The sequence below is a fragment of the Microcoleus sp. D3_18_C4 genome, from assembly GCF_036702355.1.
In the GTDB taxonomy this organism is placed as follows: Bacteria; Cyanobacteriota; Cyanobacteriia; order Cyanobacteriales; family Microcoleaceae; genus Microcoleus.
Map to the genome: position 1 here is coordinate 20,529 of NZ_JAUBTF010000029.1, position 57,671 is coordinate 78,199.

General features: G+C 46.2%; 46 protein-coding genes, 1 tRNA gene and 1 pseudogene (1 of these 48 only partly in view). 32 read left to right on the forward strand and 16 right to left on the reverse strand.

Annotated features, from left to right (window positions below; translation table 11 throughout):
* Positions 1-1,004 (reverse strand): ribbon-helix-helix protein, CopG family (locus QUA90_RS15835; protein ID WP_333446463.1); only part of this gene is annotated, 1,004 nt, incomplete at its 3' end.
* A gap of 60 nt (positions 1,005-1,064) precedes the next feature.
* Positions 1,065-1,583 (reverse strand): annotated as a pseudogene (locus tag QUA90_RS15840) (hypothetical protein).
* A gap of 384 nt (positions 1,584-1,967) precedes the next feature.
* On the opposite strand from QUA90_RS15840, the gene QUA90_RS15845 reads away from it, so the two are divergent.
* The gene (locus QUA90_RS15845; protein ID WP_333446464.1) at positions 1,968-2,342 is read left to right on the forward strand and encodes a hypothetical protein; all 375 of its coding nucleotides are present in this window, start codon (positions 1,968-1,970) and stop codon (positions 2,340-2,342) included.
* A gap of 29 nt (positions 2,343-2,371) precedes the next feature.
* Here the strand turns inward: QUA90_RS15845 and QUA90_RS15850 are convergent, their stop codons facing one another.
* Together QUA90_RS15850 and QUA90_RS15855 are read right to left on the reverse strand one after the other, a co-directional pair.
* Positions 2,372-3,028 carry a HEAT repeat domain-containing protein gene (locus tag QUA90_RS15850; RefSeq protein WP_333325618.1) on the reverse strand — a complete coding sequence of 219 codons (657 nt, stop codon included), beginning with the start codon at positions 3,026-3,028 and terminating at the stop codon, positions 2,372-2,374.
* 150 nt (positions 3,029-3,178) lie between these two features.
* Complete coding sequence (locus QUA90_RS15855; protein ID WP_333325616.1) at positions 3,179-4,108, reverse strand: phosphodiester glycosidase family protein; 930 nt, start codon at positions 4,106-4,108, stop codon at positions 3,179-3,181.
* A gap of 71 nt (positions 4,109-4,179) precedes the next feature.
* Here QUA90_RS15855 and QUA90_RS15860 point away from each other — a divergent pair, with 71 nt between their 5' ends.
* Positions 4,180-4,989, forward strand: coding sequence for a pentapeptide repeat-containing protein (locus QUA90_RS15860; protein WP_333325613.1), 810 nt, complete (start codon positions 4,180-4,182; stop codon positions 4,987-4,989).
* A gap of 288 nt (positions 4,990-5,277) precedes the next feature.
* Here QUA90_RS15860 and QUA90_RS15865 read toward each other — a convergent pair.
* Positions 5,278-5,362, reverse strand: a tRNA-Ser gene (locus tag QUA90_RS15865).
* 214 nt (positions 5,363-5,576) lie between these two features.
* On the opposite strand from QUA90_RS15865, the gene QUA90_RS15870 reads away from it, so the two are divergent.
* The 8 genes from QUA90_RS15870 (at position 5,577) to moeB (ending at position 12,645) form a co-directional block, all read left to right on the forward strand.
* Entirely contained in the window at positions 5,577-5,945 is a 369-nt protein-coding gene (locus QUA90_RS15870; protein WP_333040827.1) for a 2Fe-2S iron-sulfur cluster-binding protein, read from the forward strand.
* A gap of 33 nt (positions 5,946-5,978) precedes the next feature.
* A complete protein-coding gene (locus QUA90_RS15875) occupies positions 5,979-6,494 on the forward strand; it encodes a thermonuclease family protein (RefSeq protein WP_333446467.1) in 516 nt (171 codons plus the stop codon).
* Between the two features lie 142 nt (positions 6,495-6,636).
* Positions 6,637-7,452 (forward strand): inositol monophosphatase family protein, encoded by an 816-nt coding sequence (locus tag QUA90_RS15880; RefSeq protein ID WP_333446469.1) that lies wholly within the window; start codon positions 6,637-6,639, stop codon positions 7,450-7,452.
* Positions 7,453-7,553: 101 nt separating this feature from the next.
* Entirely contained in the window at positions 7,554-8,468 is a 915-nt protein-coding gene (locus tag QUA90_RS15885; protein ID WP_333446471.1) for a tetratricopeptide repeat protein, read from the forward strand.
* A 450-nt stretch (positions 8,469-8,918) separates the two neighbouring features.
* Positions 8,919-10,154 carry an ATP phosphoribosyltransferase regulatory subunit gene (locus QUA90_RS15890; RefSeq protein WP_333325599.1) on the forward strand — a complete coding sequence of 412 codons (1,236 nt, stop codon included), beginning with the start codon at positions 8,919-8,921 and terminating at the stop codon, positions 10,152-10,154.
* 144 nt (positions 10,155-10,298) lie between these two features.
* The gene (locus QUA90_RS15895; RefSeq protein ID WP_333054336.1) at positions 10,299-10,526 is read left to right on the forward strand and encodes a ferredoxin family protein; all 228 of its coding nucleotides are present in this window, start codon (positions 10,299-10,301) and stop codon (positions 10,524-10,526) included.
* A 387-nt stretch (positions 10,527-10,913) separates the two neighbouring features.
* Positions 10,914-11,393: a M67 family metallopeptidase gene (locus QUA90_RS15900; protein WP_333325596.1), complete on the forward strand. Its 480-nt coding sequence runs from the start codon at positions 10,914-10,916 to the stop codon at positions 11,391-11,393.
* Between the two features lie 79 nt (positions 11,394-11,472).
* Positions 11,473-12,645, forward strand: a complete 1,173-nt coding sequence (gene moeB / locus QUA90_RS15905; protein ID WP_333325595.1) for a molybdopterin-synthase adenylyltransferase MoeB — start codon at positions 11,473-11,475, stop codon at positions 12,643-12,645.
* Positions 12,646-12,856: 211 nt separating this feature from the next.
* On the opposite strand, the gene alaS is transcribed toward moeB, so the two are convergent.
* Positions 12,857-15,508, reverse strand: coding sequence for an alanine--tRNA ligase (gene alaS, locus QUA90_RS15910; RefSeq protein WP_333446473.1), 2,652 nt, complete (start codon positions 15,506-15,508; stop codon positions 12,857-12,859).
* Positions 15,509-16,514: 1,006 nt separating this feature from the next.
* Here alaS and QUA90_RS15915 point away from each other — a divergent pair.
* From QUA90_RS15915 to QUA90_RS15945, 7 genes are all read left to right on the forward strand, one after another.
* On the forward strand, positions 16,515-17,123 hold the full coding sequence (locus QUA90_RS15915) for a hypothetical protein (protein WP_333446475.1): 609 nt from the start codon (positions 16,515-16,517) through the stop codon (positions 17,121-17,123).
* Positions 17,124-17,129: 6 nt separating this feature from the next.
* Entirely contained in the window at positions 17,130-19,829 is a 2,700-nt protein-coding gene (locus tag QUA90_RS15920; RefSeq protein ID WP_333446477.1) for an OmpA family protein, read from the forward strand.
* A gap of 2 nt (positions 19,830-19,831) precedes the next feature.
* A complete protein-coding gene (locus QUA90_RS15925) occupies positions 19,832-20,368 on the forward strand; it encodes a Rab family GTPase (RefSeq protein ID WP_333325584.1) in 537 nt (178 codons plus the stop codon).
* Positions 20,365-21,921, forward strand: a complete 1,557-nt coding sequence (locus QUA90_RS15930; RefSeq protein ID WP_333389478.1) for a PAS domain-containing sensor histidine kinase — start codon at positions 20,365-20,367, stop codon at positions 21,919-21,921. The genes QUA90_RS15925 and QUA90_RS15930 overlap by 4 nt, the downstream gene beginning before the upstream one ends.
* Before the next feature lie 57 nt (positions 21,922-21,978).
* Complete coding sequence (locus QUA90_RS15935) at positions 21,979-24,765, forward strand: adenylate/guanylate cyclase domain-containing protein (RefSeq protein ID WP_333446479.1); 2,787 nt, start codon at positions 21,979-21,981, stop codon at positions 24,763-24,765.
* 83 nt (positions 24,766-24,848) lie between these two features.
* The gene (locus QUA90_RS15940) at positions 24,849-28,556 is read left to right on the forward strand and encodes a PAS domain S-box protein (RefSeq protein ID WP_333446481.1); all 3,708 of its coding nucleotides are present in this window, start codon (positions 24,849-24,851) and stop codon (positions 28,554-28,556) included.
* A gap of 4 nt (positions 28,557-28,560) precedes the next feature.
* A complete protein-coding gene (locus tag QUA90_RS15945; RefSeq protein WP_333325574.1) occupies positions 28,561-29,679 on the forward strand; it encodes an ATP-binding protein in 1,119 nt (372 codons plus the stop codon).
* A 28-nt stretch (positions 29,680-29,707) separates the two neighbouring features.
* On the opposite strand, the gene QUA90_RS15950 is transcribed toward QUA90_RS15945, so the two are convergent.
* The gene (locus tag QUA90_RS15950; RefSeq protein ID WP_333325572.1) at positions 29,708-30,958 is read right to left on the reverse strand and encodes an FAD-binding oxidoreductase; all 1,251 of its coding nucleotides are present in this window, start codon (positions 30,956-30,958) and stop codon (positions 29,708-29,710) included.
* Between the two features lie 210 nt (positions 30,959-31,168).
* On the opposite strand from QUA90_RS15950, the gene QUA90_RS15955 reads away from it, so the two are divergent.
* Both QUA90_RS15955 and QUA90_RS15960 read left to right on the forward strand, forming a co-directional pair.
* Positions 31,169-31,447, forward strand: a complete 279-nt coding sequence (locus QUA90_RS15955; protein ID WP_333080318.1) for a hypothetical protein — start codon at positions 31,169-31,171, stop codon at positions 31,445-31,447.
* A gap of 51 nt (positions 31,448-31,498) precedes the next feature.
* On the forward strand, positions 31,499-32,038 hold the full coding sequence (locus tag QUA90_RS15960) for a DUF2231 domain-containing protein (protein ID WP_333080316.1): 540 nt from the start codon (positions 31,499-31,501) through the stop codon (positions 32,036-32,038).
* Between the two features lie 67 nt (positions 32,039-32,105).
* On the opposite strand, the gene cutA is transcribed toward QUA90_RS15960, so the two are convergent.
* From cutA to QUA90_RS15975, 3 genes are all read right to left on the reverse strand, one after another.
* A complete protein-coding gene (cutA, locus tag QUA90_RS15965) occupies positions 32,106-32,426 on the reverse strand; it encodes a divalent-cation tolerance protein CutA (protein WP_333325652.1) in 321 nt (106 codons plus the stop codon).
* Positions 32,427-32,463: 37 nt separating this feature from the next.
* On the reverse strand, positions 32,464-33,360 hold the full coding sequence (locus QUA90_RS15970; RefSeq protein WP_333325568.1) for a pentapeptide repeat-containing protein: 897 nt from the start codon (positions 33,358-33,360) through the stop codon (positions 32,464-32,466).
* A gap of 253 nt (positions 33,361-33,613) precedes the next feature.
* The gene (locus tag QUA90_RS15975) at positions 33,614-36,157 is read right to left on the reverse strand and encodes a VIT domain-containing protein (RefSeq protein ID WP_333325566.1); all 2,544 of its coding nucleotides are present in this window, start codon (positions 36,155-36,157) and stop codon (positions 33,614-33,616) included.
* 113 nt (positions 36,158-36,270) lie between these two features.
* Here QUA90_RS15975 and QUA90_RS15980 point away from each other — a divergent pair, with 113 nt between their 5' ends.
* From QUA90_RS15980 to QUA90_RS15995, 4 genes are all read left to right on the forward strand, one after another.
* On the forward strand, positions 36,271-36,408 hold the full coding sequence (locus tag QUA90_RS15980; RefSeq protein ID WP_333325564.1) for a hypothetical protein: 138 nt from the start codon (positions 36,271-36,273) through the stop codon (positions 36,406-36,408).
* Positions 36,409-36,458: 50 nt separating this feature from the next.
* On the forward strand, positions 36,459-37,382 hold the full coding sequence (locus tag QUA90_RS15985) for an Rpn family recombination-promoting nuclease/putative transposase (RefSeq protein WP_333325562.1): 924 nt from the start codon (positions 36,459-36,461) through the stop codon (positions 37,380-37,382).
* Between the two features lie 279 nt (positions 37,383-37,661).
* Positions 37,662-39,320, forward strand: a complete 1,659-nt coding sequence (locus tag QUA90_RS15990) for a CTP synthase (protein WP_333325560.1) — start codon at positions 37,662-37,664, stop codon at positions 39,318-39,320.
* 477 nt (positions 39,321-39,797) lie between these two features.
* A complete protein-coding gene (locus tag QUA90_RS15995; RefSeq protein ID WP_015174977.1) occupies positions 39,798-40,220 on the forward strand; it encodes a hypothetical protein in 423 nt (140 codons plus the stop codon).
* Positions 40,221-40,411: 191 nt separating this feature from the next.
* Here QUA90_RS15995 and QUA90_RS16000 read toward each other — a convergent pair whose 3' ends face one another.
* The 4 genes from QUA90_RS16000 to QUA90_RS16015 form a co-directional block, all read right to left on the reverse strand.
* A complete protein-coding gene (locus tag QUA90_RS16000) occupies positions 40,412-41,299 on the reverse strand; it encodes an ROK family protein (RefSeq protein ID WP_333446483.1) in 888 nt (295 codons plus the stop codon).
* Positions 41,300-41,523: 224 nt separating this feature from the next.
* Positions 41,524-42,246, reverse strand: coding sequence for a tetratricopeptide repeat protein (locus QUA90_RS16005; RefSeq protein ID WP_333389495.1), 723 nt, complete (start codon positions 42,244-42,246; stop codon positions 41,524-41,526).
* A gap of 152 nt (positions 42,247-42,398) precedes the next feature.
* Positions 42,399-43,622, reverse strand: coding sequence for a murein transglycosylase A (locus QUA90_RS16010; protein WP_333389497.1), 1,224 nt, complete (start codon positions 43,620-43,622; stop codon positions 42,399-42,401).
* Complete coding sequence (locus QUA90_RS16015; RefSeq protein ID WP_172192361.1) at positions 43,615-43,872, reverse strand: hypothetical protein; 258 nt, start codon at positions 43,870-43,872, stop codon at positions 43,615-43,617. Before QUA90_RS16015 ends, QUA90_RS16010 begins: the two co-directional genes overlap by 8 nt.
* 218 nt (positions 43,873-44,090) lie before the next feature.
* Between QUA90_RS16015 and QUA90_RS16020 the strand changes: the two genes are divergently transcribed.
* The 3 genes from QUA90_RS16020 (at position 44,091) to carB (ending at position 48,494) form a co-directional block, all read left to right on the forward strand.
* Positions 44,091-44,306, forward strand: coding sequence for a hypothetical protein (locus QUA90_RS16020; RefSeq protein ID WP_333325548.1), 216 nt, complete (start codon positions 44,091-44,093; stop codon positions 44,304-44,306).
* A 120-nt stretch (positions 44,307-44,426) separates the two neighbouring features.
* Entirely contained in the window at positions 44,427-44,666 is a 240-nt protein-coding gene (locus QUA90_RS16025) for a hypothetical protein (protein WP_333446484.1), read from the forward strand.
* 516 nt (positions 44,667-45,182) lie between these two features.
* Entirely contained in the window at positions 45,183-48,494 is a 3,312-nt protein-coding gene (carB, locus tag QUA90_RS16030; RefSeq protein ID WP_333446489.1) for a carbamoyl-phosphate synthase large subunit, read from the forward strand.
* A gap of 393 nt (positions 48,495-48,887) precedes the next feature.
* Here the strand turns inward: carB and QUA90_RS16035 are convergent, their stop codons facing one another.
* On the reverse strand, positions 48,888-49,142 hold the full coding sequence (locus QUA90_RS16035; protein ID WP_333046688.1) for a DUF6737 family protein: 255 nt from the start codon (positions 49,140-49,142) through the stop codon (positions 48,888-48,890).
* 52 nt (positions 49,143-49,194) lie between these two features.
* A complete protein-coding gene (locus QUA90_RS16040) occupies positions 49,195-49,797 on the reverse strand; it encodes a Uma2 family endonuclease (RefSeq protein ID WP_333446487.1) in 603 nt (200 codons plus the stop codon).
* Between the two features lie 244 nt (positions 49,798-50,041).
* On the opposite strand from QUA90_RS16040, the gene QUA90_RS16045 reads away from it, so the two are divergent.
* From QUA90_RS16045 to QUA90_RS16070, 6 genes are all read left to right on the forward strand, one after another.
* Positions 50,042-50,704 carry a VWA domain-containing protein gene (locus tag QUA90_RS16045; RefSeq protein ID WP_333080292.1) on the forward strand — a complete coding sequence of 221 codons (663 nt, stop codon included), beginning with the start codon at positions 50,042-50,044 and terminating at the stop codon, positions 50,702-50,704.
* A gap of 182 nt (positions 50,705-50,886) precedes the next feature.
* A complete protein-coding gene (locus QUA90_RS16050) occupies positions 50,887-51,660 on the forward strand; it encodes a PP2C family serine/threonine-protein phosphatase (RefSeq protein ID WP_333080290.1) in 774 nt (257 codons plus the stop codon).
* A gap of 38 nt (positions 51,661-51,698) precedes the next feature.
* Complete coding sequence (locus tag QUA90_RS16055; RefSeq protein WP_333325537.1) at positions 51,699-52,370, forward strand: hypothetical protein; 672 nt, start codon at positions 51,699-51,701, stop codon at positions 52,368-52,370.
* Between the two features lie 151 nt (positions 52,371-52,521).
* Complete coding sequence (locus QUA90_RS16060) at positions 52,522-53,214, forward strand: hypothetical protein (RefSeq protein ID WP_333325535.1); 693 nt, start codon at positions 52,522-52,524, stop codon at positions 53,212-53,214.
* 351 nt (positions 53,215-53,565) lie between these two features.
* Positions 53,566-55,332, forward strand: coding sequence for an NACHT C-terminal helical domain 2-containing protein (locus QUA90_RS16065; RefSeq protein ID WP_333325532.1), 1,767 nt, complete (start codon positions 53,566-53,568; stop codon positions 55,330-55,332).
* Between the two features lie 264 nt (positions 55,333-55,596).
* A protein-coding gene (locus QUA90_RS16070) for a DNA-binding protein (protein WP_333325529.1) crosses the window boundary here: on the forward strand, positions 55,597-57,671 show its 5' portion. The gene runs 43 nt beyond the window's last position; 2,075 of the gene's 2,118 nt are visible here — the first part of the coding sequence; the start codon lies at positions 55,597-55,599; the stop codon falls past the right edge of the window.

Sequence of the window (57,671 nt, forward strand, 5' to 3'; positions counted from 1 at the left end):
AGAGCACTGGATTTTTCGGCTAGCTGTTGCTGAAACTCGTGTTCGCGGTGTTCTTTTTCAGCGAATTGCTGCTGCAAAGATTCCAGAGCACTGGATTTTTCGGCTAGCTGTTGCTGAAACTCGTGTTCGCGGTGTTCTTTTTCAGCGAATTGCTGCTGCAAGGATTCCAGAGCGCTGGATTTTTCGGCTAGCTGTTGCTGAAACTCGTGTTCGCGGTGTTCTTTTTCAGCGAATTGCTGCTGCAAAGAAGCGATCGAACTTTCGCGTTCACTCAACTGCTGCTGTAAACTTTCGTAACTCGACTTCGCTACTGTTTCGGCTAATTGGCTTTCGAGATTTTGCTTTTCGGTAGCCAATTGCTGCTGCAAAGAAGCGATCGAACTTTCGCGTTCACTCAACTGCTGCTGTAAACTTTCGTAACTCGACTTCGCTACTGTTTCGGCTAATTGGCTTTCGAGATTTTGCTTTTCGGTAGCTAATTGCTGCTGCAAAGAAGCGATCGAACTTTCGCGTTCACTCAACTGCTGCTGTAAACTTTCGTAACTCGACTTCGCTACTGTTTCGGCTAATTGGCTTTCGAGATTTTGCTTTTCGGTAGCCAATTGCTGCTGTAAAGAAGCGATCGAACTTTCGCGTTCACTCAACTGCTGCTGTAAACTTTCGTAACTTTCTTGCAGCGGATTTGGCTTTACACTCACCGAGTCCGATAGAGTTTCTGCCGTTACAGCCTCATTAATTTCGGTTTCTTCGGCTGTTTCCCCTTGCAAGTGGGCTGCCTCTACCTCCGTTTCTTCACCTTTTTTCCAAGTGACAGTAACTTCCGTCTTGTCCTTAGAAATATCCAGAGCGCCTTGTGCCAAGCGTTCTAGGAGCTCCGACCTTGATATTCCGAGCTTGCGAGCGATCACGTTTAATCGATCGGCACTTGAAGAAGTCAGCGAAAGTCCGACTTTGACTTTACTTTCTGAATTGGAACTAACTACATTGCGATTTTTTTTGACCATTGGCATTTTCCTCATGCCAACCTACACTTATTAGTGTAGTGGCTGAAGCTTCTATTAAAATTAATTCTTGTTACTTACCAATTGTGCCAGCTTCTGTTCCCAATTGAACAAAAATCCGTGAATATACTCTTCGGTCCATTCCTCGCCGTAGAACCGCTTAAACATTCCCTGACCCGGGGTTTTTTCGGCACGATAGCGCAGATAGCACAGTTGAGCTTGTTAGATACTATCTAACTTTGCGCCCCATGTCATCTGTTCGGCGCGATCGGCCAAATCGAAATAAGCCGCCAGATAGTCTTTGAACCCTCCAAAAACCGGAATTGCCACAATTTCCGTTTCCTTGGGGCGATCCCACAGAAACGCCAACGAGAAAAACTGCTTAGCTTCCTCTGGAAAGTCGCCACTCCAGGGAAGGTGCGGTTGATGAGCTTGAAAAATTTGTTCGATCAGCCCAGTACACTTAGCTTGGTAGTCAGCATCGCCGCCAAACAGAGGCTGCATATCCAGAGCAATTAAATGGCCACCCGGCAGCGTTACAAAACCCGCGCCAAAAAACGGTTGATAGAGATTACCTGAAATCTATTGCTCCTACTTTATATAATTTTAGACTGCGGCGTGCCGAACAGAAAAACAAGTAGAGAGGTGAAATTTTTCCAGCCAACTATCCAGCTAATGATTCGGGGACATCCTAGATAGACTTCTTTCAATTTGATACAAAAACAAATACACGTACAGGAATTATTGCTGTAAATTTACCAAGATGGAAACCATGACGATCAAAAATGAGCAACAATATCAGCACACCTTAGATTGGTTGCTGCGATTTTAGCAGTCTGTAGCTGAATTGGATAGTAATGAGAGTTTGAAAGACGAACCTGTGCGATGGCAGTTTCATAGAGATTCAGATCCGAATCAAGTAGACGAGCTAAAGTCAGAAGTTGCTGAATATGAGCGACTTGTTCAGTGAAACCCCAGCAAATTCCGCTCAAAGTTCATACTTTCAATAAGTTGCCAGGTACTTTAATTAAAGCTTGCATAGCCGCAAAAATTAGCAAACAAAAACTAGCCCCGATATTAGGAATTAATGCTGAGCGATTTAAGCAATATGAAGACACAGATTATCAATGGGCTATTTTTGTGGAAATCCTCGAAGTCAGCACAGCTTTGGGCGTAGAATTTGAAACTGCTGTGATTCTGGTAGGTTTTCAGGAAATAGAAGCGGTTAAAAAAACAGTAGAAAAATGGCGAAAAGAAAAAGTTAATTTAGCAACGGGTTCTCCAGCCCGTTCCACAATAATATTGAGTTTTGACAGAAGGGGCCGGAACTCCCTTTCATAAGGTTGTATAACTATTTATATTGACTGTTTTTAAAGCGAAGCTTCCAAAGTCGCACCTGCAACCCGATGATCTCGATCTTTTGCCAAATAGCTCACAGCAGCGCGAGCTTGAGGATTGTCAAATCTGCTCAGCGCGCGAGCAACTCGCAGCCGAATTCCCCAGTAATCCGAACTTACTAGAGGTAATAATTGCTGCAATGCCTCTTCTTGCTTCTGGGTATTTGCCAGCAGACCAAATCCGTCAATTGCTGCTTCCTGAACTGGTACATCTTCGCCGCCAAGACCGATCGCACAAATTTCAAATACTGCATCAGGACACTGCATTTCATACAGAGGAGCCATAATGCTGCGGCGGACGAGCCAATTATCATCGCGACGAAAAGCTTCCACTAAATGAGAAATTGCCTCGGTTCCGAACCTTGACAAAGAGTTAGCGGCTTCGGCGCGCACGTTCGGATCGCGATCGAACTGCATCATTTTTAACAGCGCCGCAAAAGCTTCCGCAGTTTGAATCTGCCGCAATCCCATCGCCACGAACGATCGCACCATAAACTCGCGATCGTCCACTTTGCTCAGCAACATCGGTAGCGCCACCGCAGAATCGCAGTTTCTCAGAGCCGTTACCCCCCGCAGCCTCTCTTGAGAATCCGAACTTTGCAGCGCTGCTTGGATTTCGCTAATTTTCATAAGCCAATTATATATTTTTGTTACGTTTCTTTACAATTTTAGCAATTATTCCCGGATTTTGGGCAGATTAAAAAAAACTTCACTGCTGAATAAGAAATTTTGTGGGTATTTAAGCGAACTTTTGTATGAGTAATGAAGGCAATCAGTACCCTATTTATTTGAGTATGTGGAGGCATCATTATTATCTCGCGCGTAAAATCCCAAATGATTGGAAATTGGACGTTCCTGCATGGGAATTTTATTCTGAATCGGAGCATTCAACAGTTTCGCTCCTGACGGCGATGCTACTGCAAAAGTTACCGACCCGCCGCCATCTAAATTTAGCACTGTCTCGGCTCCCAACTGCATCGAAATATCAGTTATTTCGCTCAATTTCAGCCCTTCACTGTAAAGCCTCTGCTTGCCGTCTGCCAGAATTAACCACAACTTGTCGCCTGTTTTGTCAATCGCCGCAACGGCACGGGGATAGGGTTTATCCTGTTTGCGTTCTTCCTGACTTTGTGCTACGGGTTGACCATTTTTCACCAGCAAAGTATCTCCGGCAACTCCATAGGCTGTTCCCGAAGGACAAGTGCCGTTTTCGATTATTTGAGCGCGGTTTTTGGCATCAAAACAAAGGGCGGGGAAGCCTGAATGTGGTTGAGAATAAGCTTGGCTTTTGGCAAGGGCGTGTCCGACATTATTTACTCGATCGCCACTGCGGGGATAGTAATCCCAAGGTGCTTCCTCGATGCAGGGATAAAAAAAATTGCCGTTAACTGCTAATTGCAATTTAAATTCTTTCAGGAATTCAGTAGCAGTGCGGGCATTGGTTTCTGTTAAATCGGCTGTTGGGTTTCCGGGAGTGACAAAAATTCCTATTCCCGGCGCTTTTAGGTCGATGCTAACAATGTGAATGAGGGTGGGACGCGGATTAGTCCGAAATTCCCTGCGGTAGGCTATTCCTTGAAAGAGCGATCGGGCTTCGTTGGTTTGTTGGGGACGCAAAAAGTAGGGAATGTTGTAGAGTAGTATTGGTGCGAGCAATATTCCGAGACCGAGAATATGCCAAATTTGTTTGATAGTGGGCCGATAAGTCATACCATTTTAGATTTTAGATTGGGGACGGAAACACTAACAAATTTATATATTTTCCAGCATCCTATACTAATATGAAGTATTCGGATTCCCATAATTTTAGCAATCAAATTTTACGAAATCGATCGTTCCAAGGACAAGTTCTTAACGGTGCTGATTTTAGCGGCGCGGATGTTAGAGGCTGCAATTTTAGAAATGCTCAGTTAGCGGGTGCGAATTTTATCGGTGCGAAAATCGGGCTTTCTCGGCGACAGATAGCTGTTTTGAGTGCTGGGGCGATCGCGATTTGTTTGGTTGTGGGCGATGTTCTGACTCGAATGATTCTGGGAGCCCAAGGACAACTACCGGACTCTCCCAGTTGGCCTTTTGTTCTGTTGCTGTACGGGGTTTTGAGCGCTGCTGGTTTCGCTTCGGCGATCGCCAGCAAACAGCCAAAAACCTCAAAAGCGGGTAGATTGGCACGAACAATTTCTGCTATTCTATCAGGAGCTTTGTTGGGATTTTTCTATGCTGGCACTGCAACTAATAATAATTCCCAGGCTGCTCTTGCTGGAATGTCGATCGGCGGGGTGTTAATGTTTTTTGTGAGTTCCCGGATTCGCGGCCAATTTGCACAGGTGGCGATCGCATCGGCTGGAAGTGTGGCGACTTACGCAGCGGCTTTTTTGTTCAGTGCAACGGCGAGCGCTTTTCTGAGCACTCACAAACTGTTTTGGGGTATGTGTTTCGGTTTGCTGTCGCTGCTGTATCTTTGGTTTGCGTTTGTGTCTTTCTCGGCGATTGTTCGAGAGATTGGAAATGCTGAGGGTACTTCGTTCAGAGGGGCAAATCTCGCTGATGCTAAGTTCGATATAAATTACCTGTATCTAAAATCTAAAATTTAAAATCTAAAATTACGCCACTGATATTCAAACAGCAATTGATCCAGCAGAAAGCGACGCTTTGCTGCAAACGGTGGCGATTGGTGTAGGTCACTATGGTTTTCTAGTATTGGCATTATATCTGGGCGTTTATTCTCGGCCCGATCGCCCGTAATTTACACTCAAAAATATAAAAGCGAGATCCCTTGATTTTTCTAAAAAAATCAAGGGATCTCGCTCTAATCAAAGTATTTATCTCATATCAGAGATTTTTTTTGCAAGCTGTTTTTTTTGCCTAAACAGCTTGTTTAACGGAGAGGGAGGGATTCGAACCCTCGTTAAGTTGCCCTAAACACACTTTCCAGGCGTGCGCCTTCAACCGCTCGGCCACCTCTCCAGGGCTAAATTCATTCATTTAGCCACAGCTAAACTATATTAGCAGAACAAATCTGATTTGGGAAGGGGTAACGACATAAATTTGCGGTTTAATATGGGTAGGGTGTGAAACGGGCAGGCTTGGGTTCTCCTCCCTGGGTCGCAAACCCATTCATTTCAAGGATTTTGCCCCGCCAACGCCAATCTAAAATCTAAAATCTAAAATCTAAAATTCCATGACTAACTCTTACACAATTAAAATTCATAACAGACAGACAGGCGATCGCCACACCGTGCGAGTACCCGAAGACCGCTACATCCTCCAAAGCGCCGAAAACCAAGGAGTAGAATTGCCCTTTTCCTGCCGCAACGGCGCTTGTACCGCCTGTGCGGTGCGCGTCAATTCGGGGGAACTGCACCAGCCAGAAGCAATGGGGCTGTCTGTGGAACTACAAAAAGAAGGTTATGCCCTGCTGTGCGTCAGCTATCCCCGTTCCAACATCGAGGTAGAGACGCAAGACGAAGACGAAGTGTACGAATTGCAATTCGGTCGTTACTTCGGCAAAGGTAAAGTTAAAGCCGGTTTGCCGTTGGATGAAGAGTGAGCAACTTGATAAATTATAAAATACCAATTATCCATGCTTTATCGATTATGTGCGATCGCCCTTTGTCTGTTGTTAGCTAGTTGCCAAAAACCAGAAATGCCCCAAGGTACGATCGCCAAAGTAGAAAGGGCCATCAGCGGCCAAACAATCGAAGTTATCAGTACAGCCGACAAAATAGCCTTATTAGAACAAATCAGGCTGATTGGTATTGATGCGCCGGATTTAAAACAGCAGCCTTGGGGAGAAGCAGCCAAACAAAGACTAGAACAGCTAACTAGGGGAAAACAGGTATTGTTAGAATCCGACATCGAACAAAAAGACCAGTTCGATCGCAAACTAGCCTACTTGTGGCAAGATAAAAATTTGCTCAACGAACAGCTAATCAAAGAAGGTTATGCCCTGGCCTCGGTGCGATCGCCCAACACCAAATATCAGCAGCGACTCATCAACGCTCAAGAATGGGCGAGACTCATGGGTAAAGGCCTGTGGAATCCAGAACGAGCATTGCGTCAAACTCCCGCAGAATTTCGCCAGCAAAATCGGCAATAGTCGGTTGGGAATTGTTGACTGTTAACAGTTAACAGTTAACAGTTAACTGTTGACTGTTGGCTGTTAACTGTTGACGGCGTTGAGTGATGACAACTAACAACTAACAACTGACAACTGACAACTGACAACTAACAACTGACAAATGACAGACAATCAACTGCAAAACTTCTTAGAAATAGCCACCGAAGCAGCCCTGGCCGCCGGTTCCGTCCTGAAATCTTTCTGCGGAAAATTAGAAAAAATTCAAGAAAAAGGCCGATCGGGTGATTTAGTAACAGAAGCCGACAAAGCCTCAGAAGCGGTCATCTTAGAAATTCTCGGCCGCCACGTACCCGACCACGCCATCCTCGCCGAAGAATCCGGCAAATTAGGGGATGCCAGCAGCAAATACCTGTGGGCGATCGACCCTTTGGACGGCACAACCAATTATGCTCACCAATATCCTTTTTGGGCCGTGTCGATCGGACTTTTAATCGCCGGCGTACCACAAATTGGAGTAATTTACGACCCTTTTCATAACGAATTGTTTCGGGCAGGCAAAGGATTGGGAGCAACCTGCAACCGTTTGCCGATCGAAGTTTCCCAAATCTCAGAATTGAGAACCAGCTTGCTAGTCACTGGCTTTGCATACGATCGGCGGGAAACAGCAGACAATAACTATGCCGAATTCTGTCACCTTACCCACCTCACCCAAGGCGTGCGGCGCAGCGGTTCCGCATCCCTAGACCTCGCACACCTGGCGATGGGGCGATCGGACGGATACTGGGAACGGGGACTCTCCCCTTGGGACGTAGCAGCAGGTGTACTCATCGTCTCCGAAGCCGGAGGTCAAGTTACCGCTTATGATGGCAGTCCCTTTGAGATGAACTCCGGTCGGATTTTGGCCACAAACGGTAAAATACACGCCGAACTCAGCAGCGCATTGCTAGCCGTTCCTCCCTTATCTTCTTGGAAGTAGCGCCCCCCAGCAATAGATCGGGGGTAGTACGGGGGTCAGAACCCCTTGACTCAAGCTACATTAAAGAATAGTGAAAAGCCAGGAAAGGAAGAGTAAAAGTTATGTCTTTTGAAATGACAAAAGGGCTGTTCAAGTACGACTTTACAGATCAGCACGCAATTTTGGGAATTCCCTTAGACGCCGAGTTTAACGACATCCGCAAGCGCTACATGAAAATCGCCCGCCGGTTGCATTCGGATACTTGCTCTTTTGAAAGCCAAGCCGATAAAGATTGGGCTAACCAATTTTTGTCAAAAGTAGTCAATCCGGCTTACAACAAATTCTCTAAGGAAAGCGATCGCAAAGAATACAGCCTGCTATTAGCAGCCATCGCCAAGCGCGTCGTTAAAGAACAGGCGAAAATGCAAATTGAAAGCGCAGCAGCCAAACAGTTAGCTACCGCTAAAGATTGGGAAGAAGCTTACAAAACAGCAGTTAGCAAACTCGCTCTCAAGCAGTATGAATCAGTTAAGGAAACGCAAGAGGCGATCAATCAAATTAGCGAACTTAACATGGTTTATTTGCTGCGAAAAGAGCGCCTTGGTGGTGTTGGGGTTGCACCCGCTTCACCCATAAAAGATGCAACCCCACCCCCAACCCCACCCCCAACCCCAACCCCAACCCCAACTCCAACCCCAACTCCGCCCAAAGACGACCCGCGGATCGAAGCCTATTGCCGCCGAGCTCAAGGATTTATGGACAGCAAAAATTACGCTAAAGCAAGTTTGGAGTTGAGGGAAGCCCTGAAGGGCGCCCCGAAACACAGCAAGGCTCACGCTATGTTAGCAATGTGCTACCTTGAACAAAATCAAGCCACAATGGCAAAACTTGAGATGAACAAAGCTTTGGCATCAAATCCTGAAGAACCGACGGCTTTGGAAGTTAAGAAAAAGCTGGAACAAGCTTCCGCAAAAGCCAAAAAAGGTGACGAGAAACCAGGGTTTTTTGCAAGTTTGTTTGGCGGGAAGAAGAAGTGAGAAGTTGTGAGTTGTGAGTCAGGAATATTTAGAAATTGGTAAACTGCTCAGCAGTGAAGTGATCTCGCTCAAAAGCATCAATAGTTGGTGAGATCACATCGGAACCCAATCGGAATTATACCGTCAGTGCGATCGTCCCGCGATCGCGGCTGCTCCAGAAAGAGCGGGACGCTTGCACTTACGGGAAAAATGATTATTCCCATGCAAACCAAAACGCTATCACGCCTTAATTTGTTAAAGTCGAAGGTTAAGCTTGCCTGATTCGACTTTAACAGCCTCCCCTAAAGCTAAGCTTCTAAGCCCAATCTAAAATCTAAAATCTAAAATTGATATGACACCTTAATTTGTTAAAGTCAAATGTTAAGCTTGCCTCGTTAGACTTTAACACCGTCCATAAAGCTAAGCTTCTAAGCCCAATCTAAAATCTAAAGTCTAAAATCTAAAATTGATATGGTTCACCAACCCCCATCCGGTGCAAGAGATTTATTGCCCCTTGACGTTGCTCAAAAAATTTCGATCGAACGGCGCTTACAGCAGGTTTTTCACCGCTGGGGCTATCACCGGATTATTACCTCTACTCTAGAAAGGCTGGAGACATTGATGGCTGGGGGCGCGATCGACCGATCGACCTTAATTCAATTGCAAGACGCCGAGGATGGAGAACTGGGTTTGCGGCCGGAATTGACAGCATCTATCGCCCGCGCGGCTGCAATGCGGATGGCCGGGACTCGCTGGCAGCCTCAGCGCCTCTACTACAACGCCAACGTGTTCCGCAAAGGCCCAGATACTGGCTCAGGCGGGCAACAGGAGTTCTATCAAGCTGGCGTAGAGCTGCTCGGCGCGGGGGGGACGGTTGCGGATGCGGAAGTGCTGCTGCTGCTGTCTGAGTGCTTGCAGAGCTTGGAAATTGATGACTGGCATTTGGTTTTGGGAGAAGCGGGCTTGACTGCAAGATTGCTGGAACCGTTTCCCCCAAACGTGCGCCAAAAAGTTCGGGGGGCGATCGCCAATCTCGATCGAATTGCCTTGGAAACTTTGCCGCTGTCAACGGAATTGCGAGAAAGAGCTCTGCTGTTATTTGACTTGCGCGGTCGCCCAGAAGAAGTGTTGCCAATTGTTGCCAAGCTGGATTTAGATTTGCCGCAGCAAGCCGCGTTAAATAATCTCAAATCTGCGATCGAATTGCTGCACCAATATCAGTCAAAAATTCCCAATCTCAAATCTCACATTCACCTCGATTTGAGTTTAATTCAAACATTTGACTACTACACTGGAATTGTGTTTGAAGTTGTCAGCAGCAGCAAGACAGGACAGCGAGTTTTAGGACAAGGGGGACGCTACGACCAACTGTTGGGACTGTTCGATCCCCAAGGGCAAAATTCCCCCGGCATCGGGTTTTGTCTGAATATTGAAGATTTGCACCAAGTGTTGCTGACAGAAGGGCAATTGCCCACCCAGACGCCAGCTAGCGACTGGTTGGTTGTGGCTCAAACTCCTGAAGCTAGTGCCGCCGCGTTTGCTTACGCTCGCAAACTCCGAGAGTCTACTCACCTAGTTCGGGTGGAAATAGATTTAGAGAGTCGGGAGACAGCAGAGTCGGCGCGGGAATACGCGCGCGATCGACGAATTGCTCAAATTGCTTGGGTAAATGCCGAAGGATTGCCAACAATTGAAACGGTAAATTAGCCTAATTGGTAATTGGTAATTAGTAGTTGGTAATTGGTTAAAAATCACCCGATATGATATTATGTATCCTGCTGATTGAGAGAAGGTTTTGCCAATTGCTAATTGCTAATTCCCTATCTACCTAAAATCTTTTGAGAGAACACTATGGCACACACTATTGTTACGAATATTTGCGAGGGAATTGCTGATTGTGTCGGCGCTTGTCCGGTTGCTTGCATTCACCCCGGCCCCGGCAAAAATGTCAAGGGGACTGATTGGTTTTGGATTGATTTTGATACCTGTATTGACTGCGGTATTTGTTTGCAGGTGTGTCCTGTCGAAGGTGCGATCGTTCCAGATGAACGCCCTGAGTTGCAGCAAACTCCGACTTGATTGCATTAATTAACTTCATCCGTAAGGTGCGCTGCGGCGCACCCTAAATTTTTTTATGAACCGCAGAGGGCGCAGAGGACACAGAGAAGAAGAGTGAGAAATATTGGAAAAATCTAACGTTTAGATATCTAAGTCCAGGTAATTAATTATGTTACTTTTTTGAATTCTTTCTCTTCGCTTTTCTTGTCTTGCTACCCTACCCTTCGGGAACCCCTGCGGGGAACGGGAACGGCTTCGCCGAAAGTGTCCTAGCGCTTACGCGCGGCTTCGCCTAGCGCTTACGCGCGGCTTCGCCTAACGCGTCTTCGCGGTTCGTAAAAAAAGCCCGTGAAGCGTAGCTATCCCGCAGGGAATCGCACTTTACAAAAAAAACTACAATAAAATCCTATGCAGCCGATCGCACTTTCCGACTCTCATATTTTATCCATGCGTACCCACGCCGAAAGCGCTTATCCTGAAGAATGCTGCGGTTTGTTGCTCGGTCGAGTTACTGGCGGTGTTAAAACTTTGGTAGAAGTTTGGCCGACTGACAATGCTTGGAGTTCTGAGGCTGAAGAGAATTGGCCTGAACAAAAAGGATTGACAGAAAGACGCAGATATGCTATTAAGCCCGAAGATATGTTGCGGGCGATGAAACACGGGCGCGATCGCAGTCTGGATATTATCGGTATATATCATTCCCATACGGATTGTCCCGCAGTGCCCTCAGAGTGCGATCGGACATTGGCATGGGCCCAATACTCTTACATCATTGTGTCCGTCCGACAAGGCTGTTCAGAAGACCTCCGCAGTTGGAGTCTTGACGGAGAGGGGAACTTTCAAGCAGAGGAAATTCTCCCAGTGGAACCGACCGAGATTAAGAAATAATTAGTAAAAATAACAAACACGTAAAAATGCGAAAGATTCAGATAGGATATAATTCAAAATCTGCGCTACACACAATATCATGCTAAATCCTAATCTGGACGAGATCCAGCTCAACAAACAAGAATACGAACGCTACTCTCGCCACCTGATCCTGCCAGAAGTTGGATTGGATGGGCAGAAGCGTCTCAAAGCTGCCAGCGTGCTCTGCATCGGTACGGGAGGTCTCGGTTCGCCGCTGCTGCTGTATTTAGCAGCCGCCGGTGTTGGCCGCATTGGGATTGTGGACTTTGATGTTGTAGACCATTCTAATTTGCAGCGGCAAGTAATTCATGGCACTTCTTGGGTTGGGAAACCGAAGATTGAGTCGGCTAAAAATCGGATTTTAGAAATTAATCCTTTTTGCCAAGTTGATTTGTACGAAACTCGCGTTAGTTCGGAAAATGCGATCGACATTGCCACTCCTTACGATATCATTATCGACGGTACGGACAACTTCCCGACTCGCTATTTGATGAACGACGTTTGCGTGCTTTTAAACAAGCCCAACGTCTACGGTTCTATCTTCCGATTTGAAGGACAAGCAACAGTTTTCAACTACGAAGGCGGCCCGAATTATCGCGATTTGTACCCAGAGCCCCCGCCTCCTGGGATGGTTCCTTCTTGTGCAGAAGGCGGCGTTTTAGGCGTTTTGTGCGGAGTTGTCGGATCTATCCAAGCAACGGAAGCTATCAAAATTATCTTGGGTCAAGGCACTACTTTGAGCGGCAGATTGTTGCTTTACAATGCCTTAGATATGACTTTCCGGCAATTGAAACTGCGGCCTAATCCAGTGCGCCCGGTAATTGAAAAGTTAATCGATTACGAAGAATTCTGCGGCATTCCTCAATCAAAAGCGCAGGAAGCAAGTCAGCAAACGCAAATTCCTGAGATGACTGTCACGGAACTTAAGGAGTTAATCGACAGCGGTGCGAAGGATTTTGTATTGTTGGATGTTCGGAATCCCAATGAGTATCAAATTTGTCAAATTCCTGGGTCGGTTTTGGTTCCTTTGCCGGATATTGAACACGGCGCAGGTGTCGCTAAGGTCAAGGAATTGTTGAACGGCCATCGCTTGATTGCACACTGCAAAATGGGCGGGCGTTCTGCGAAGGCTTTGGGGATTTTGAAGGAAGCTGGAATTGAGGGGATTAATGTTAAGGGCGGGATTACTGCTTGGAGTGAAGAAGTAGACCCATCTGTACCTCAATATTAAGCTCAATCTTTTTCTGGGGCGGGTTTAGCTAATATCACGAGATACAAGCGAGTAGACTCTGGTCATTAGTGTCAACTTACGCTGAAAAACCTTTGTATCTTTCGTTCACAGCCGAGTCTAGAACCCTCTAAATTCCCCTTTTTTGAGGGGAATTTGACCTTTAGTAGTGAAGCAGGACACGGCAATGCCGTGTCCCTACAAAAAACGCAGATTACCCCAACCCTTCAACTAACAAATTCCGAGCACTTTCCAACGCTTCATGCAACTTACTTGCATCGCGTCCCCCAGCCTGCGCCAAATTAGGTCGCCCGCCGCCTTTTCCGCCGCAAATTTGAGCAATTCCCCCGATAAACTTGCCAGCTTGCAATCCTTTCTTATTGACTTCTGGACTAAAAGCAGCCACCAAACTTACCTTGTCCGGTTCAGGAATTGATGCCAAAACAACCGCAGCATTTCCTAACTTTTGCTGCAATCTTTCCGCCGCAGTTTTCAGCGCTTCTGTATCTACATCTCCCAATTGGGCGACAATGATTTTGAACTCCCCGATCGCCTCCGCCGCACTCAGCAACTGGTCGGATTTTGCGATCGCCAATTCCGACTTCACAGCAGCCAAATGTTTCTGAGTATCCTTCAACTCATTCTGCAAATTAGTAATCCGGTTCGGCAATTCTTCAGGCTTCGCCTTAAATCGATCGCCCAAATCGCGCACCACCTTATCCCGCACGTTCAAATAGTCCAAAACAGCTTGACCGGAAACCGCTTCAATCCTGCGAGTTCCCGCCGCTACTCCCGCTTCGGAAACAATCTTAAACAGCCCGATTTCTGCCGTATTGCTGACGTGAGTTCCGCCGCACAATTCCATCGAAACGCCGGGAAAATCGATAACCCGCACCACGTCGCCGTACTTCTCGCCAAACATGGCAGTCGCGCCTTTTTCTCTCGCAAGGGCGATCGGCATTTCTGCAACGACCGCAGCGTGCGCCTCAGCAATCCAACTATTAATTAAATCCTCAATTTTCTGCAACTCTTCTGCTGTGACAGCGCGCGGAGAATTGAAATCAAACCGCAATCTTTCTGACGATACCAGCGAACCAGCTTGCGAAATCGAATCATCCACAATTTTCCGCAAAGCTGATTGTAATAAGTGAGTTGCTGTGTGGTTAGCCTGAATTCGGCGGCGACCGCTATTGTCAATCTTCGCAGTAATACTATCGCCCACTCTCAGCGTTCCCCGTTCCACCAAGCCGAAATGCACGAAGAAATCCGATTCCTTCTTCACATCCTCAACTCTTACTAACAAACCATCACCATTATCTCCGCTTTTCAAATAACCTTTATCTCCAATTTGTCCGCCGGATTCAGCATAAAACGGCGTTTGGTTCAAAACAACTTGTACCTCAGTGCCGGCGGCTGCTTCTTCCACAGATTTGCCGTCAACTAAGATAACTTCCACCTCAGCTAAACTCGACAATTCAGCATAACCGACAAACTCAGTTCCCTGGATTGTTTCAGCCAACTTATCCAAAGAACCCTGCACGGTTAAATCGATTGTTTGGCGAGCATCTTTAGCGCGAGTTTGCTGTTCCTTCATCGCCGCTTCAAATCCGTCCAAATCCACAGAAATTCCCTGTTCCTCAGCAATTTCTTGAGTCAGTTCTAAAGGGAAACCGTAGGTATCGTAAAGAGTGAAAGCATCTTGACCGCTGATTTGTTGGTTTGCTTGCTGTTTTGTACGATCGACAATTTCCTCCAGCAGCTTCTCTCCGCGTTCCAAAGTCTTGAGAAACTGCGCTTCTTCCCTTGCCAATTCCGCCTTAATTTGAGCTTCCCGCTGCCGCACGTTCGGATAAGCAGCTTCCGAAAGGGCGATCGCACTTTCAGCCACCCGCACCGTAAATTCGCCCTGAATTCCAATCAGTCGCCCGTGGCGCACCACCCGGCGAATCAACCGGCGCAAAATGTAACCTCGACCAACATTCGACGCGCGAATTTCGTCCGCAATCATGTGCACCACAGCCCGAATATGGTCGCCAATTACTTTCAGCGAAACCTTGACTTTTTCATCGCTATTGTGGTAATCAATCCCGGCAAGTTCCGCCGCCGATTGAACCATCGGAAAAATCAAATCTGTTTCGTAATTATTGGGGACTTTCTGGAGGATTTGCGCCATCCGTTCCAGTCCCATGCCAGTATCAATATTTTGATTTTGCAGCGGTGTTAAATTGCCCTCTGCATCTTTATTGTACTGCATGAAAACCAGGTTGTAGAATTCAATAAACCTGGTATCATCTTCGAGGTCAATATTGTCGCCTCTCTCTGGGTGGAAATCATAGTAAATCTCTGAACACGGGCCGCAGGGGCCAGTCGGGCCGGATTGCCAGAAATTGTCATCTTCTCCCATGCGTTGAATGCGATCGCCCGGAATGCCAATTTCATCGCGCCAAATCGCAAAAGCTTCGTCATCTTCTCGGAAAACACTAACAACCAAATTAGACGCTGGTAAACCGAAAACTTCCGTGGAAAGTTCCCACGCCCAGGCGATCGCCTGTTTCTTGAAATAATCCCCGAAACTGAAATTACCCAACATTTCAAAAAACGTGTGGTGGCGGGCGGTGCGGCCGACGTTTTCGATGTCGTTGGTGCGGATGCACTTTTGAGAAGTGGTGGCGCGCGGTGATTCGGCGGCGCGCTGTCCGAGAAATATCGGCTTGAATTGTAGCATTCCGGCGATCGTCAGCAACACTGTCGGATCTTCGGGTACTAAAGAAGCACTCGGCAATATCTTATGTCCCCGCTGGGCATAAAAGTCGAGGAATGTTTGGCGGATTTGGCTGCCACTGAGAAACTTAGGAGAAATAGACATGACAAAAACAGTTAAGTATGTAAAGATGTAGCAGCAATAGAACTTACATCTATGTGGATATTTATATCATTATACTTAGTAATGTAAAGACCTATCAACTTTTGCAAATAGTGCTTTACTCCTGCGAAAGACCATGCTAACTTAATAATAGACACCCGGACAGAAAGAGAAAGGAGGTCGCTATATTTAGAAAGAAAGTTCGAGGATATAGACATGGTGTCTCCGGTCTAGATTCCCAGGCGCAGCAGAAATTAACCGAACACAACTTGCAATAGTGGCGAACTGCCGATCGAGCAGTCAAGCCAAACCGCAGTCGAGTCAGACTTAGTTGTAGTTGCGGATTAACAGTAAAGCTGCACAAGTTGTACACCCTAGTAAGTAAAAGTTCTCCACCGGAAACACATCTCGTTTGTTAGAAAAAACAAAGTTCTCGTATTATTGGGTCTGGTCGCTGTCGATCGGGCCCTATGAATTTTTATAGGGCGATCGCAGGAGAAGAGGCTTCGAGGGGGAGAGAGGGGCCGAGTTCGGCTGTATAAGTGCTTTCTGCTCAAAGGCAACATCCCTCGGAGTCGATCGGCGAGCGATCTGTGCAGCTTTTGAGTTATATATTATATATAATGGGACCTGGAGCAAGCCCGCCCGCTTTTTGTCGGGACTCAAGCGCTGTGGTATGACGTACTGTCAAGATGAGATATCATTGAGGATGTCACTCAAGACATTAAAACCTACTCCGCTGTGCTGTATACCAGCAAAATCAACGCTTCTATGAGCTTGCTGCCAGCCAAGGATAGCCAACCGCCATTTTTGGTGACAAGACCAGGCTCAAAAATTTGAATCTCAGGATATTTAGAGTCAAGACCCTAAAAAATCCCATCCCCGACGCAGGGGTGAGAGTTCAAAAAATCAAAGCCCACCCCGTCAAAAAAGCTAGTGCACCAACAACGGTAGTAAATCACTAGCACAGTTCTTAAACTCACAATTTCCGGAGATTCCAGGTACAAGTATGGCCGAAATAACTAAAGAAGAAATGCGCGAACGGCTGGGAAATATTGACCAGATCCGGGATATAATTTTCGGAGCGCAGCTTAGAGAATACGACAATCGCTTCGATAAAATAGATTCCGACTTGTCGATGATGCAGCAAGATATGCAAACTCGCATCGAACAAATAAGAACAGTTCTTTCAGGAGAAATGAGGGCTGCTGTTGATTCGTTAGAAAAGAAAGTTAAATCGCTCACCTCAAATACTCAAGAAGAAAGCGCAGATATCCGTCAGCAAGTCGATCGCATTAACCGCAAATTTTCCAGCAGCATGGAAGCCCTCGACGAGGCTATAGACAATCAAACCAGTTCGCTTCGCGACGAACTCTCCCAAACCAGAGAGCGACTATCTGAAGAAACCCGCACTTTGAAAACACAGGTTTTTGAAGAGCTCGATCGTCGCTTTTCTATGCTCAGAGATGTTAAAGTTTCTAGAGACGACATGGCAGAAATTCTGTTTGAACTCGGTATGAGGCTCAAAGGAACAGAATTTGTACCCGAGCTTAAAGGCGTTGCGGATAATAAGTTAAATACCGAATTTCTGTTGCCGGAGCGCCACCATAACGGATAATAACGCATGGCTTTACCGAAAGAAAATCCGGCTGACGAAAATGAGTTAGAGGGTTTTGTTTCTCAACCTGACGAGTCTGCTGCTGATGCAGCAACCCAGCTAGAACCCTTGCTGAATCTGTTAGTAGATCTCAAAATTATTGCTGGTTCCAACCAGCAAAATGCAGAACCCGAAGATGACAACAGTGGCGAAAATAATCAAGCTGGGGCCCTCGGCGGGTTGATGGATTTGTTAGGTATTTCTGAGCAAGCGCCAGAGGAAGTTGCAGCGAGTGTACCCGAAACTGGATCTCGCCAACCCGAGTCTAGCGATGCCCCGTCTGTTGCAGACGAGTTCAAAAGTTTGCTATTCGCTACTCACAAACTCAACACTTCAGAACTGGAAAAAGACTATTCCTCAGCTAAAACTATAGATGTTTCCGCGATCGCCCAGCCGGATTTGGAGGAGGAATCAAAGCCTGTCGAAGAATTGTCTAACTTGACAACGAAAGATTCTCTACAGTACGTAAAGGCTCAAAAATCCCACAAGTTCGATCGGCATTTACAGGATGTTTCCGCTTCCGAAACTGAGTCAAAGTCCTCGGAAATTCCCGATAATCCCATAGTTTCCACAGTCTCCAATCCACTAGAAACTGGATATTTAGATGCTGCGATGGCTTCGGCTCTAGAAATCCCAAACTTACTAGAACAGCCGACAGAAATATTAGGCCAAATTAAACAGGACTTAAATCAAGCCGACAGCGCCATGGAAACGCTGCAAAATCTGATTTTCGGCTCAAAAATATCAGATATCGAGCAAGTCAAAAATCTGCTGGCAGAAAACGATTTGCCGGGGGTGCGCCACCTGATGGCAACAATCGACGATAAATTAGGGAAATTGGAGCACCAAATCTACGAGCCCCAAGAGTTGATTGAGTTGATGTTGCCTTGGATCGCAGAAATTCTCAGCCGCAAAATTGCTGATTCGAGAGAAGAAGTTGTTAAGGCGATCGGGCCAATTATTGACGAAGTGATTAGGGCAAAAACTCAGGAAAACAAGTCGGCAATGAGTGCAGCAATAGCTGAGCTGCTTCCCGACGCACTTGCTCAACAAATCGTGAATTCCCCAGCGGATATTGCTAAGGCGATCGCCCCAGAAATTGGTCTGGCAATTAAAGAGCAAATTCGCCTTGACCAAGAGTCGATCGCTCAAGCCCTCGCCCCGGAAATGGGCAAAGCGATTACAGCCCAAATTGAACTCGAGCGCGACGCAATGGTGGATGCCCTCTACCCCGTAATTGGCAATACTATTGCCAGATACATGGCAGAAGCTATCAAGACAATCAATGAAAAAGTGTCAAATGCCCTCAGCGTCGAAGGAGTTCAGCGCAAAATTCGCTCCAAAGTACAAGGAGTCTCCGAAGCCGAATTAATCCTCAAAGAATCAGTACCCTTTACCATCCAAGCAGCATTCTTAATTCACAAAGCATCAGGCTTAATAATTTCCGAAGTTCAAAACTCAGAAACCTACCAGTTAGAATCAGAAATGGTAGCAGGAATGCTCACAGCTATTCGCAGCTTCGTTAACGAGTGCATCGTGCAGCCCGGAGAAGTTTCCGAACTCAATCAAATTGAATACGGCGACTCAAAAATTATGCTCGAAGTAGCGGGATACTGCTACATGGCAGTCGTGATTAAAGGAGAACCGCCACATTCGTTCATCAACAAAATACGACAAACCGTTACTAATATTATCCTTAATTATGCTCAAGTAATTCACGAGTTTAACGGCGATCCCGGTACTATACCGGACTCGCTGCACCCGTTCATACAAAGTTTATTCGATCCGTTGCAAAGGGAAAAATCAAAAAAACCCCCGATCGCCCTAGCGGGTATCGGTTTAGTCGCCCTGAGCTTAATCTTAGTACCTTGGGGAAGTTATCAGTACCGCAGCAGCGTTGACCGTCGCCTCGAGGCAAATGCCGTCGCAGCTTTAGCCTCGACTCCCGAATTAGCAGTTTACCGCTTAGATGTTGCAGTAGATGGCAAAACTTTAAAGCTAAGCGGAAAGTTGCCAAATCAAGAATTGCGGACACGAGCCGAAAAAATAGTCGCATCAACTGCACCAAAATTGCAATTAGATAATAGAATATTAGCTGTAGATGTGCCCCCCGATCCAGTTTTGACGGCGGCCGAGGTGCAGCGGATTACCGCTGTTTTGAATCAGAAAGAGGGCGTTTCTATTTCTACGGGCTATGGCGATCGTAAAGTGACTGTAGAAGGTACAGTTAGAGACGGTGCAGAGGCACAGAAAATAGCTCAGTCGATGAAGCAAATTCCCGGCGTTCAATCGGTGATTAGCACAGTTAAATTAGAGCCGCTGAAAATTACCACCCGCATCTACTTCCAGCAAGGAATGGCAACATTAGACTCAACATACGGAGAAATGATCGCCAGTGTCAAAAATTTCATGGATCAATATCCTCAAAAACAGATTAAGATAATTGGGCACAGCGATCGAAGCGGAGAACTTGCTACAAATCAACAGTTGTCGCTGAAGCGTGCCGCAGCAGTGCGAGATGCTTTAGTGCAGCAAGGTGCTGACCCAAAGCGCCTCCAAACGGTTGGCATCCCCCATCCTCCTGGCGACGTGGAACCCAATCAACCACGACTTTTAAGCAGATGCGTGGTATTTGAACCAATAACTAAGACCATAAAAAGTAAATAATTATGTCAGTTGCTATATCTAAAAAAATGTGTATGATCGGCGATTTTGGCGTGGGTAAAACTAGCCTAATCCGCCGTTTTGTAGATCGGCAATTCAGCGACCAATACCTCTCCACTGTGGGAGTAAAAATTTCCAGCAAAATCGTAGAGTTAGAAGGGGTCAAACAGCGGGAAAACGTGACTGCAAAGTTGCTGATTTGGGACTTAGAAGGACATACAAAATTCAAAGGAATAGCACCGACTTACTTGCAGGGAGCTAGCGGCGTTTTAATAGTTGCCGATGTCAGCCGCTCCGAAACAGTTGAGCGAATCTCCGAACACATTCAGCTTTATTCTTCAGTCAATCCTAAAGGGTCAATTATCGTCGCTTTGAACAAAGTAGACTTGATTGACGAGGAAAAATTGGCGCTGCTAGTGGAAATGTCCCATTCGATAGGTCAAGACAAAGTAATAGGAGTTTACACGACATCTGCTAAAACAGGCAAAGACGTTGACGAAATTTTCTACAAACTAGCTTACACAATGGTAGAACAAGTATGAATCCACTGTTAAGAAAGCTGTTAGGCCCGCGACAAACACAGTATTTTCTAGTAAATCACCATTTCATCATTCAGGAAACCTCCGCCGAAGTGCAGCATTATGCCGATATTCCGGGCGACGCTATACCCGGTGCAGATGCTCGCCTGAGTTTTCCCGAACTGATTGGCATTGAAAATATCCTCATGTCTATCATTATGGGACGGCTGCCGGGTTTTGAAGTCAAAGGTATCGCTCGGTTTGCCGACCAGAACCGCCCTTTATACTTTGATATGTTGGCTATCAAATATGAAGAGGAACAAGAAGAGGTGCCAAGTAAATTGCTAATTTTGATTGAAGATACCACCGAAAAGATGGTAATGAAGCAATCGTTGATTCAGAGGGCGAATGAAGCTAATCTTTTGGTTAGTGCCTTAGCCGCTTCTAAAGATTATATAGATAAAGTTATTCGTTCGATGGGCGATGCTTTGTTGGTGACAACAACATTAGGAACTATCAAAACTGTCAATCAATCGGCACAATGGTTATTTGGGTACAGCGAAGCAGAATTGATCGGCAACCCACTGTCTTTAATAGTAGTCGAAGAAAAATTAATTTACCAAGCTCGCCACCGCTATATTTTGTCTCAGAAAGAGCTGCGTAGAGAACTAGAAATAGTCTGCACTACTAAAGCAGGAGAAGAAATTTGGGTAGAATTTTCCTGTGCGGCAATTCAGACAGAATTACAGGAACTTTACGATTTCATCTATGTCGGCAGGGACATCACAGAACGCAAACAACAAGAAAGAGAAATTCGCGGCTCTTTGGCAAAAGAGCAAGAACTCAGACAGGTAAAATCTCGTTTTTTCTCGATGATTGCTCACGAATTCGCCAATCCTTTAAGTACAGTATTATTTGCGACTAAAATCCTCCAAGACTACGGCGACGAAATCACCCACGCGGAAAAACAACAATACCTGCAACACGTTAAATCAGCATCTCAACAAATGGCTCAGCTATTAGATGACGTGCGGTTACTCAGCAGCGCCGAAGCCGGAAAACTCGAATTCTATCCCGCACCAGTCAACTTAAAAAATTTTTGCAGCGAGTTAGTAGAATCAATTAAAATTAGTTATGGAAAAAATCATACAATTAACTTTATTTATCAAGAATTAGTTACGCCCCCGCAAAAAAATGATACTGACTCGCAGGAAACGGAACAGTTGCCCGTACTAGATGCAAAATTGCTGCGGCACATTTTGACAAATTTGCTGTCAAATGCTGTCAAATATTCGCCCCTCGACAGCCATATTTATTTTGAATTAAATTGTCAGAATAATGAAGAAGCTATATTTAAAATTAAAGACGCCGGCATTGGCATTCCTCTAGAAGACCAAGAACAACTATTTGAATCTTATTATCGAGCCAAAAATGTCGGAAAAATACCCGGTACAGGACTGGGTTTATCCATAGTCAAGCAGTGTGTAGATTTGCACGGAGCTCAAATCGAATTTTCCAGCGAGATAGGGGTAGGCACTACCTTTATAGTCAGCATTCCATTTAAGAAACAGAGATAAATAGATTGATTTTAGATAATTCGATCCAAAGGGCGCATTCACTACTAAGAATCTCACATGAAAACCCTGTTAAAAAAACTGTTAGTTCCCCACCACTTGGAGTACCTAGCACTGGATAAAGATTTTTTAATCCAAGAAATCTCTCTGCAAGTGCAGCGGTTTGCCGACTGTCCCGAAGAAGTAGTCGCCGGCAAGGATGTCCGCATTCCCTTTCCAGAATTGGTGGGAACTGAAGAAATTTTAATCGATATTTTTGAAAAACGTTTGCCAAATTTTGAATTAAAAGCGATGACGCGACTATTAGAAAATGGTTCGCGGCTTTATTTTGATATGTATATCGTGGAGTTCACCAATGACGAGAATTATCAGAGATTAATTATATTTTTTCAAGACGTAAGCGACAGGATGGCTTTAGAACAAACTCTCGTCCAAGCTACCAATGAAATGGATATTTTATTGAGTACCTTAGCGGCTACTAATAATTATGTTGAAAAAATTATTAGTTCAATGGCCGAAGTTTTGTTGGTAACAACAGCATCGGGAAAGATTAAAAAAGTCAATCAAGCTGCTCAAGATTTGTTCGGTTACAGCGAATCAGAATTAGTAGGCCAGCAAATAGACGCTCTTGCTGCTTTTGGCTCCTCTTTGCAAGCAGTTAGCCAAGATGAGCCTCAACAATCGCAAACTCACGCGGAAGTAATTTGCACGGCAAAAACCGGAGAAAAGCTAACAGTTTCGTTTTCCTGTACGGCGATTTCGACTGACATTAAAGGTATTTCTGGCTCTGGGCCCGCCCTTCAAGATTTCGTTTACATCGGCCGCGATGTCACAGATAGACAGCGCGCCCGCAAGCGACAAATAACTCAGTACGTCGCCACTCGCATCCTGTCGGCATCCGAAACAATCAAAAAAGCTATAGCAGCAATTCTCCCCGTAATTTGCGACAGTTTGGGATGGGATACCGCCGAACTTTGGATGCCAGAAGCTGGGGAAAAACTGCTGTCAGAAACTAAGAGAATAACTGCAGTGTCCGACCCCAATTTGCTTCGCTGTGTCGCCAGTTGGACAAAACGCTCACTTTCTATCCCTAAATTTGTCGAATTTACCGAACAAATGACTTGTGCGTTTGGCGAAGGATTGCCCGGTTTCGTTTGGGCCAGCGGTTCCTCTCAGTGGATTGCAGATGTCACAAAAAGCGACAGTTGTCTGCGTCGAGAAATTGCTGCTGAAGAAGGACTGCACGGAGCTTTTGGTTTCCCAATTTTGGGCGGCTACGAGCCGGAAAAATCTGCAAAGTCTGTTTTGGGGGTGATAATTTTCTTCAGTCGCGAAGTGCAGTATTTTGATGAAGAATTGCTCCAGACAATGGCAACAATCGGTAGCCAAATCGGTCAATTTATCCAGCGTAAGCAAGCGGAAATAGCTTTGCGGGAAAGCGAAGAACAACTGCGAGACTTATTTGAAAATGCTACTGATTTAATTCAAAGTATAGGAGCGGACGGTCATTTTTTGTATGTGAATCGGGCTTGGCGGGAAACTCTGGGCTACAGCGAAGCAGAAATTGCTCAAATGACTGTTTTTGATATTATTCATCCGAACAGTTTCCCCGAAAGTTTGGATATATTATATCAAGCTATCACTCAAAAAACAGTCAATGAAAATACATTATATCCAGACTCTATTGAACTAATATTTGTTACTAAACATTATGAAAAAATTTTGCTAGAAGGTAGCATAAGCTGTAAATTTGCGGCAGGTTCGCTAGTAGCAATTCGCGCTATTTTGCGAGACATTACTGCTCGAAAAATGGCCGAAGACGCCCTAGCAAAATCTGTGTCCCTGCTGCTAGCAACTTTTGATTCTACTGCGGACGGTATTTTAGCGATTGACAGGAGCGGAAAAATTGTCACTTTCAATCGACAATTTGTGGAAATGTGGGGCATACCCGATGAAGTGATGGCACTGCGAGACGACGCCACAACGATCGCCTTTGTCCTGAACCAACTCAAAGACCCCCAAGCATTCCAAGAGAGAATAGAATCGCTTTACGATCAGCCAGAAGCCGAAAGTTACGACTTGTTGGAATTTCAAGACGGCAGGTTTTTTGAACGCTATTCGCAACCGCAGCGGCTGGGAGATACAATTATCGGCAGAGTCTGGAGTTACCACGACATTACGGAACGCAAACAAGCAGAAGATGCTCTGCGGGAAGAACAAGAAAAATCAGAAAAGCTGCTGTTAAATATCTTGCCCAAGGCAATAGCAGAACGCCTCAAGCAAAACGAAACTACTATTGCCGAATACTTTCCTGAAGTGACTGTTTTGTTCGCAGACATTGTGGGGTTTACTACTTTGTCTGCCGTCATGAATCCGATCGACCTTGTGGAGATCCTAAATAAGATTTTCTCAGGATTCGACCTTTTGTGCGAACAGCACGGCCTAGAGAAAATCAAGACCATCGGCGACGCATACATGGCGGTGGGAGGGCTCCCTGAACCTAGGGCAGACCACGCAGAGGCGATCGCCCAAATGGCGCTAGATATGCAAGCAGAAATAGCCCGATTTAATGCTAGCCATAATAAATATTTCAGCATCCGCATCGGCATTCACAGCGGCCCGGTTGTTGCCGGAGTAATTGGCATAAAAAAGTTTATTTACGATTTGTGGGGCGACACAGTAAATATTGCTTCTCGCATGGAATCTCACGGTTTGCCTTGGCGGATTCAAGTCAGCGAAACTACTTATAAGTTATTGGAACACAAATATGTATTTCAGGAGCGGGGAACTATTGAAGTTAAGGGCAAAGGGGGAATGAAAACTTATATTCTCCTTGGCATAAAATAAGGCAGCTCATCATTCATCAGTCATCTGGCTGATGACGAAAAGTGTTGCTAAAGTTAATTAGCAATACTTTTTGACCAAGACTAATGGAACTTGCTAATTTGTCGGCCAATTTACGATCGCCCGACGAAGCTGTCGATCGCCACCCTGTGACGGTTGATCCCTCAACTTCGCTCCCAGAGGCGATCGCCCTGATGCGTCGGACGAGCAACCCCTGCCCACTGCCTAATTCACCTGCACTTCCCGACTCAAACGAAACTGTAAAAGCATCGATTAATTGCGTCTTAGTTGTCGATGAAAATCAGCTAGTCGGACTGCTAAGCTCGGAAGATGTGCTGAACTTAGCCGCGGCCGAATACGGATGGCAAGGCATGAAAGTTGCCGAGGCAATGACGCGGAATTTAATTGTCTTACAAGAATCAAAATTTACAGATATTACTACCGCATTCAAGCTATTTTGTCAATACTCGCTCGACTACTTGCCAATTGTAGATGAACGGGGTCAGCCAGTAGGTATAGTCAGCGAAAAAAGTATTCGCCCAGCAATGTATAGCTGGATAGAGGCACTGCATCAAGAAGTGGCAAAACTCCAGGAACAATGCGAACTGTTAGAGGGTAATTGTGAACTAGAAAAAGTCAGCGATCGCCAAAATGCCGAAAATGCCATGCGGCAGAGCGAGGCGCGCTACCTGGCGATTGTGGAAGACCAAACCGAACTGATTTGCCGCTACCTCCCCAACGGTAAAATAACTTTTGTCAATCAAGCTTACTGCCGTTATTTCGGCCTGCAGCAGTTCGACTTACTCGGCAAATGCTTCATGTCGCTACTGCCAGAAGCAGACCGAGAAATTTTTCAACAGCAATATACTTCTGTGTCTCCCGAAAACCCTATTTTTACCTGCGAACATCGAGTAATTTTGCCGAGCGGGGAAATTCGCTGGCAGCAGTGGATCGATCGGGCTATATTCAACGAGAGCGGACAAATCGTCGAGTATCAAGCAGCAGGCCGGGATGTCACGGATCGCAAACAAGCAGAAATCGCTTTGCAGCAGCTCAATGCAGAGTTAGAACGGAGAGTGCAGCAGCGGACACAATGGTACGAAATGGCAGTATCGGCAGGCAAAGTGGGGGTTTGGGACTGGAATTTGGAAACCGACGAAATCTATATTGCTCCGTCTTTGAAAGCTTTGTTGGGCTATCAGGACGCAGAGATTCCTAACCGCATGGAAAATTGGGCGTCTCACGTTCATCCCGACGATCAAGTTGCCGTCGAGGAAGCAGTAAATGCTTATCTAGAGGGTGTGACAGAAATTTATGAAGTAGAACACCGGATGGTGCGTAAAGACGGCAGCACCTGCTGGATACTTGCCCGCGGCAGCGCGATCCGATCGGCTTCTGGCAAGGCATTACGCCTGACTGGCACTGACACCGACATTACCGATCGCAAATTGACCGAAGAAAAACTTCAAAACTCCGAAGCCGAACTGCTGGCGCTGTTTAACGCCATGACGGATATCGTGCTGGTTTTCGACGCAAGCGGTCGCTACCTCAAAATCGCCCCCACGGCTCCCGAACTGCTGTACAAACCTGCTCCGGAAGTGCTGGGCAAAACCCTCGCCGAAATCTTCCCAGAAGCGGAAGCTAATTTTGCCCTGGCCCACATTCGCCAAACATTGGCATCTGGGGAAACCCACAGAGTTGAATACAGGATGGAAATTGGCTGCAAATTATTTTGGTTTGATGCCAGTATTTCGCCACTGGATTGTGATCGGGTGATGTGGGTAGCCCGAGACATTACCGCTCGCAAACACGCAGAAGCTGCATTGCAAAAGAGTGAGGAAAAGTTTCGCAACTTATTTGACGATGCTCCGATCGCGCTTGGTTTGGCAAGCGTGCGCGACTACCGCACGATCAAAGTGAATGAAGCTCACCGCCAGATGTTGGGCTACAGCGATTCGGAGTTGGCTAGCATGACTTTTAGTGAACTCACGCATCCAGAAGATCTACACGCAGATGTAGAGGAAGTCAAGCAGTTGATCTGTGGCAAGATTTCTCGCTTCCAAAGGGAAAAACGCTTGATTAAGAAGAATGGCGAGCTGATGTGGGCAAACTTGACGGTGACGTTGATCCGCGATCGCGAGGGCATTCCTCTCTACAGTATGGGGGCGATCGAAGATATCAGTTATCGTAAGCGAGCAGAAATGGAATTTCAGCAGTTAAAAGAACGCCTGCAATTTTTGCTGGGTTCTAATCCGGCGGTAATTTTTACCGCCGCACCGACGGGGGACTTTTGTACTACTTACATCAGCGACAACGTTCAGACAATCGTTGGCTACGATCCCCAAGAATTGTTAGCAGATTGTAAATTTTGGTCGAGCCGGATTCACCCTGAAGATCGACCACAATTTCTCGTGAATTTTTTGGATTTATCCGAGGAAAAAAATTGCATTTGCGAGTATCGTTTTCTACACCAAGACGGAAGTTACCGCTGGCTAAGGACGGAACTAAAATTATTGGTTGACAGCATGGGCATTCCGATCGAAATTATTGGTTATGCCGCTGATATTAGCAATTCTAAATACGCCGAACTCGCTAGGGGGCAGCAGTTCGAGCAAGAACGGCTTGTGGAGGCGATCGCCCGTCGTGTCCGCCAGTCTTTGCAATTAGAGGAAATTCTCAACACCACGGTTGCCGAACTCCAGCAAGTATTATTAGCAGATCGAGTTTTGGTTTATCAACTTTTACCCAAAAGCGGCGGGCGAGTCATTGCTGAAGCCGTGGCAGAAGGATGCAGCCAACTCGTAGATAGATGTTTTGGCGAAGAGGTTTTTCCCCCTGACAGTTATCAGCTTTATTTGCAAGGGCGAATTTCTGCAATTTCCGAACTAGATTCTCCCAGCATTACACCTTGTGTGATGGAGTTTATGAAACAAATTCAAGTTAAGGCAAAGTTAGTAGTGCCGATTATTCAGCACAGCAAACTTTGGGGATTGCTGATTGCCCACCAATGCGATCGGCCTCGTGATTGGAAAGAATGGGAAATCAATTTATTTCAGCAGTTGGTGAATCAATTGGCGATCGCCATTCAGCAATCTTTACTTTACCAGCAACTGCAAGCTGAACTGAACGACCGCAAACAAGCGGAAGCAAATTTAAAAAACTCCCTCAGAGAAAAAGAAATTTTGCTCAAAGAAATTCACCACCGCGTCAAAAACAACCTCTGCGTGGTGGCTAGTCTGTTAGAATTGCAATCGAACACAGTTGCCGACCCGCAAGTAAGCAAAATGTTTGAAGAAAGTCAGAATCGCCTTTATTCTATGGCTCTGATTCACGAAAAACTGTACCGTTCGACTAATTTAGCGCAAATTAATTTTGGTGAATATCTCGAAGATTTGGTAAGTAATTTGTTTCACTCTTACAATATTAGCAACAACCAAATTCAGTTGCAGGTATTAGCTGAGCCAATTTCCCTAAATCTTGAAACCGCTACTCCCTGCGGTTTAATTGCCAATGAATTGGTTTCAAATACGCTGAAACACGCTTTTCCTGATGGCACAACTGGTACAGTTAGTGTAGAATGTTATCAAACGGGCGATCGAGAAATCAACCTCTTAGTTAAGGACAACGGCATTGGCTTTCCTCAAAACTTAGATTTTCGGAAAACTCACTCGATGGGGTTTCAAGTTGTCTGCACTTTAACCGAGCAGTTAGAAGGAACCATCGAAATATCCAGAGAATTTGGTACATCCTTTCACTTAAAATTTAACGAGTTAAACTACTTTCAAAGATTGTAAGAATATGAGTTTTGCCGAAAAACCAATTAAGATTTTGATTGTCGAAGACGAACTGTTAATTGCTAAAAATTTATCCCCAAAACTAGAGAAATTGGGATATCAAATCGCCGATATAGTTTCTTCAGGAGCGGATGCCATCCAGCGCGCCCACGAACTAAGACCCGATTTAATTTTAATGGATATAGTTATCAAAGGCGACATTGACGGCATAGAAACAGCAGCAATAATTAATCAAGAATTAGATATACCAATTATCTATACAACTGCCTATGCTGACGACGAAACTTTGCAGCGAGCCGAAAATACTGGTTCTTACGGCTACCTACTCAAACCTTTTAAAGAAAGAGAAATGCACGCCACTATCAAGATAGCACTGAGCAAACATCAAGAAGCAGTTATGTTGAAAAAATTAATGGCGTTAGCAGCAGAAAAAAGCGAAAATAGATCGCGCTTTATTTCAATGGCTTACCACGATTTAAACACTCCTTTAACTACCATACAGTTATCGGCTGAAATGTTAGAAGATAGCGACTTGCAGAGAAACCCCGGAACTAGCAATAAAAATGTTGACCGAATTAAAAAAGCCGTCAGTAAGATGAGTGGGCTGCTGGAAGATATTTTAATGCTTAGCAAAGCAGAATCCGGGAAAATTTCCTTAAACTTAAATCCGATCAATGCGACGGATTTATGCAATTCTATTTTAGAAGAACTGCAACCTATCGTCACCGAAAAACACCTAGTACATTTCCGCAGTCACACAAATCCGCTGCACGCCAATCTCGATGCCAAACTACTGCACCACCTTCTGACTAATTTGCTTTCAAACGCTATTAAATATTCTCCCAACGGTGGGAAGGTAAGTTTAGACCTAAGCTGCGAAAACCAACAAATAATTTTGTGCGTTCGAGATGAGGGAATTGGGATGACACCGGAATATCAAGGAAAACTATTTCAGCAGTTTGAACGGGGTGCTAATGTAGGCAAGATTAAAGGATCGGGTTTGGGACTCTGCATTGTCAAACACATCGTTGACCTGCACGGCGGTACAATAAGTGTGGAAAGTGCGATCGACAAAGGTACTACATTTATTGTCACGCTGCCTTTTTTAGTCAGTAGTCAGTAGTCAGTAGCTAGTAGTCATTAGTCATTAGTCATCTATCCTTCTTCCTTCTTCCTTCTTCCTGACATCCGTTACATCCGTGGAGCGAATCCGTTGCCGAACTTCCTTCTGCGATAAATCTATTGGGAGACAAAAGTTCGATCGCCCTATCTTCTTCTCCCCCCGCCGCCTTCGCAAATCGCTCAGCCAAAGCAGGTACAATAGTCAAAGGATTGCTGAGACCCGAAAAAACGTGCAATCCAGGGCGATCGGCAATCGGCCCCACTACAGGCAAATTATCAGCGCTGAAGGCCACACTACACTCGTGCCAACTTGCCGGTAAACCTGCCAAATCAGGCAAAACCTTGCCGATTCCTGCACGAATTGCCGTTTCGCTGGTTTCGCGATCGACTTTAGCATTCAAATCGCTCAAAGTGCGCGACAATTGCCCGATCCGCAAACTCCCATCATTAAATTGAATTGCACCCGAATCTAAAATCGGTGGCAGCAACTCTTTACCAGGTTCATCCCAAAGAAAATCCACCTCATTTTTACTAGATTTAGCTTCTAATTCAAAACGTTTTAATACCGCAGGCATCACCAAAGTCCTGAGTTTCAAATCCACAGGTGCAGTTTCCAAAATCTCCGTGCGAGTAAAATAAACTCCCACAGAAACACCCGCGGCTTTCAGCAAACTCCGACTCCAACCTCCAGCACAAATAACCGTATTTTGGCAGGTATAACTTTCCTGTGCCGTCTTGACTCCCGAAATCCGATTGCCCTCTTCTATAAACCCAATTACTTCAGCAAATTCTATAGTTCCTCCCAACCGCAGAAACCCTTGACAATAAGCTTTATTTGTGGCAGTCGGGGAAATGTGACCGTGACGCACAGTCAGAGCTCCGGCGATCGCACTTTTATTCAGCAAAGGTTCCAACTCGCCAGCTTCTGCAACACTCAAAAGCTGCGGCACAATCGCAAAATGCGCGTAATTAGACGCTACTTTTTCGGCATCAGTACCCGCATCAATTGTCAGCAACAAATCCAACTCGCGAAACTCAGTCTCAGCATCTAATTGGGCCGATAAATTGCGGTGGCGTTCAATACCTTCCCGACACAATTGGCGAGTTAAATCAGTCGTCCCTGACCAATAAGCCAAGCCGCCATAACTAAAACGAGTAGCATTTTGCATGGTGGCATCTCGTTCCAAAAGCAGCACAGCAAAACCTTTTTTTGCCAGTTCGTAACTCAGTGCCGCACCAGTAATGCCGCCGCCGACAACAATCCAATCGTAACTTTTCATGGGCAACTCAAAGGGAAGGAAAATATCATGCTTAGATTTTAGCTTAGTTTTTTCCGAACAAATCGAAAAACCTCTACCTACAGGAAGAGGCTGCCTGCGATCGCCCTAACTGAAACTTCCACCCGTCGGGAGATGTTTGTGCAGGGATATTTTTCGTTCAATAGTAGGAATTAGAGTCAGCAAAAAATTAGAAATACCAGAGAGGTTTTTATGAGTATCGACAAACCGGGCAGAGATATGGAGCGCACTGTCAATCCGGGCGATCGTATTTCCGACGAACCCCAAACCATTGAAGAAAAAGCGCAGCAACTGGCGGTAGACCACGTACCCGACATCGTGGGAGATGTTGTTACAGTTCCAACTTATGTGATCGTAGAAGAACCGGATGGGGAAAAGAAAGCCCTGCACCACGTCAAAGACGCCGAGGAAATTTCTGACGTAATTCGGCAGGCCCGCGTTGACGAAAATGGCGAACGGATTTGGGATTAAGTTCAATCCAATAAAAACGGCTTTGTTGTACAAAATTTATCGCTAGAAATCATGGAAACAAATCAAAGAAATAGTACCCCTTATCCCAATATTCCGCCGATTCTAGAAAGTGACGACAGAGAGTATCGCGACGCCGGCATTACGAGTACGCTTTCAGTTGCAGGCCATCCCATCCACCCCATCATCGTCATCTTTCCGGTAGCCTTTTTAGTAGGAGCCGCGGGCACGGACATCGGTTATTGGCTCACAAGCGATCCGTTTTGGGCGAGAGCTTCGCTTTGGCTGATGGGTGTGGGTTTTGCTGCGGGGATTTTGGCAGCAATCACGGGCTTTTTAGATTTTTTCAAAGTTAAAAGAGTGCGCGATCGCAGTGCCGGTTGGTTGCACATGGGCGGCAATGTGGCGGTTATGGTACTTACCCTGATTAACTTGCTGTTGCGACAAGGAAATCCGGCTGAGCCGATCGTATACACAGGTTTAGCCATATCGATCGTCGTGGCAACCTTGCTGGGCATTACAGGCTGGTTCGGCGGCGAACTAAGTTTTCGCCACAAAATCGGCGTCATCGGCCCTACCAGTCATAATTCCTAGGTTTCTGACCATTTTTAGTATGGAATTCCGTCCCTCTTCATTGGATAATTTAGGACTAAAATCTTGACTACAAACTTAAAGATTGTCCCAGCCAATTGAGATAAGCATCGCTGCCAGCGATAATAGGAATAGCAATAATTTCGGGAACTTCATAGGAATGGAGTTCCTGAACTTTTGTTTTTAAAGCCTCAAATTTAGCCAAATCAGTTTTAATCACCAACTGCCACTCTGGCTCGGAATGAATCTCGCCTTGCCAACTATAAATCGAGCGAATTGGTGACAAACTCACACAAGCAGCCAGCTTGTGTTCAACTAGAGATTTCGCCAGATTCTCCGCCTCCGGCTCCGATGCCACAGTTACCAGCACCACCCCAAAATTAATTGTCATAGTCATCAGTGAACAGTGAACAGTCATCAGTCAACAATCAACCATTAATCTCATTAACTTCCCAAGAATTGACTCTGCCAGCCCCAGCTAAGGAAAAATAGCGCCTAGTAGATTCGGGCAAAATAGCTCCCGCCAACAAAGCATTATCTAAATTAGTTCCTATTAACGTCGCCTCGCTCAAATCTGCCGCCATCAAATCTGCTTGACACAACTTTGCCCAATTCAGATTTGCCCCTCTCAAACAACTTCCCCTCAACTTAGCCCCGGTTAAATTTGCACCCGCCAACTTTACCCCACGCAACTGAGCCGCGCTGAAATTCGCCCCCGCCAAATTCGAGCCTTCCAAATTAGCTCCCATTAATTTAGCTTCACTCACGTTAACGCCACTCAAATCTACACCGCAGAGATTCACCCCTGTCAACTGCGCTCGCCGCAGACTGACTCCGGTTAATTGAGCTCCAAAAAGTTTTGCACTATTGAGCCTTGCACCGTAAAGGTTAGCCCACTTAAAATTAGCACCCGTCAAATTCGCGCCCAGTAAGTTAACTAATTGCAAGTCGGCGCTGCACAAATTGGCATTCCACAACACAGCACCCCGCAGGTTGGCGCTAGTTAAAGTTGCGCCGCTTAACTTTACTCTGGGCAATTTTGCTTTTACCAAAAAAGCTCCACTCAAATTAGCTTTTGTCAAATCTGCACCCGAAAGTTGGGTTTCGCCCATTTTGGCAAAAGTCAGATTTGTTCTTTGCATCTGTGCATCTTTGAGTGTTGCTTTGGTGAGAAACGCTCTGCTGAGGTTCGCCCCGGAAAGATTAGCTCGCGAAAGGTTGACTCCGATTAAGATTGCTCCGCTGAGGTCTTTCCCGCTGAGGTCGGCTCCAGTAAAGTCTCTTTCTCCTTTTTCGTAATTGTTGAGCAGTTCACTAACTTCCATAGGGCATCATACCTTCTATGATTGGGGGGTTTCGATCCAGAAATCTTTACTGTTAAGGTTGTTTCAGAAAGGAAACTGTTTCAGAAAGGAAACTGTTTTAGCATTTGCCTCAAACGGTATAAATTTCATTAACATCACTTTCTGTTTAAAGGCAATCTCTTAATAAAGATTTTATATCTTCCTCGCGGTAGCGATCGCGCTTTCGGTATTTTTGAATTAAAAGTTAATGTTTCTTGACATAGATACTCGTTGCTTAAGGCTCGACCGTAATTCGCAACTTCAGGCGCAGCGTGCCCTTGAATCCTGCAGGAGGTTGCCAGGAACTCAAGGCCCTCTTGAGAGTCTCTACAGCGTCTGTTGCTTGCAGCGTCGAGGTTTGAGTGTCGTTAGCGAAGCCCTCGAAGAGGATCGCCAATCGGGCAACGCGGCCGTCTTGTACCAATAACTCCCACACCGTTTCACCGCTAACCCCCGCCGGGAGATTAACCGATTGCAGGTATTGAGTCAAAGTGGCGATCGCCCCGGCATCCAACCCTTGGGCGCTAACTACTTGAAGGCGAGAAGCCAAAGGCTTCGGGCGTTGCGACTCACCGTAACCGGGCTGCCGCGGCATAGCAGGAGCTGGACTCACCGGTGCCGAGTTGCGAGTCGAGGTAACGCTGCGAGTGCCGCCCCTAGTTTGCTCTGCCCCCTCCGACTCGAAAATACCTTCATAGCTGACACCCTGCGGCAATTCCACAGGCACTTGCACGCGGCGACGAGATCCATCTGGTTCGACTCGCACTTCTTCGCTCACAGCCACAAAAGCCGTGTATTCCGAAAGCAACCGATAAGTCAGAGCAGTATTAGTCACAGCTTCCACCAGAGATTGAGTCTCGCCACCAAACATTTGGTTCATTAAATCTTTAATGCGCGATCGCCCCCAAAGTTGAGCTACCGCCGGATTGCCAAAATCCGTAGCCGTTGCTGCGACTGAAGTTGACTCCCGCTGTCGCCCGCCGACGGATTGAGCAAAATTAACAGGTAAAACTTGCTCGTAAGTTTTGCCGCCCGCAAGAGTGCCGCGGATGCGAAGTTGGCCGGAGGCTCGATCGATCTTTTTGCCAAACAAAACCAATGGCCCACTCGCAAACAAGTCTGGGGGCGCGATCGGATAAATCTGCGGTTTTTCCCCCATTCCTTCCCAACTAATTTGAATATTAGTCAATACCGGACTATTAATTTCCCGAAAAAACTTTTCTGCTGCTTCTGCCGACGGTTCATCTTGACGAATTACCTGAGACGTGCCTCTTCCCACTTCCGCCAAACGGTTGAGCAAAAACCGATTCACCGAACCGCCAACACCAAAACTATAAAGTCGATTTCCAGGTTTCAGGCTCTGCTGAACCAGAGCCAGCACTTCATTTTCATTACCAATGTAACCGTCAGTAATTAATACAATACTCCGCAGCCTTCCCGTTGCCGCCGCCGGAAAATTCATCACTGCTTGAATGCCGTCAAACAATTCACTGCCACCGTTAGCCTGCAATTTTTCGATATAATTAATTGCTTTTTGTCGATTTTCTGGAGTATTTGCTAAAGGAGTTGTTGAAAGCGCTTTGGCAGTGTTTGCAAAATCAATAATAGTAAAAGTATCGTTGGGATTGAGCCCTTGAATGAAGCGGCGCATCAACTCCTTAGATTTTGCCAGCGGTTCGCCCTGTTGAGAACCGGAAGAATCCATCAGAAACACGACATCTTTAGGTACAATTTCATTAGTTTTGTAGTTTAATGCCGGAATTATATAAGTAGCAAAATGACCGCCCCGCTTGTCCGATTGAGTCAAAATAGTTGCCCGAGTATTTTGGCCCGCGACTCGATAGCGCAGAATTAAATCTTTATTGGGAATTGTGTCTGAATTGGCTAATTGGACTTGCACAATATTGCCGCTGCGGTCAGTTGTAATTTGATGAGAAGTAGAGCGGACATCGCCGATCGCAACTCCGGCATCTATTTCTACCGACACAGCAATATTGTGACCAGATCGCGTTCCCGGAGGCAAAACAGGCGGGTTAATGCGATCGGCGTCGGTATTAACCCCCAGGGGGTTGGGAGGGGTCGAATTTCTCGAAACATAGCGCGGCCCTACCACCATTGGAAACACAAATTCGTAATCGCCGCCAGCAAACTTGAGACTTTCCGTGTAGCGAATAGTAACTTCAATTTTTTCTCCTGGTTTGATATTAGCGAGAGACTGAGTAAAAATATTATCGCGTTCTTGTTCCAACAAACCCGCAGTCCTGCCTTGCTTTCTGGCTTGTTCGTAAATTTCCAAAGCTTCCTCGCGGCGTTTGATATCAGCTTTAATAATTCGTGAGCCTATTTTAATTTCCATATCATCCACCGCCGCTTCGTCGGGCAAAGGAAATACATAAACAGCTTCTATAGATTCAGGAAAAGGATTTTCAAACTTCTGAACAACTTCGACGCGGGAGATATTGCCAGCTATTTTGGCTTTAACTTCAGTCTGCTTGAGAGGAAAGACTTGTTCTGGAGTCGTATTGGGAGTTTTGACGAACAAACCGCCGACTCGACAGCTAGTTTTGGGCGATCGTCCGCCATTGCAATTAACATCGTTACTAGCGAGGATTTTCGGCGACACAGACGAATAATTTTCCCCAGGATCTTTTGCTCGCGCTGCATTGGGAGCGAGCCACGCGCTACACTCGTTAGCGAAGCCCTCGAAGAGGATCGCAGCGAGCAATGCCATACCAGTACAAAGCAACCGTTGAGGGGATAGAAGGCAGACAAACTTCATAGCTGTTTTTTTTTAGCAGACTTGAGGTGCTTTGTATACCATGACTTTACCATTGCCGAAACGTTCCTGAGTTAGCTTTTTGGGAAAAATGACTGAGCGCGTAGGGCTGATTTTTGATTGACTCCACAGGCGCTAATCGGGGACTGGAACTTTTGTCTAGACTGCTGTGGGCTTCCATCCGTATTGGGGTGAGGTCGGTTGGGGCGATCGTCCGCGAACCCAACCTAGAAGATTGTATGATAGTTAAATAATTAAATAACTCTAACCTCAACTTCTCAAGCTCTAATAAATTGAAATTGCCATGAATTTTATCAATCCCAAAACCGACTTTGCCTTTAAAAAAATCTTCGGGTCTGCTGAGAGTAAGGACATTTTGATTAGTTTCTTAAATGCCATGCTCTACGAAGCACAGCCAGTCATCGAAGACTTAGAAATTATTGACCCTTATTTAGCTCCAAAAATCAAAGGAGTCAAAGATACTTACTTGGATGTCAAAGCTAAAATTGATGGCAACAAAACGGTAATTATTGAAATGCAAGTATTGAATGTAGAGTCATTCGAGAAGCGGATTTTATACAATGCCACTAAAGCTTATTCGATGCAGCTAACCACAGGAAGCCGTTACAGCTTGTTAAACCCTGTGATTGCTCTGACGATTACCGATTTTCAAATGTTTGAGCATTTGGAAACAGTGATTTCGCGCTTTGTTTTCAAAGAAAAAACTTTTTTAACCGACTATCTAGCTGATGAATTTGAACTTGTGTTTGTTGAGTTGCCAAAATTTGACAAGACATTACAGGAGTTAGAAACGCTGACAGATAAGTGGATATATTTCATGAAAACTGCTCAAATTTTACGGTCGGTTCCCGAAGAGTTGGGAAATGTGCCGGAACTGCGGCAGGCTTTTGCAATTGCGAATGAAGCGAATCTCGATCCTGATGAATTGGAAGATTTAGAAAGGCGAGAAATTTTCATTCAAGACCAGCGCGGTGCAATTACCAAAGCTACCAGAATTGGCATCGAACAAGGCCTCGAACAAGGCATCAAACAAGGAAAGTTGGAGCTAGTTGTGCGGCTGTTGGAGCGCCGTGTCGGTCCGTTGTCGTCGGAGATTCAAACTCGCATCAGTCAGTTATCCGCTGAACAATTAGAGAATTTAGGAGAGGCAGTTTTAGAGTTGGCCAGTGTGTCAGATGTGACAGATCGGTTACAGACATATTTGTGAGGAAGGGAAAAAAGCCTGGGTGAAGGTGGTTTTCTCAGAAGATCGATCGCCCTTGATTGTTCATCAGCCCAAAGCGCACTGATGAACAATCAACCGTTTTGAAATTGGCCCACCAGCTCAAAACCCCTGCAAACCGCCCGATCGAGGTCGTGGGCCACTCGTCCTATCCCCAGCCGTATTTGATAAATGGTCAAACACTGCTGGACAATTTTTGATTTTAGCTCTTAGAGTTGAGTGTTACCTTAACTAGAAACAGAAACATCTAAAGTCGAAAATCCTATGAGCAAATTTGTGTTTGTGACTGGCGGCGTGGTTTCCAGCATCGGCAAGGGTATTGTCGGTGCTTCCTTGGGCCGCCTATTGAAGTCGCGGGACTATTCTGTCTCGATTTTGAAGCTAGACCCATATATTAACGTTGACCCCGGCACTCTGAGCCCGTTTCAGCACGGAGAAGTTTTCGTGACGGAAGACGGTGCAGAAACTGACCTGGATTTGGGGCACTACGAGCGTTTTACCGATACTTCCATGTCTCGCCTCAATAGCGTCACCACGGGTTCCATTTATCAAGCGGTGATCAACAAAGAACGCCGGGGCGAGTATCAGGGGAGCACGGTGCAGGTGATTCCGCATATCACTAATGAGATTAAAGAGCGAATTCACCGAGTAGCCAAAAATACTAATCCCGATGTCGTGATTACGGAAATCGGCGGAACGGTGGGAGATATTGAATCTTTGCCATTTTTGGAGGCAATTCGCCAGTTTCGCAAGGATGTCGGCCGGCAAAATGTTGTGTATATGCACGTCACGCTGATACCTTGGATTCCTTCGGCTGGGGAGATGAAAACTAAACCGACTCAGCATTCGGTGAAGGAATTGCGGTCGATCGGCATTCAACCAGATATTTTAGTCTGTCGGTGCGATCGCCCGCTGTCTTTGGGCATGAAACAGAAATTGTCGGAATTCTGCAACGTACCCGAAGAATGTGTCATCACCGCTCAAGATGCCAAAAGTATCTACGAAGTGCCGCTGATGATGGAACAGGAGGGTTTGGCGGAACAAACCATCAATTTGCTGCAACTGGAACATCGCCAGCCAGATTTACATCAGTGGCAAACTTTAGTCAACAGGCTTTACAGTCCAAATCACAAAATTGATATTGCTTTAGTTGGTAAATACGTGCGGTTGAACGATGCTTATCTTTCGGTGGTTGAAGCTTTGCGGCACGCGGCAATTGCCATCGGCTGCGACCTGAATTTGCACTGGATTAACTCAGAAGATTTAGAATCGGGAAACCTCGATAATTATCTCAAAGATATCAACGGCATTCTTGTACCGGGAGGTTTTGGGGTTCGGGGAGTTGACGGCAAAATAGCCGCGATCGAATATGCTAAACACAACAAAATTCCATTTTTGGGATTGTGTTTGGGGATGCAGTGTGCTGTGATTGAATGGGCGCGCAACACCGCTCAACTCAAAGATGCCAACAGCGCTGAATTTGACCCGGATACAGCAAATCCGGTAATTAATTTATTGCCAGAACAGCAAGATGTAGTCGATTTGGGCGGTACAATGCGACTGGGTTTGTATCCGTGCCGTGTCAACCCAGACACGCTAGCTTTCAAACTTTATCAGAAAGAAGTGATTTACGAGCGGCACCGCCATCGGTACGAATTCAACAACGCCTACCGCAATCTTTTCTTAGAATCAGGTTATGCCGTCTCCGGTACATCTCCAGACGGCCGATTGGTAGAAATGATCGAATTGCCCAACCATCCTTTTTTCATAGCCAGTCAATTTCACCCCGAATTCCAATCTCGACCTAGCACCCCCCACCCATTGTTTCAAGGGTTTATCCAGGCAGCTAGCATCCAGGGAAAGCAGGATGTTTTAGAAGATGAGGGTCGCGACTTGGTGGCCGGGAAAGTTGTCGCAAACTGATCTGATATCATGTGCGATCGATTAGTTCTGATATATTAGATGTCTGTAGGGGCGGTTCAGAGTAGACAATATTCAAATCGCCCCGACAATGGACATTACAAAACCCGCCCAACAGACCAATAGGATTTGATAGGGGTCGCACTTATCGGACTAGATATCGGGCAGCATTCTCAACGAGTGAAAGACCTCACCCCCCAACCCCTATACTAGGGCTGGGGGGCTAGTACCGCAAGGGAGAAGGCAGAAGGCAGAAGGCAGAAGGCAGAAGGCAGAAGGTAAAAATCTGATATTTTTACTTAACTTTTTACGGATTTCAAGGGTGATACCAGTTTCCCAAAAGAATGCAAGTTTAGGCAACTTCCCAACCCAGATAGTCATCAGTCATGCCCAATCTAAAATCTACAATCTAAAATCTAAAATGGTAGGAGTTGTCAAACTATCCTAAAATACCAGGAAACACAGGTTTGAGGAGGCTTTGTGGCTTATTGGAGCAAAATTACTTATGAGAAAAGTACATACATAATTGACCTTGACACTATTAGTGCTTTTTCTAGCGAACTGGATAACAAGCGTCTCACCTTTTGGCTGCCTAATAGCAGTCAGCCGATTATCCTCAATCCCCAAGGCAATTATGAGGCTTACAAGCAAGTTCTCGATTACCTCAAAAAAACCATTGATCGCAATTCGAGAGGTTCGTGGATTAAAATTCATTATGACCGCAAAGAATTTGCGATCGATATGAGTCGAATTAGCTCTTTTGCTTGCGAACAGAACGGTCGGCTAAGCTTTTGCCTGCCTGACAGCGCAACTAATATTATTATCCTCCGCCAAAGCAACCCGGAAACTTATCAAGAAATTCAGGAATACATTAAAAATACGACTGGACAATCTCTGCCATGAAGCAGTAATTAGTCATTAGTCGTTAGTCATTAGTCATTAGTTAGAAGCATGAACAATGAAGGATGAACGGAGACTATGTTTAGTAACTCCTCACATTCATTTTATTTTTTTTGATCTAAAGTGCTTAGGTTGCACCCTAATTTTAGATATTAAAAAAGCGCAGTAAAATGCGCTGATTTTTTAAATTTTAACTATTGAACAAGCTGCCAAGCTAATTTTGCTGCCCCTACCATGCCTGCTTGATTGCCCAATTCAGCCACCAATAACTGTAAATCTTCGCGAGAACTCGGCAGTACACGTTGCTCAATTTCTTCTCGAACCTGCGGCAAGAAAAATTCTGCACCTGCACTAATTCCACCACCGATAATAATAGCTTCCGGCGTCAAAATATAAATGAGACTTGCCAAACCGATACCCAGATAGCGCCCGTAATTTTGCCAAAATTCTAAAGCTTGGGCATCTCCAGACTTAGCTAAATTTGCTAATTCTATAGGTTCCAAACCCGTTTCCCGGCGAATGGCTTGCACCGAAACATACTGTTCTAAAGAACCGCGATTGCCGCTGTTGCACTCCGGGCCGTCGGGATTTATAGTAATCAATCCTAGTTCTCCAGCCGCGCCTTGATGACCTACAAATAGTTTGCCGTCTAAGATAACTGCACCGCCGACTCCTGTACCTAAAGTGATTAAAATTAGGTCTTTAAAGTGCCTTCCTGCACCCAACCAAGCTTCTCCCAATCCGGCACAGTTGGCATCATTTGCTAATATTGTCGGCAGTCCGGTTTTAGCTTCCACCCAGTCAGCTAGGGGGACGTTATGCCAGTTTTTGAGGTTAATTGCTACTCTGGCTATGCGGCCGGCGGCGTCTGCGGGGCCTGGAGTGCCGATGCCGATCGCACTTACAGCATTTTCGACCGGATTCAGTTGTAAAATAGCATCGGTCATCGCGGCTAAAACGGCTTCTGGCGTTGCCGGTTGAGGAGTTGGAACAGTTAAGGATTGATAACAAATGCCGTCTTCGTTAAATCTGCCGAGTTTAATTGCGGTTCCGCCTAAGTCAATGCCGATTACTTGTGTCATTCGATTGGGATTTTGGATGCAATAATTTAGGACTAATTTTAATAGTATAAACCTATTGTATGTGTCCCTAGCACAGCTTACAAATTAAGTTTGTAGTGAGGACTTCAGTCCTCAAACTTCTCTTTTAAATGTATGATAATTGGTTCCGAAAACGACCCTTAATTTTTAATAGTATCATGTCGCTCGCAATACCTAGTAAAAATTGTATACAAAAGCCAGTTCGCCTATTTAATTTCGCCTAACTTACGTTGTGCTACCTCTCGGTTGTGCAAAGCATCGTGATAGTCGGGTTTGAGAGCAATTGCCTGGTTATAAGATGCGATCGCCTCCTCAAATCTTCCTAAATTATACTGCTCATTACCTCGATCGCACCACGCCTCAGCATCTACATTAACTTCCGATTCTGCCTCCGCAGCCTCAGCGCCTGTGCGGTTCACTTCCCCAGAAAAACCCCAACCATCCCCAACAAACACCGCCTCAATCACCCTCCCCTTTGTATCCTCCTCCTCAACCTCCGGCAGCGGAAACCGTGTCAATATCTCCCGCCCAATTTGCCTCGCCACCTCTGACAATTCCCCGCTGCCAATTCTACCTAACAATACCAGCCGCTGCGCCAATTCCTGAAGCGATGCCACAGCATCCGTAGGGGCGGTGCCCCCGTGCCCGCCCTGCAGGTTTTCCCCCTCTAACAATCGAGTCCCGAACCGTCGCAACCAAGCCGCCAATTCACCATCTTTAAGGCGTTTTGCGATTAAGAATCCCGCTACATCCCCGCGACTCCAGCCGGCATTCACCCCTTCGAGGATTTCCATGAATTTCGACTCGTATTCAGCGTCAGTTAAGGTTGGGCGGATGGCGGTATTTCCCGGCGGTGGGGTGGGTGGGGTTGGGTATCCGAATATTCGCTGAATTAGTCGTTTGAAGAATTGCAGAATTTTGTTTAGCATTTGTGACGTTGGGAGGGTGGGGTATTTTCTATTTTATAGCAATTATCAAAAATAGATTACATATTGATTGCCGGCGATATCTGTATGGACACGGCGCCGTGCCGTGTCCGGGATTCGACCCACAGCAAACAATCATATAAAGTAGAATTAATCTACTTTAAAAGCGGATAATACAGTTCTCCTGTTGAGTTGATAAAACCGGCCCGATCGCCCGCTAAATCTCCCGTTCCCATAAATACGTCAACTCTCCCCGCGCCTTTGATTGCACCGCCGGTATCTTGATCCAAAACGTACCGATTCACGGCGTTTTGTTCTAGTTGTCCCGCCGCATTCGGATAAGGGAGTTTTGTACTAATTAATGCTAGTGCACCGGGGGGCATTAAAGCTTTATCGGTGGCGATCGACCTTTCGGCAGTTACTGGCACTCCAATGCTTCCTGTGGCTGGAACTCCATTAGTATCCCGGAAGAATACAAAGCTTTCATTTTTCGGCAAATATTTGTTCATATCTGCGGGAAAGTTGGTGAAATATTCCTTTAGTTTCGGCAAATTTAACTCTTCTAAAGTAAACTTTCCGTCTTTAACTAATTCTCGCCCGACACCTGTATAACTGTGACTGGTTTTGCCTGCAAAACCGACGGTCATCACGCTACCATCTGTTAGCTGCAATCTCGCAGAACCTTGGACGTGGACGAGAAATGCTTGGAATCGATCGCGCAACCAAACTAATTCTAATCCCCGCAGCAATCCTTTACTTGCCTGCAAAGCATCTTCGCCTTCTAATTGCAATCTTGTCGGGTGAGGTTTCGGCCAAGATGCCATGTTTGGCGGCATCCGGTACAGGGGATAACGGTATTCGGAATTCGGCGTGCGAGATGCTGCGTAAGTCGGCTCGAAATAACCTGTAAATGCGACTGTTCCTTTGCCGTCTTTGCCCGTGGATTTGTAAAAGACAAATTCGCGCTTGACCGATTCCTGAAGTTGTGCCGGGGTTGTGGAACTGACAACTAATTGGCGAAATCGATCGAGAGAACGCCGAACTCGATCGCGCGTAACTCCTGCTACTGGATAGCGACTGTAAGCAGTGGCGGCGGCCGATGTATTGAGATAGCGGAGGCTGTTGTCGATCGACCTTAACAGCAATTCTTTATCGCCCGGTTTGCCATTTTCGCCCCAGATTTGAGCGTCAAAGGCGATCGACTCCAATTCACTCGCTTGCAATTGATTTATACTAATTGGTTGCAGCGACGGAACTGCAACTGCAGGCACCGAAAAAGCGGTCGCCAAAACGCAACAGGCGAGCGCTAATAGCTGATAGCGAAAAATCTTGCTCAATTTCCAATTTTCCCTACTCAATTGATTATTTTCCTTATTCATCGTATCGTTCGACACTAGAAGTAAATATCGGTTCTACGCGAATTGCTAGAACGCTGGTAGGCCGAACTACCATGTATTCGCCTTGAATATTTTTAATCGGGACGTTAAGAAATTCTCTTGAATCTTGTTTCGGCACCAGCGTACTGCTGTACCACTTTTGAAAATCTTGCAGCGTTGCGAAACGCACTTCTTCGCGGTGGCCGCCTTCAAGCAGCAGGTGCACGGAATATTCGCTGGGAGTTCTAGGCATAGGAGATAGGAAGAGTTGTTGGAGGACAATCTAAAATCTAAAATCTAAAATTGATGTGGTTGTCATCAAGCAGCAGGTGCACGGAATATTCGCACTTGTGTTCTAGGCATATCTGTATTTTAGATTTTTGATTTTAAGCTTTTGGAACGATTCCATATTTTACCTCTTCCTCGGCGCATTCCCTCATCTAGTAGCTTGGATTGAGGGAGAGGGGAAGAGTGCGAGAGGGGGAGAGTGCGAGAGGTGTTGGAGAAAAATCTCAATCTAAAATCCAAAATCATAAATTGATTGACGGCGGCCCCCCTATGCGGCTACGCTGTGAAATTAAGGCTGCTTTGCTCAAAGAGGAAGCAGCCCACGTCGCTCAAAAATCTAGTTGCACTGCCCAAAGCTGCTACCAACAGCAATGGACAGCTAACCGCCAAACTGAGTAAGCAGTATGGAGGCTAATGGAGAATTTTAACACTCTCTGTAGCCGCCCTGCTCTGTGTTAACGTGCGGGGCGGCTGGGTTTTGGGGTTTTCCTAGAAAACCAAAAACCAGGAGACCATATTATGTCACAGGAATTCGTACCTGACGATAACTTGTCCGCGCGTCCAAATGACGACTCAGCAGTATCGGAACAGGAAGTCGTGCGGATAACGGTTGTCGGTTCCCGCGCAGCCGTGTTAGACACCATCCACACCTTGTACCGACTGGGATTTGCCCAAGTCGGGGATTGGACCCCACCACAGCGAGGTGCAAAGCCGGGACAATTTATAAGTGTACTCATTCGCCGATCGCGCAAAGCTTAACAATAGGCTGAAATACGCTAGAGACACGGCAATGCCGTGTCCTCCATCGTCGCACCTACATGGCTGGAGCTCGGATTGTCAAATCCTCGGAGGGCGATGGCGTCGGGCCCTCGCCTGTGCTACGGGAAATTTCATCATCCAACCCCGTTAATTTTATCCGTTCCCCACAGTCAGGACACGCCTTGGCTGAAGTCTCTACAATGATTAATCCGGCGGAATACAGGGATTGTGTATTTTAGAACACGATTTGACCGCAACACTTAAAATAGTCTTGATTTACCGATCGACTGCACCCTTTTCTCATCAATATTTCGGGTTAGCTGGGGGTGTCTGTCAGCCGGAGTTGCGAGGTTCTGCTTCCAAAATGCTGATAATGGTGCACAATTTCAAATTAACAACAAAACTTGCACTATTTTGAGTAAGCTTTGGGGGGAACAGCTTAGAAAGCCTGTTTCTAAGACTGAGGCAAAATATCAAATTAATCCTCCACCTTGTCCAATTACTAATTACGAACCTATGCCCCGTCGTCAAGACTTAAAAAAAATTCTTCTCATTGGTTCCGGCCCAATTGTTATCGGTCAAGCGTGCGAATTTGACTATTCAGGAACACAAGCTTGCAAAGCTTTGCGAGAAGAAGGTTTTGAAGTAGTGTTGGTGAATTCCAACCCTGCAACGATTATGACCGATCCGGAAACTGCCGATCGCATTTACATCGAACCTCTAACGCCAGCCATCCTCGAACAAATCATCGCTAAAGAAAGACCTCAAGCAATTTTACCGACAATGGGCGGTCAAACTGCGCTAAATTTAGCAGTTGCAGTCGCTAAAAATGGCGTTTTAGAAAAATACAACGTCGAGTTGATTGGTGCTAAGTTGCCAGCAATTGAAATGGCAGAAGATCGGCTATTATTTAAGGAAGCGATGGCGCGAATTGGGGTCGCAGTTTGCCCTTCGGGAATTGCCAACACTCTCGACGAAGCCAAAGCAATTGGTCACCAAATCGGCAGTTATCCGTTAATTATTCGCCCTGCTTTTACAATGGGAGGCACGGGAGGTGGCATTTCTTACAATCAAGAAGAGTTTGAAGAAATGGCACAAGGCGGGATTGACGCCAGTCCAGTATCCCAAATTTTGATCGAACAATCTTTGATTGGTTGGAAAGAGTACGAACTAGAAGTAATGCGAGATTTGGCAGATAATGTGGTGATTATTTGTTCGATCGAGAATCTCGACCCGATGGGCGTCCACACGGGCGATTCTATCACCGTTGCCCCGGCGCAAACTCTCACAGACAAAGAATATCAGCGCCTGCGGGATGCTTCGGTGAAAATTATTCGCGAAATCGGAGTTGAAACCGGCGGTTCCAATATTCAATTTGCCGTCAATCCTGTCAACGGAGATTTCATCGTTATTGAAATGAATCCTCGGGTTTCCCGTTCCTCGGCCTTGGCCTCGAAAGCAACTGGTTTCCCCATTGCAAAAATGGCGGCAAAATTAGCGGTAGGTTACAGCCTAGACGAAATTTCCAACGATATTACCAAGAAAACTCCGGCGTCTTTTGAACCGACAATTGACTACGTAGTGACGAAGATTCCCCGATTTGCCTTTGAAAAGTTCCCCGGTTCCGAACCAACTTTGACAACGCAAATGAAGTCTGTTGGGGAGGTAATGGCGATCGGGCGCAGCTTCAACGAATCCTTCCAAAAAGCCTTGCGGGGATTGGAAACAGGCCGCGCAGGTTTCGGGTGCGACAAACCAGAAAAGTTGCCGAGTTTGGAACAAATTCGCGCCGGATTGCGGACGCCAAATCCCGATCGCATTTTTACAGTTCGCCACGCGATGATGATGGGAATGTCGGTGGAAGATATCTTCGAGTTCACAGCAATCGACCCTTGGTTTTTGGATAAAATGCAGGAATTGCTGGAAACTGAGAAGTTCTTGAAACGAACGCGTTTGGAACAGTTGACAAAAGAGACAATGTTTGAAGTAAAGCAGTTGGGTTTTAGCGATCGCCAAATTGCTTACGCCACCAAAACATCGGAAGATCAAGTCCGCGCTTACCGCAAACAGTTAGGCGTAATTCCGATTTACAAAACAGTCGATACCTGTGCCGCTGAATTTGAAGCGTTTACACCGTATTATTATTCCACCTACGAAGCGGGAGCGGCAATTTGGGAATTGGGCGATGAAGAAAAGAAAATTTCGCCTGTGGGCCACAGTCTCGCGCCGGAGTCGGAAGTTTTGCCTTCTACCAAACGAAAAGTGATGATTTTAGGTGGCGGGCCGAACCGAATCGGACAGGGAATTGAGTTTGATTACTGCTGCTGTCATGCTTCCTATTCCCTAGGAGAAGACGGCTTTGAGACCATTATGGTCAACTCGAACCCGGAGACGGTTTCGACGGATTATGATACGAGCGATCGCCTGTATTTTGAACCGCTAACAAAAGAAGATGTTCTCAACATCATCGAAGCCGAAAATCCCGAGGGAATAATTATTCAGTTTGGCGGGCAAACGCCGCTGAAGTTGGCGCTGCCTTTACAAAAAGCTCTGGAAAATCACCCCGATGTACAAACAAAAATCTGGGGAACTTCGCCGGATTCCATTGATACTGCTGAAGACAGGGAGCGATTTGAAAAGATTCTGCGGGAATTGGATATTCAGCAAGCTGCTAATGGTCTAGCGCGTAGTTTTGAGGATGCTTTAATAGTAGCTCAACGGATCGGTTATCCGGTAGTGGTGCGACCGAGTTACGTATTAGGCGGGCGAGCCATGGAAATTGTTTATTCCGATACGGAATTGGAACGTTACATGACCTATGCCGTGCTGGTAGAGCCCGATCATCCGATTTTAATTGATAAGTTTTTGGAGAATGCGATCGAGGTGGATGTCGATGCGATCGCCGATGTTACGGGCAATGTGACGATCGGCGGTATTATGGAGCACATCGAGGAAGCGGGAATCCACTCCGGCGACTCTGCTTGTTCTATCCCTTACCAAACGCTTTCTGACGCAGCTTTGGCAACAATCCGCCGCTGGACTGTAGAATTAGCAAAATCCCTGAAAGTAATCGGGTTGATGAATATTCAATTTGCTGTTCAAGGGGAACAAGTTTTCATCTTGGAAGCTAATCCCCGAGCTTCTCGAACAGTGCCTTTTGTGTCCAAGGCGATCGGAGTTCCCTTAGCAAAAATGGCCTCGCGAGTCATGTCTGGCAAAACTCTAGAAGCTTTGGGTTTTACTGAAGAGATTATACCCACTCATGTTTCGGTAAAAGAAGCTGTATTGCCCTTTGCGAAGTTCCCGGGAACTGATACCTTGTTAGGGCCAGAAATGCGATCGACCGGCGAAGTCATGGGAATTGACACCGATTTTGGCAAAGCCTTTGCCAAAGCTCAATTAGGTGCTGGACAAATGATGCCGCTGTTGGGAACCGTTTTGGTTTCGATGCGCGATCGGGACAAACTAGCAGTTGTACCCGTTGTCAAGGAATTCTTAGAATTGGGTTTCCGAGTAGTTGCAACTCACGGGACACGCAAAGTTTTGCGAGAGCAAGGTTTAGAGGTAGATTTGGAATTGAAACTGCACGAAGGGCGGCCTAATTTGTTGGATTCGATCAAGAATGAGAAAATTCAACTAATTATCACCACGCCTTCCGGCGAAGAATCCCGCGCCGACGGCATCTTTATCCGCCGCACAGCTTTGACTTACAAAATCCCGATTATTACCACAATAGCCGGTGCCAAAGCGACAGCAGCGGGAATTCGATCGCTCAAATCCCACCCGATGGAAGTAAAAGCAATTCAAGACTATTACCCGCAAGCCTAGAGGGCGAAACACTCTATGTTTAGGGTGTGCAGCGCGCACCTTACCCACCACGTAGGGTGCAGGCCGCGCACCGCCCAAACTATCGGTCTCAATTTAAGGCAACACCCAGAGTCCGGCAGGGGTTTAAACCCCTGCCTCAAAGCTGAAGTCCTCTAAAAGAGGACTAATGAATTACAGCATATTCCATGTAGATGTAGATCGCGATCAACCGGGTTTCTGGAACAGAATCAGTAATGATGCGAGAACTCTAAAGAAACCCGGTTTCTGGGGTGTACTTCATCAAATACGCTGTATTTAGTCCTCTTTTAGAGGACTTTGGCTATTAGCCAGGGGTTTAAACCCCTGGCGGTATTTGGGGTTAAGCGGTAAAAATAAGGTGCGCGCCACCAAAACCTAATCTGCATCGGAATCCAAAACTCCGCTAGACAGCATCAACCTCGGCCAAACTAACAAGAAAAAACCCATCCAAGCTAATAAAGGAATCGCGACTAAAACAGTTATCCAAACAGTTTTTAATAAAAACCAACTACCACTAATCAGGCTAGTACCAGTTAAAAGAATCGACCAAGGCTGGCACCACCAAGGTTTGTAACTCCAAGGACTAATAGCTTTTTGATTAGAAAGTTTTTTATCAGAAATAGATTTCATATTTTCAGTGCTTGTTTATGGAGAATAGTCTGGCTAGCTGGATTAACCGAAGTTAAACATTCATCACCTCTTCTGCTGTCAGCGTTAATTCGGAAAAAGTCCGGGACACAATTCGTTCGCTGCCTTTAAACGCGCTTCTTTGATAGTTGCCCTCTGCATCCAAAAGGTGGACAAATACAGTTGGTACTTTGGGATTTCCCAGAAATTCCCTGCTGCCAATTGCTAAATAATCAACAATCCAATACTCAGGAACTCCGAGGCGCCGATACTCGTCCAATTTGTCTATATAATCGTCCTCCCAATTTGTTGATGTTACTTCCACTGCCAGTTGGATTGGTTCTCGTAAGGCAGAATAAGCAGAACGGTTCGATCGCCACAAATCGCGATCGATTACGCTGACATCCGGTCTCCGCCCTTGTTCGATTCCGCCTTTACTTACAGTTCTGATAACGGTTGTAGTGTTGACTACATAATTCAAATTTAGTCGCCGGATTTCATCATTGAAGCCAAATAACAGGAAATTAGCAACATCATCATGATTTCGGGTGGCATTCATCTCTACAATTTCTCCGTTTACCAGTTCATAGAGTCCATCTTCTGGACATTCTACAAGGAATTGGTCAAAGGTTAATTTCTGTGTGACTGTTGCAATCATAAGATTTATCCTTATTTTGCAGTAATACTATTAGTCTATATTACCACAGGCCGGAAGAAATTTGTTTTTGTGACGGCAGACATCCAATTCTCAAATCTAAAATATACAATCAAAAATAAAAAATCGATTCACGTAAATGGTAAAATGCGATCGCCCTAGCAATTTGCACTTAATTTTGTTACTGACTTGATACAGTAAAGTAACAAACCTAGAAATCGAGCCACTCCCAGGTCAACCCCGAACCATGAGACTAGACGAAGCCGTAGAATTTGCCGAAAACCCAGAGCCGCGCTGTCCCTGCGTCCTCCTGCTGGACACCTCCGGCTCCATGCAAGGCGCACCCATAGATGCCTTGAATGAGGGGCTGGAAATTTTTAGGAATGACCTAATTAAAGACGAACTAGCTAAAAAGCGAGTCGAAGTCGCGATTATTTCATTTGACAATCATATCAAGGTCGTGCAAGACTTCGTGACCGCCGACCAGTTCGAGACGCCACTGCTGACAGCTCAAGGACAAACCCACATGGGCGCAGGGATTCAGCTAGCATTAGATACCATTGCGGCCCGCAAATCCGAATACCGCAACAACGGCATTACCTACTACCGCCCGTGGGTATTTATGATTACCGACGGCGAACCTCAAGGTGAATCAGACGATGTTGTGGAAATAGCAGCACAGCGGATTAAAGAGGAAGAAATTAATAAGCGCGTAGCATTTTTTGCAGTCGGAGTGGAAGGTGCTAATATCACCCGTCTGGCGCAAATTGTCGAGCGCACGCCTGTAAAATTGAGAGGACTAGACTTTAGAGAGATGTTCATCTGGCTTTCGGCTAGTATGCAGAGAGTTTCTCACTCAAAAATTGATGAACAAGTAGCATTGCCACCACCCGGATGGGGAACTGTTTAGGTATTAGTCATTGCTCATTGATCATTGGTCATTAGTAAGTGAGCAGCGGTAAGTGCGGTGTGCATAGCTCTACATAATAAGTAAGGTGTGGTGTGCATCGCCCTACCTAATTAGGGATAAATAAACCCGTCCAGACTTTGCATAGTTGTGAATTTACGAAGTTTTGAGTTAAAGAGTTATTAATGCAGAATTCATCCTTTAATTGGCAAGTTGTAGCGGCATCGGTGATAGGTACGAGCCACGAAAAAAGATCGCAGCCTTGTCAAGATGCCCACTGCTGGCGTCTCTTGCCAAACGGTGTTTTAGCGGCAGCGGTTGCCGATGGTGCGGGCTCCGCAGCACTCGCAGAAGTTGGGGCAAAAATTGCTGTGGAAGCGGTTGTTGAAACGATTTGCCAGCAACAGGAAAGGCTGCCTCAAAATGACGACGAGTGGCAGGTATTCTTGACAGCATCACTGCAAGTTGCGCGGGCGCAGGTGGAAGCAGAAGCGACATTGCGGGAAGTGGCTGCGAGAGATTTAGCCTGCACTTTAATTGCGGTTGTTGCTACGCCGGAATTAATCGCAGTTGCTCAAATCGGCGACGGTGCGGCGGTAGCAGGTGATAGTGCAGGAAATGCGATCGCCCTGACTGTACCTCCCTGCGGGGAATACATCAACGAAACTATCTTTTTGATTTCGCCGAATGCGATAGAAACAGCGCAATTTCAGGTACTTCGGGAAAAACTACGGCATTTAGCCGTATTTTCCGACGGCTTACAAATGCTAGCGCTCAAAATCCCAGAAGGCACGCCACATGGGCCGTTTTTTGCGCCTTTGTTTCGGTTTTCTGGGGAGTGGAAAGAAGAGGAAGATGCGAAACAGCAGTTAGAGTCATTTTTGCGATCGCCCCGTGTTTCCGAACGCACCGATGATGACTTAACATTATTGTTAGCAACTTTTTCGAGCAATGTTTAGTCTGTTCAACTCCACTTACAAAAAGCGGATAAAAAATTATGACAGATCCACGAATTAGTGCCAGAAGCTTGTTGCGAGAAACATTTGCTACTACGGGGCCTATATACGCTCCCCTGTTGATAATCAACTCTCCCAGTTTGATATTTGCCGCGCTCAATAGTTTGGGCAAGCTAGGTTCAGCAGGTGTTGCTTTCAATATTATCTACTGGTTCGTGGCAATTCCTTTGTTGTCGGGAGCCATGATTTTCTACACTTACCGAAGTTTGACAAAAAATCCCGTAACTGTGGGTCAGGCTTTCAATCAAGCAAACAGAAGATTGCTGCAACTCCTTGGGGCTTATATTATGTGTTTGCTGCTGGTGCTTGCTGGCTGCATTGCACTAATAATTCCCGGGCTTTATGTATCATATCGCTTAATGTTTTCATTTTACGCTACCGTCATTGATAACTCTTCGGCGCTGGACAGTATTAGTAGCAGTTGGGAATTAACAAAAGGGCGCTGGTGGTTAGTATTTCGATCGTATTTTCTGATAGTTTTGGTGGCTTTTGTGCCAATAGTTTTGATTCTCATATTAATCAGTTCGACGGGAAATTTGCTAGCATCTCAGCTTGTGGGTAATGTACTCGGATTTTTAGCCTCACCGTTGATGAATGTTTATTTGGTTTTATTGTACCTGCGCCTGCGGGAATCGGCAGCAACTATTAAATAGACATCTCCTACAAATCAAGTCAAGGGCTGTCAGGATACCTACCCCACAAAAATTGTTAGCGCGGTCTCATCAGCGGTGAAAATTTGGCGCGGTTCTATAATAAAATCGAGGTGTCAACAATTCTGCTTTAGTGTGTACAGTAGGTCGTCATTTGCAAGCACAAGAGATTAAGGATCAGCTCAACTCCCTAATTAGCGACGCAGATCTAATAGATCCGAGTTTGGCGAGAAGATTGGATGAAATCAATCGCTGGGTGAAAGATGTTAAACCCGGTTCGCTAACGGCTAAAAAATTTGTGATGGCTTTTTTGCTGCAGCTTATCCGAGATTCTCAGGTTTGGCTGGCAGTTCAATCTCTACCTTCGGAAAGAGAACAGCAAGCCGCGTTTGAGTTAATGACTCCGGGGGAAAGGTATTGGTACAGCTATCTATTTCCTAAATGGCTGAGCGAAAACGATCGCAAATTTTATATATGGAAACAAAAACTCAAGGCCGGCAAATTCGATCCGGGTGATGATATCGTGATTCGTGCGATCGCAGCCCGAATTGTCGATCGCCAAGGCACTGTTTTGTATCGATATGTTGCAGATCTTTCTATGGCAACCGATTCGATCGTTAGCAGCCGCCAACAGCAGCCCCTCTGCATTCAAGTCACAACTCTTTCGGATGAATTCTCTGAACAAAAATATCAGAATTGGCAACAAACTCTTCAAGATTGGGGGATTGACAGAGGATTATTTTTAAGTTATGATAAAAACGATGCAAATTTCCTGAATCAGTTAGTTAACATTGCATTATATAATAGTGATAATTTGCCCGCAGGTCGTTACCTCAAGTTCCCGTAAATCAAGCATATCTGCTGCTGAGAATAGTTCGACTGCTAAAAACTTGGTGAAAAAAAAATTTGACTAACTCACATATTGCACAATTTTCGACAAAGCCAAAAACCTAACCCCCAGCCTGCTTCTGGAAAAGGGAAAACAGACCAAGCTTTTTCCTCTCCTTTTCTGTCTCCGGGAGGGGTTTGCCAGACACTGGCAAGAGGTGCTTGATACGAAGGCTAAGCAATGGGAACATTTACCGCAGCAATAAATCGGGTGAAATAACTAGCAACTCGGCCTAAATTGAATTGAGATTTGATTTAATTGCGGTGAAATTGTTGGAAATAAAATCTAATTACATCAAAATCAAATACTATGACAGTACAAGGTACACATACCGTTGAAAATAACTTGCAAAAAGTCTGGGAAGAACTGGAAGCAGCCAGAAAAATGCAGGATGAATGGATGAATTACGGGGTAGATTTTGTAGATTTGTATGTGGAAGATGCGGGCGGTGATTGGTTGGAAAAGTGGGGTAAATGTGAAGAAGAATTAGAGCGAATTAAACATAATGTAGATATTGAAGCAGTCAAAGCAGCGCTCGACATTCCCAGCTTTCAGCAGACAAAACTGCTGGAAATTGCCTTAAATTGCCGTTATTCTACCAGCTATTACTCCGATCGCCCGGAGGAGTCTCCCGCTTGGCAAGAGGTTAAGTACAAACGCCTGTCACTCTTAGGGGGAGCGATTTTCGGTGCGGTTGTTAGCGATTACCTGTACCGCGAATATCCACAAGTCGATCCCAATGCTATCTCAACCTTAAAACCTCGTTTTGCAGAACCCAAAAAACTTGCGGATTTTGCACAAAAACTGAAATTAAACGAACTCAGTTGGGGCGTATGGAATGAGAAAGAAACAGAAGAAAGCGAGTACAATAGAGTTTTTTCGGAGACTTGTGAAGCTTTGTTTGGCGCGATTTACTTGGAGTTTGATCGCGATTTTTTCCGTGGGGGAAACTGGCTGATTCAGCACTTGATTGAACCAAATGTTGGGCAGCATGGGGATCTAACTGGGCGGCGACAAATAGGGCCCGAAAACGAGGTGAAACGCCGGGAAATCCTGGGCGCGGATATTCTAGATGCGATCGCGATCGACTATTTGTACAACCGCTTTCCCGAACGCAACGCCAGCCAGCTAACTCGCTGGAAAAATATGTTAGTGGCCAAAGAGATTTTTCCCAAAGACTTTAAGGCTAAATTAGGCAGTCATTACCTAGAGTTGGAAAGCAATTTCTCGCGTACCCGCGACTGGTTGGTGGATAACTTTATCAAAACCGCAGTTGACGAACTGCTAGAGGAAAGCGAAACTCAACCAGAATATGTGATTGACAGTGCGAACCCGGAATCGCTGCCAGAATTGGTCAGCCGGATTACAGACAAAAAGTGGAAAAATGAATTTGTGAGAGTTGTCAGCATTTTGCAACCTGCTGACGAACTTTTGCTGCTGATGCAACAAAAATTAGACAGTATGGTGGCTAAAGATGAAACTTTGCAGCAGTTGCTAAGCTGGGCAAATCACAAGTCTCAGTTAGTGCAAAGGAATTTAAAACCGGCGGAAATCCGCGCTTTTTATGTTGCCTTAGTTTGCGTGCTCGATTTGGCTTTGACTCGTGTCCTCGATCCGAGTCTGAAGTTTGATATATCGAAAGTTCGCCAGTTGCGGAATTGTTTGGGAAAGGCTGGAAAAAATGTAGAATTTGCGGAGGTTGATGAGTCTCTGAAATTGGCTTTTGATAATGAGGATGTGGCGTGTATCTTGGTTGGCATTTGGGCGCTGGATATTGAACCAGAACTTAAACAATTGCTGGCACAATTTCAGACTGAGATGCCAGATTTGCAAAACTGGAAAAAGTGGCGCAAAGAGTGCGGTTGCAGTTGGCTGGCAAAATTCAAAACTGCGATCGGCTACAATTTATATTTGGGCCCCCAACAGAAAACTTTGCTGCAACAGTATTACTATGCCCACAACTTGCTGGTGGAATGCCTCAACAGCGATAATTGTCAGGTGACACCGGCGGTCAGACAAAAAATTGAGGATAAAATGTTGTTATTGTCGGTGGATTTGAAGCTGGTTCATATTTAATTTGGATAGCGCGGAGGGGCGGGACGCCCATCCCACTAATGGATGGACGGGCGGGACGCCCATCCCACTAACAGCAACAGGGCTTACCCACTCCCACCCAAGAAATCGGGTTTTTTACCGAATCTGCGGGCTGCAATGCGTCTTTTGGTGAAAAACTCGGTCTCTCCTCACCCGTGCCTAAGTCATAAGAAGGGTAAGATTTAATGGGCAAGTCAAATTTATTAAGTGATGGCTTCCAAATCCTGTATCCCATAACGGAATTCTATGCAGTTGCAGCGCCAATTTAGCGGACAACTGATTGCGATCGACACCAAAACCGCGATCGCCAGTGGGGGTGAAGGTCGCATCTACCCGATCGCCCAAGACTCGTCCCTTGTAGCAAAAATCTACCACAAACCGACAGACGAAGACGGCGACAAACTCACAGTCATGTTCAGTATGCCGCCGGATGCGCCGATCGCGGAACCGGGACACGCTTCCATTGCTTGGCCGATTGATTTGCTGCATACTGTCGGCGGGCGAGAAAAAATCGTTGGTTTTGTGATGCCGCGCGTCAACAAGGTGATGCCGGTACACACTTTCTACACTCCCAAAACCAGGCGCGAACAAAAACCGCTATTTAGCTATCTTTACCTCCACCGTACCGCCAGAAATCTCGCCTCGGCTGTAAATGCCCTCCACGTCAGGGGTTACGTCATCGGTGACGTAAACGAGTCGAACATTCTCGTGACGGATACGGCGTTGGTAACGCTGGTGGACACGGATTCGTTTCAAGTCCGTGATCCTTATACGGGTTACGTTTATCGGTGTCCCGTGGGGAAACCGGAGTTTACGCCGCCGGAGTTGCAGGGGCAGACTTTCCGCGATATCGATCGATCTCCAGAGCACGATTTGTTCGGTTTAGCGGTATTAATTTTTCAATTGCTGATGGAAGGTACGCATCCGTTTTCGGGAGTCTATCTCGGTAGCGATGAACCACCGTCTTTGGAAGCGAGAATTCGATCGGGCCATTTCCCTACAGGTACGAAACGGATTCCCTACCGCCCGATGCCCGCGGCGCCTCCTTTTGAGATGCTGCATCCCCGGCTGCGGCAACTGTTTATCCGCTGTTTTGAGGAAGGGCACGGCAATCCTTCCGCGCGCCCGGATGCGAAAACTTGGGTGAATGCGATTCGGGAAGCGGAAGATGCTTTAGTTACTTGCAGCAGAAATAGTCAGCATAAATACGGAAATCATCTCAGTCGATGCCCTTGGTGCGATCGGGCAAAACTCCTGAAAGGGCGCGATCCGTTTCCTTCGCGGCAAGCAATCAGCAACGGATTGCACTTGCAGCCTGCGAAAATCAAGCGTAAAAAGCCCCAGTCACCGCCTGTCGTGGCCCAGCCCGCAGTGCGTCGGCAACAGCCCTCCACGGGGCTGTCACGCCCCCTGGGCCAGTACGCAGTGCCGTTGCTACCGATGCCGATGTCTTCTCGGAGTCGGACTCCTGCGCCTCAGCTTCCCGTGGGCAAGTTTGAGCGCATTTTTCAGGATGCTGCTTGGGGAGGTGTTTGGGGTAGTTTGTGTTTGGCGGCGATCGGGGGGATTTATTCGGCAATAGCTGAGGGCGGCAGTGCTATTTTGGGGGCGATTTTTGTTGGTTCGATTTGGGGCTGTTTTTTTGGGGTGATGTGGGGGGTTTTTACTTTGCCGCCGAATCAGATTTGGCGGAAGTGGGGCGGAGTTTTGGTGGGGGCGTCTTGGGGGGCTTTTTTGTTGGCGGCGATCGGCGGTGCGGTGTTTGGCGCGATTAATAGCACTCCGGGGATCGGGGAGAGGATTTTGGCTGGGGCGGGGGTTGGTGCTCTCTGGGGCTGTGTTTGGGCAACTTTTCAGCCTCCTCTGGCGCTGCCGATGGGGAGGGTGTGGGGCCGGCGGGGAGGGTATTTGGGGGCGGTCTGGGGCTCGTTTGTGGGGACTCTGGCTGGTGTTTTTTTGGGGGCTGGGCTGGTGGTTTGGCAACAATACGGTGTCCAGATGCGGCCGGTGGATGAGTTTGCGGGTTTGCTGCTGGGTGTGGCGATCGTGGCGGCTGGTGTGGGTTCTGTTGGGGGTGTGGTTTCTGGGGGTTTGTTGGGTTTTTGCGGGTTTGCGCCGAAGTTGCCGATTTCGTTTCAGCCTTCGGGTGTCAATGGTGGGAGTTTGGGGGCGATTTGGGGCAGTTTTTTGGGCACTTTTGCGGGTACGGTGTTGGGGGCGGTGGTGTCTGCGATGTTTCCGGCTGTTAGCGCTGGGGTGCCGGTGGAGTTGGGGCCTGTGGCGGGGGCGATCGTGGGGGCTGGTTTGGGGGCGATTTGGGG

Coding starts and splice junctions, on each gene's coding strand:
- QUA90_RS15975 (WP_333325566.1), bottom strand. CDS start 36,157: ATGAAGTTTGTCTGCCTTCTATCCCCTCAACGGTTGCTTTGTACTGGT.
- QUA90_RS15935 (WP_333446479.1), top strand. CDS start 21,979: ATGAAAACCCTGTTAAAAAAACTGTTAGTTCCCCACCACTTGGAGTAC.
- QUA90_RS16055 (WP_333325537.1), top strand. CDS start 51,699: ATGACAGATCCACGAATTAGTGCCAGAAGCTTGTTGCGAGAAACATTT.
- QUA90_RS15880 (WP_333446469.1), top strand. CDS start 6,637: ATGACAGACAATCAACTGCAAAACTTCTTAGAAATAGCCACCGAAGCA.
- QUA90_RS15950 (WP_333325572.1), bottom strand. CDS start 30,958: ATGAAAAGTTACGATTGGATTGTTGTCGGCGGCGGCATTACTGGTGCG.
- QUA90_RS15915 (WP_333446475.1), top strand. CDS start 16,515: ATGGCCGAAATAACTAAAGAAGAAATGCGCGAACGGCTGGGAAATATT.
- QUA90_RS15890 (WP_333325599.1), top strand. CDS start 8,919: ATGGTTCACCAACCCCCATCCGGTGCAAGAGATTTATTGCCCCTTGAC.
- QUA90_RS15985 (WP_333325562.1), top strand. CDS start 36,459: ATGAATTTTATCAATCCCAAAACCGACTTTGCCTTTAAAAAAATCTTC.
- QUA90_RS16005 (WP_333389495.1), bottom strand. CDS start 42,246: ATGCTAAACAAAATTCTGCAATTCTTCAAACGACTAATTCAGCGAATA.
- QUA90_RS16035 (WP_333046688.1), bottom strand. CDS start 49,142: ATGAAATCTATTTCTGATAAAAAACTTTCTAATCAAAAAGCTATTAGT.
- QUA90_RS15940 (WP_333446481.1), top strand. CDS start 24,849: ATGGAACTTGCTAATTTGTCGGCCAATTTACGATCGCCCGACGAAGCT.
- QUA90_RS15970 (WP_333325568.1), bottom strand. CDS start 33,360: ATGGAAGTTAGTGAACTGCTCAACAATTACGAAAAAGGAGAAAGAGAC.
- QUA90_RS15990 (WP_333325560.1), top strand. CDS start 37,662: ATGAGCAAATTTGTGTTTGTGACTGGCGGCGTGGTTTCCAGCATCGGC.
- cutA (WP_333325652.1), bottom strand. CDS start 32,426: ATGACAATTAATTTTGGGGTGGTGCTGGTAACTGTGGCATCGGAGCCG.
- QUA90_RS15895 (WP_333054336.1), top strand. CDS start 10,299: ATGGCACACACTATTGTTACGAATATTTGCGAGGGAATTGCTGATTGT.
- QUA90_RS16015 (WP_172192361.1), bottom strand. CDS start 43,872: ATGCCTAGAACTCCCAGCGAATATTCCGTGCACCTGCTGCTTGAAGGC.
- QUA90_RS16025 (WP_333446484.1), top strand. CDS start 44,427: ATGTCACAGGAATTCGTACCTGACGATAACTTGTCCGCGCGTCCAAAT.
- QUA90_RS16050 (WP_333080290.1), top strand. CDS start 50,887: ATGCAGAATTCATCCTTTAATTGGCAAGTTGTAGCGGCATCGGTGATA.
- QUA90_RS15960 (WP_333080316.1), top strand. CDS start 31,499: ATGGAAACAAATCAAAGAAATAGTACCCCTTATCCCAATATTCCGCCG.
- QUA90_RS16065 (WP_333325532.1), top strand. CDS start 53,566: ATGACAGTACAAGGTACACATACCGTTGAAAATAACTTGCAAAAAGTC.
- QUA90_RS15920 (WP_333446477.1), top strand. CDS start 17,130: ATGGCTTTACCGAAAGAAAATCCGGCTGACGAAAATGAGTTAGAGGGT.
- QUA90_RS16000 (WP_333446483.1), bottom strand. CDS start 41,299: ATGACACAAGTAATCGGCATTGACTTAGGCGGAACCGCAATTAAACTC.
- QUA90_RS16040 (WP_333446487.1), bottom strand. CDS start 49,797: ATGATTGCAACAGTCACACAGAAATTAACCTTTGACCAATTCCTTGTA.
- QUA90_RS15925 (WP_333325584.1), top strand. CDS start 19,832: ATGTCAGTTGCTATATCTAAAAAAATGTGTATGATCGGCGATTTTGGC.
- QUA90_RS15870 (WP_333040827.1), top strand. CDS start 5,577: ATGACTAACTCTTACACAATTAAAATTCATAACAGACAGACAGGCGAT.
- QUA90_RS16045 (WP_333080292.1), top strand. CDS start 50,042: ATGAGACTAGACGAAGCCGTAGAATTTGCCGAAAACCCAGAGCCGCGC.
- QUA90_RS15850 (WP_333325618.1), bottom strand. CDS start 3,028: ATGAAAATTAGCGAAATCCAAGCAGCGCTGCAAAGTTCGGATTCTCAA.
- QUA90_RS15875 (WP_333446467.1), top strand. CDS start 5,979: ATGCTTTATCGATTATGTGCGATCGCCCTTTGTCTGTTGTTAGCTAGT.
- QUA90_RS15855 (WP_333325616.1), bottom strand. CDS start 4,108: ATGACTTATCGGCCCACTATCAAACAAATTTGGCATATTCTCGGTCTC.
- carB (WP_333446489.1), top strand. CDS start 45,183: ATGCCCCGTCGTCAAGACTTAAAAAAAATTCTTCTCATTGGTTCCGGC.
- QUA90_RS15955 (WP_333080318.1), top strand. CDS start 31,169: ATGAGTATCGACAAACCGGGCAGAGATATGGAGCGCACTGTCAATCCG.
- QUA90_RS15930 (WP_333389478.1), top strand. CDS start 20,365: ATGAATCCACTGTTAAGAAAGCTGTTAGGCCCGCGACAAACACAGTAT.
- moeB (WP_333325595.1), top strand. CDS start 11,473: ATGCTAAATCCTAATCTGGACGAGATCCAGCTCAACAAACAAGAATAC.
- QUA90_RS15900 (WP_333325596.1), top strand. CDS start 10,914: ATGCAGCCGATCGCACTTTCCGACTCTCATATTTTATCCATGCGTACC.
- QUA90_RS15860 (WP_333325613.1), top strand. CDS start 4,180: ATGAAGTATTCGGATTCCCATAATTTTAGCAATCAAATTTTACGAAAT.
- QUA90_RS16010 (WP_333389497.1), bottom strand. CDS start 43,622: ATGAATAAGGAAAATAATCAATTGAGTAGGGAAAATTGGAAATTGAGC.
- alaS (WP_333446473.1), bottom strand. CDS start 15,508: ATGTCTATTTCTCCTAAGTTTCTCAGTGGCAGCCAAATCCGCCAAACA.
- QUA90_RS15945 (WP_333325574.1), top strand. CDS start 28,561: ATGAGTTTTGCCGAAAAACCAATTAAGATTTTGATTGTCGAAGACGAA.
- QUA90_RS15885 (WP_333446471.1), top strand. CDS start 7,554: ATGTCTTTTGAAATGACAAAAGGGCTGTTCAAGTACGACTTTACAGAT.